Source organism: Helicobacter sp. (assembly GCF_022770205.1).
Taxonomy (GTDB): domain Bacteria; phylum Campylobacterota; class Campylobacteria; order Campylobacterales; family Helicobacteraceae; genus Helicobacter_D.
Genome location: NZ_JALEIK010000038.1, coordinates 1 through 57,671 on the forward strand (window position 1 = coordinate 1; position 57,671 = coordinate 57,671).

53 protein-coding genes (1 of these 53 running past the window's edge) are annotated in these 57,671 nt (G+C 36.8%); 29 read left to right on the top strand and 24 right to left on the bottom strand.

The window, feature by feature from the left end:
- Positions 1-498 precede the first annotated feature (498 nt).
- The 3 genes from MRZ19_RS06955 to tgt all read right to left on the bottom strand — a co-directional run bounded on the left by MRZ19_RS06955 (position 499) and on the right by tgt (position 4,442).
- Positions 499-1,428: a glycosyltransferase family 2 protein gene (locus tag MRZ19_RS06955; RefSeq protein ID WP_291031578.1), complete on the bottom strand. Its 930-nt coding sequence runs from the start codon at positions 1,426-1,428 to the stop codon at positions 499-501.
- Positions 1,429-1,625: 197 nt separating this feature from the next.
- A complete protein-coding gene (locus MRZ19_RS06960) occupies positions 1,626-3,143 on the bottom strand; it encodes a YifB family Mg chelatase-like AAA ATPase (RefSeq protein ID WP_291031579.1) in 1,518 nt (505 codons plus the stop codon).
- Positions 3,144-3,305: 162 nt separating this feature from the next.
- Complete coding sequence (gene tgt, locus MRZ19_RS06965) at positions 3,306-4,442, bottom strand: tRNA guanosine(34) transglycosylase Tgt (protein ID WP_291031580.1); 1,137 nt, start codon at positions 4,440-4,442, stop codon at positions 3,306-3,308.
- Positions 4,443-4,496: 54 nt separating this feature from the next.
- On the opposite strand from tgt, the gene MRZ19_RS06970 reads away from it, so the two are divergent.
- Complete coding sequence (locus tag MRZ19_RS06970) at positions 4,497-5,903, top strand: TrkA C-terminal domain-containing protein (protein WP_291031581.1); 1,407 nt, start codon at positions 4,497-4,499, stop codon at positions 5,901-5,903.
- Here the strand turns inward: MRZ19_RS06970 and MRZ19_RS06975 are convergent.
- Positions 5,900-6,268 (bottom strand): YraN family protein, encoded by a 369-nt coding sequence (locus MRZ19_RS06975; protein ID WP_291031582.1) that lies wholly within the window; start codon positions 6,266-6,268, stop codon positions 5,900-5,902. The two genes, MRZ19_RS06970 and MRZ19_RS06975, sit on opposite strands and share 4 nt — an antisense overlap.
- Positions 6,258-7,520 carry a homoserine dehydrogenase gene (locus MRZ19_RS06980; RefSeq protein WP_291031583.1) on the bottom strand — a complete coding sequence of 421 codons (1,263 nt, stop codon included), beginning with the start codon at positions 7,518-7,520 and terminating at the stop codon, positions 6,258-6,260. Before MRZ19_RS06980 ends, MRZ19_RS06975 begins: the two co-directional genes overlap by 11 nt.
- A 76-nt stretch (positions 7,521-7,596) precedes the next feature.
- On the opposite strand from MRZ19_RS06980, the gene MRZ19_RS06985 reads away from it, so the two are divergent.
- The 11 genes from MRZ19_RS06985 to MRZ19_RS07035 all read left to right on the top strand — a co-directional run bounded on the left by MRZ19_RS06985 (position 7,597) and on the right by MRZ19_RS07035 (position 18,731).
- A complete protein-coding gene (locus MRZ19_RS06985; RefSeq protein ID WP_291031584.1) occupies positions 7,597-7,908 on the top strand; it encodes a hypothetical protein in 312 nt (103 codons plus the stop codon).
- On the top strand, positions 7,883-8,716 hold the full coding sequence (lgt, locus tag MRZ19_RS06990) for a prolipoprotein diacylglyceryl transferase (RefSeq protein WP_291031585.1): 834 nt from the start codon (positions 7,883-7,885) through the stop codon (positions 8,714-8,716). Before MRZ19_RS06985 ends, lgt begins: the two co-directional genes overlap by 26 nt.
- Positions 8,709-10,664 carry a ribosomal protection-like ABC-F family protein gene (gene abc-f / locus MRZ19_RS06995; RefSeq protein ID WP_291031586.1) on the top strand — a complete coding sequence of 652 codons (1,956 nt, stop codon included), beginning with the start codon at positions 8,709-8,711 and terminating at the stop codon, positions 10,662-10,664. The genes lgt and abc-f overlap by 8 nt, the downstream gene beginning before the upstream one ends.
- A 138-nt stretch (positions 10,665-10,802) precedes the next feature.
- Entirely contained in the window at positions 10,803-11,777 is a 975-nt protein-coding gene (locus tag MRZ19_RS07000) for an AAA domain-containing protein (protein WP_291031587.1), read from the top strand.
- A 242-nt stretch (positions 11,778-12,019) separates the two neighbouring features.
- Entirely contained in the window at positions 12,020-12,766 is a 747-nt protein-coding gene (locus MRZ19_RS07005) for a DEAD/DEAH box helicase (RefSeq protein WP_366936155.1), read from the top strand.
- Positions 12,747-13,469, top strand: a complete 723-nt coding sequence (locus MRZ19_RS07010) for a DUF2726 domain-containing protein (RefSeq protein ID WP_366936156.1) — start codon at positions 12,747-12,749, stop codon at positions 13,467-13,469. The genes MRZ19_RS07005 and MRZ19_RS07010 overlap by 20 nt, the downstream gene beginning before the upstream one ends.
- A gap of 135 nt (positions 13,470-13,604) precedes the next feature.
- Entirely contained in the window at positions 13,605-14,147 is a 543-nt protein-coding gene (locus MRZ19_RS07015; protein WP_291031588.1) for a gamma carbonic anhydrase family protein, read from the top strand.
- 110 nt (positions 14,148-14,257) lie between these two features.
- The gene (locus tag MRZ19_RS07020; protein ID WP_291031589.1) at positions 14,258-15,901 is read left to right on the top strand and encodes a lactate permease LctP family transporter; all 1,644 of its coding nucleotides are present in this window, start codon (positions 14,258-14,260) and stop codon (positions 15,899-15,901) included.
- 10 nt (positions 15,902-15,911) lie between these two features.
- Positions 15,912-16,649 (top strand): (Fe-S)-binding protein, encoded by a 738-nt coding sequence (locus MRZ19_RS07025; protein ID WP_291031590.1) that lies wholly within the window; start codon positions 15,912-15,914, stop codon positions 16,647-16,649.
- Positions 16,646-18,082: a LutB/LldF family L-lactate oxidation iron-sulfur protein gene (locus tag MRZ19_RS07030; RefSeq protein ID WP_291031591.1), complete on the top strand. Its 1,437-nt coding sequence runs from the start codon at positions 16,646-16,648 to the stop codon at positions 18,080-18,082. Before MRZ19_RS07025 ends, MRZ19_RS07030 begins: the two co-directional genes overlap by 4 nt.
- A complete protein-coding gene (locus MRZ19_RS07035) occupies positions 18,075-18,731 on the top strand; it encodes a lactate utilization protein C (protein WP_291031592.1) in 657 nt (218 codons plus the stop codon). Before MRZ19_RS07030 ends, MRZ19_RS07035 begins: the two co-directional genes overlap by 8 nt.
- A 5-nt stretch (positions 18,732-18,736) precedes the next feature.
- Here MRZ19_RS07035 and MRZ19_RS07040 read toward each other — a convergent pair whose 3' ends face one another.
- From MRZ19_RS07040 to gpmI, 3 genes are all read right to left on the bottom strand, one after another.
- Complete coding sequence (locus tag MRZ19_RS07040; protein WP_291031593.1) at positions 18,737-20,053, bottom strand: peptidase U32 family protein; 1,317 nt, start codon at positions 20,051-20,053, stop codon at positions 18,737-18,739.
- A complete protein-coding gene (locus MRZ19_RS07045; protein ID WP_291031863.1) occupies positions 20,053-20,760 on the bottom strand; it encodes a chemotaxis protein in 708 nt (235 codons plus the stop codon). Before MRZ19_RS07045 ends, MRZ19_RS07040 begins: the two co-directional genes overlap by 1 nt.
- Positions 20,761-20,840: 80 nt before the next feature.
- Complete coding sequence (gene gpmI / locus MRZ19_RS07050) at positions 20,841-22,307, bottom strand: 2,3-bisphosphoglycerate-independent phosphoglycerate mutase (RefSeq protein WP_291031594.1); 1,467 nt, start codon at positions 22,305-22,307, stop codon at positions 20,841-20,843.
- 86 nt (positions 22,308-22,393) lie between these two features.
- Here gpmI and mraY point away from each other — a divergent pair, with 86 nt between their 5' ends.
- Complete coding sequence (mraY, locus tag MRZ19_RS07055) at positions 22,394-23,452, top strand: phospho-N-acetylmuramoyl-pentapeptide-transferase (RefSeq protein WP_291031595.1); 1,059 nt, start codon at positions 22,394-22,396, stop codon at positions 23,450-23,452.
- A 9-nt stretch (positions 23,453-23,461) separates the two neighbouring features.
- A complete protein-coding gene (gene murD, locus MRZ19_RS07060; RefSeq protein ID WP_291031596.1) occupies positions 23,462-24,742 on the top strand; it encodes a UDP-N-acetylmuramoyl-L-alanine--D-glutamate ligase in 1,281 nt (426 codons plus the stop codon).
- Here the strand turns inward: murD and MRZ19_RS07065 are convergent.
- The 4 genes from MRZ19_RS07065 to MRZ19_RS07080 form a co-directional block, all read right to left on the bottom strand.
- Positions 24,735-26,609, bottom strand: coding sequence for a primosomal protein N' (locus MRZ19_RS07065; RefSeq protein ID WP_291031597.1), 1,875 nt, complete (start codon positions 26,607-26,609; stop codon positions 24,735-24,737). The two genes, murD and MRZ19_RS07065, sit on opposite strands and share 8 nt — an antisense overlap.
- Positions 26,610-26,611: 2 nt before the next feature.
- Complete coding sequence (locus MRZ19_RS07070; protein WP_291031598.1) at positions 26,612-26,842, bottom strand: hypothetical protein; 231 nt, start codon at positions 26,840-26,842, stop codon at positions 26,612-26,614.
- 3 nt (positions 26,843-26,845) lie between these two features.
- On the bottom strand, positions 26,846-27,079 hold the full coding sequence (locus MRZ19_RS07075; RefSeq protein WP_291031599.1) for a hypothetical protein: 234 nt from the start codon (positions 27,077-27,079) through the stop codon (positions 26,846-26,848).
- 74 nt (positions 27,080-27,153) lie between these two features.
- On the bottom strand, positions 27,154-28,482 hold the full coding sequence (locus tag MRZ19_RS07080) for an aminotransferase class V-fold PLP-dependent enzyme (RefSeq protein WP_291031600.1): 1,329 nt from the start codon (positions 28,480-28,482) through the stop codon (positions 27,154-27,156).
- 93 nt (positions 28,483-28,575) lie between these two features.
- On the opposite strand from MRZ19_RS07080, the gene MRZ19_RS07085 reads away from it, so the two are divergent.
- The 4 genes from MRZ19_RS07085 to MRZ19_RS07100 all read left to right on the top strand — a co-directional run bounded on the left by MRZ19_RS07085 (position 28,576) and on the right by MRZ19_RS07100 (position 31,942).
- Positions 28,576-29,760, top strand: coding sequence for a cation:proton antiporter (locus MRZ19_RS07085; RefSeq protein ID WP_291031601.1), 1,185 nt, complete (start codon positions 28,576-28,578; stop codon positions 29,758-29,760).
- Positions 29,761-29,835: 75 nt separating this feature from the next.
- On the top strand, positions 29,836-30,612 hold the full coding sequence (locus MRZ19_RS07090; protein WP_291031602.1) for a hypothetical protein: 777 nt from the start codon (positions 29,836-29,838) through the stop codon (positions 30,610-30,612).
- A gap of 433 nt (positions 30,613-31,045) precedes the next feature.
- A complete protein-coding gene (locus MRZ19_RS07095) occupies positions 31,046-31,612 on the top strand; it encodes a hypothetical protein (protein WP_291031603.1) in 567 nt (188 codons plus the stop codon).
- A gap of 138 nt (positions 31,613-31,750) precedes the next feature.
- The gene (locus tag MRZ19_RS07100) at positions 31,751-31,942 is read left to right on the top strand and encodes a hypothetical protein (protein ID WP_291031604.1); all 192 of its coding nucleotides are present in this window, start codon (positions 31,751-31,753) and stop codon (positions 31,940-31,942) included.
- Positions 31,943-31,999: 57 nt separating this feature from the next.
- Here the strand turns inward: MRZ19_RS07100 and MRZ19_RS07105 are convergent, their stop codons facing one another.
- The 8 genes from MRZ19_RS07105 to bamD form a co-directional block, all read right to left on the bottom strand.
- Positions 32,000-32,818 (bottom strand): DNA-processing protein DprA, encoded by an 819-nt coding sequence (locus tag MRZ19_RS07105; protein WP_291031605.1) that lies wholly within the window; start codon positions 32,816-32,818, stop codon positions 32,000-32,002.
- Entirely contained in the window at positions 32,815-34,950 is a 2,136-nt protein-coding gene (locus MRZ19_RS07110; protein ID WP_291031606.1) for a hypothetical protein, read from the bottom strand. Before MRZ19_RS07110 ends, MRZ19_RS07105 begins: the two co-directional genes overlap by 4 nt.
- Positions 34,951-35,017: 67 nt before the next feature.
- Complete coding sequence (locus MRZ19_RS07115) at positions 35,018-36,004, bottom strand: divergent polysaccharide deacetylase family protein (protein WP_291031607.1); 987 nt, start codon at positions 36,002-36,004, stop codon at positions 35,018-35,020.
- A 5-nt stretch (positions 36,005-36,009) separates the two neighbouring features.
- Positions 36,010-36,240 carry a cell division topological specificity factor MinE gene (gene minE, locus MRZ19_RS07120; protein ID WP_291031608.1) on the bottom strand — a complete coding sequence of 77 codons (231 nt, stop codon included), beginning with the start codon at positions 36,238-36,240 and terminating at the stop codon, positions 36,010-36,012.
- The gene (gene minD / locus MRZ19_RS07125; protein WP_291031609.1) at positions 36,237-37,037 is read right to left on the bottom strand and encodes a septum site-determining protein MinD; all 801 of its coding nucleotides are present in this window, start codon (positions 37,035-37,037) and stop codon (positions 36,237-36,239) included. Before minD ends, minE begins: the two co-directional genes overlap by 4 nt.
- Positions 37,038-37,117: 80 nt before the next feature.
- Positions 37,118-37,723, bottom strand: a complete 606-nt coding sequence (locus MRZ19_RS07130) for a ribonuclease HII (protein ID WP_291031610.1) — start codon at positions 37,721-37,723, stop codon at positions 37,118-37,120.
- 12 nt (positions 37,724-37,735) lie between these two features.
- Positions 37,736-40,168, bottom strand: a complete 2,433-nt coding sequence (gene lon / locus MRZ19_RS07135) for an endopeptidase La (RefSeq protein WP_291031864.1) — start codon at positions 40,166-40,168, stop codon at positions 37,736-37,738.
- Between the two features lie 16 nt (positions 40,169-40,184).
- A complete protein-coding gene (bamD, locus tag MRZ19_RS07140) occupies positions 40,185-40,853 on the bottom strand; it encodes an outer membrane protein assembly factor BamD (protein ID WP_291031611.1) in 669 nt (222 codons plus the stop codon).
- A 207-nt stretch (positions 40,854-41,060) separates the two neighbouring features.
- On the opposite strand from bamD, the gene fliW reads away from it, so the two are divergent.
- The 5 genes from fliW to ruvX all read left to right on the top strand — a co-directional run bounded on the left by fliW (position 41,061) and on the right by ruvX (position 44,913).
- Positions 41,061-41,489, top strand: a complete 429-nt coding sequence (gene fliW / locus MRZ19_RS07145) for a flagellar assembly protein FliW (RefSeq protein ID WP_291031612.1) — start codon at positions 41,061-41,063, stop codon at positions 41,487-41,489.
- 6 nt (positions 41,490-41,495) lie between these two features.
- Positions 41,496-42,236 (top strand): pyrroline-5-carboxylate reductase, encoded by a 741-nt coding sequence (locus MRZ19_RS07150; protein WP_291031613.1) that lies wholly within the window; start codon positions 41,496-41,498, stop codon positions 42,234-42,236.
- Between the two features lie 10 nt (positions 42,237-42,246).
- Complete coding sequence (miaA, locus tag MRZ19_RS07155) at positions 42,247-43,167, top strand: tRNA (adenosine(37)-N6)-dimethylallyltransferase MiaA (protein ID WP_291031614.1); 921 nt, start codon at positions 42,247-42,249, stop codon at positions 43,165-43,167.
- Positions 43,168-43,230: 63 nt separating this feature from the next.
- Entirely contained in the window at positions 43,231-44,478 is a 1,248-nt protein-coding gene (locus tag MRZ19_RS07160) for a hypothetical protein (protein ID WP_291031615.1), read from the top strand.
- 3 nt (positions 44,479-44,481) lie between these two features.
- Entirely contained in the window at positions 44,482-44,913 is a 432-nt protein-coding gene (gene ruvX, locus MRZ19_RS07165; RefSeq protein ID WP_291031616.1) for a Holliday junction resolvase RuvX, read from the top strand.
- On the opposite strand, the gene MRZ19_RS07170 is transcribed toward ruvX, so the two are convergent.
- Complete coding sequence (locus MRZ19_RS07170; RefSeq protein ID WP_291031617.1) at positions 44,896-46,290, bottom strand: chemotaxis protein CheX; 1,395 nt, start codon at positions 46,288-46,290, stop codon at positions 44,896-44,898. The two genes, ruvX and MRZ19_RS07170, sit on opposite strands and share 18 nt — an antisense overlap.
- 9 nt (positions 46,291-46,299) lie before the next feature.
- The gene (locus MRZ19_RS07175; protein ID WP_291031618.1) at positions 46,300-47,256 is read right to left on the bottom strand and encodes an OmpA family protein; all 957 of its coding nucleotides are present in this window, start codon (positions 47,254-47,256) and stop codon (positions 46,300-46,302) included.
- A gap of 143 nt (positions 47,257-47,399) precedes the next feature.
- Between MRZ19_RS07175 and MRZ19_RS07180 the strand changes: the two genes are divergently transcribed.
- From MRZ19_RS07180 to MRZ19_RS07200, 5 genes are all read left to right on the top strand, one after another.
- A complete protein-coding gene (locus MRZ19_RS07180; RefSeq protein WP_291031619.1) occupies positions 47,400-48,158 on the top strand; it encodes an NAD+ synthase in 759 nt (252 codons plus the stop codon).
- Positions 48,159-48,168: 10 nt separating this feature from the next.
- Positions 48,169-49,299, top strand: a complete 1,131-nt coding sequence (locus tag MRZ19_RS07185) for an aminotransferase class I/II-fold pyridoxal phosphate-dependent enzyme (RefSeq protein WP_291031620.1) — start codon at positions 48,169-48,171, stop codon at positions 49,297-49,299.
- Between the two features lie 7 nt (positions 49,300-49,306).
- Positions 49,307-50,206 (top strand): tetraacyldisaccharide 4'-kinase, encoded by a 900-nt coding sequence (locus MRZ19_RS07190; RefSeq protein WP_291031621.1) that lies wholly within the window; start codon positions 49,307-49,309, stop codon positions 50,204-50,206.
- 92 nt (positions 50,207-50,298) lie between these two features.
- The gene (locus tag MRZ19_RS07195; protein ID WP_291031622.1) at positions 50,299-52,950 is read left to right on the top strand and encodes a phosphoenolpyruvate carboxylase; all 2,652 of its coding nucleotides are present in this window, start codon (positions 50,299-50,301) and stop codon (positions 52,948-52,950) included.
- 59 nt (positions 52,951-53,009) lie between these two features.
- Complete coding sequence (locus MRZ19_RS07200) at positions 53,010-54,395, top strand: cation:dicarboxylase symporter family transporter (protein WP_291031623.1); 1,386 nt, start codon at positions 53,010-53,012, stop codon at positions 54,393-54,395.
- 2 nt (positions 54,396-54,397) lie between these two features.
- Here the strand turns inward: MRZ19_RS07200 and MRZ19_RS07205 are convergent, their stop codons facing one another.
- Together MRZ19_RS07205 and MRZ19_RS07210 are read right to left on the bottom strand one after the other, a co-directional pair.
- Positions 54,398-55,450, bottom strand: coding sequence for a DNA adenine methylase (locus tag MRZ19_RS07205; protein ID WP_291031624.1), 1,053 nt, complete (start codon positions 55,448-55,450; stop codon positions 54,398-54,400).
- Complete coding sequence (locus tag MRZ19_RS07210; RefSeq protein ID WP_291031625.1) at positions 55,447-56,121, bottom strand: restriction endonuclease; 675 nt, start codon at positions 56,119-56,121, stop codon at positions 55,447-55,449. The genes MRZ19_RS07205 and MRZ19_RS07210 overlap by 4 nt, the downstream gene beginning before the upstream one ends.
- A 119-nt stretch (positions 56,122-56,240) precedes the next feature.
- On the opposite strand from MRZ19_RS07210, the gene MRZ19_RS07215 reads away from it, so the two are divergent.
- On the top strand, positions 56,241-57,671 hold the 5' portion of the coding sequence (locus MRZ19_RS07215; protein ID WP_291031626.1) for a Na+/H+ antiporter NhaC family protein. It continues 78 nt past the right edge of the window; the window shows 1,431 of its 1,509 coding nt (coding positions 1-1,431); it begins with the start codon at positions 56,241-56,243; its stop codon lies beyond the right edge, outside the window.

Consider the following 57,671-nt stretch of genomic DNA (forward strand, 5'->3'; position numbering starts at 1 on the left):
TGGTAAAGTAGGACGGTGCGGAGATGAGAGTGTAATAGAATGTGTTAAAAGAGATTCTTTCTTGTGTGCTACATTTACTAATCTTTGTTCTTACTTTATTCTTGTCTTTTAGAATTGTATTATTTTTATAGGGTTAAAAAAGAAATTAAAATCCAAAGTTAATCAAGGCAATTATTAATTGTTATGAGATTTAAGATTGCAGCAGTATTATCAAACCCCATTTAAAAACGAAGTTTCTGCAAATGAAAACCAAGTTTAGTAAAAACTTAGATTTCATTTGCAGATTTGTGCAATGCAATGCTTGCGCGTCTGTTAATTTTGCAAAATAATATTTTCTTTCGCTTGTGTGAGATTTGTAGTTAATGTTACCTTAAGCTTTTAGAAGAAGATTCAGCAAAGCTTCTAAAAAGAACTTCTCTAAAATTAGCAGATGGATTGATGCGGATATAAAAAATGGATTCCAACTTTTAATAATAATTGAGTTAGAAAAAGATTCTGCTATTTTTCAATGCGTTGGCGGATTTTTAGTTTTGGTAAGCAGGAAATGGGTAAGAATAAGCAAGCAAATACTTGGAGTGCAAGTAAATTTGGTCTAATTGCTAGGCTTTGGAGAATTTTTTTTAACGCCCTTTTGCGATCTCCGCCTTGGCGGTAAAGAAGTGCAGCAGTGGCACAAAGCTTGGCAAGGTGCATAGGACAGTATTTTAAACGCTCTCTGTAAAAAAGCAAAATGTCTTGTTCGTAGTTTTTTACCATTTCTAAAGGCTGGTATTTTAAGTTTTGTGTTAAAGATTCTGCGTGGATTCTGTAAAATTTAAGGGGCTTATGCAGATAATAGCAAGGGCGATATTTATGGAGTTTTAGCCATAAAAGCCCCATATTGCCACGCTGTAAATTTTCATTAAAACGCCTTTGTCCTAAAAGTTTGCGCTCAAAAAGCGTAATAAACTCTCCATCTAATTGTCCGCATAAAACTTCTTGGAAGCTAATTTCACGCGATTCATTTATTCCTTGCCCTGATAGAAACCCATCGTCACTTCTTGTGCAGTTTGCAATAATGATTCCATATTGGCGTTGAAAACTCAAATAAACATTAATCATCTGTGAAATTGCTTCTTTAAAAAGCAAATCATCATCATCTAAAAGCATAATAAGCTCTCCGCTTGCGTGGTCTAAGCCGTTGTTGCGATTGCCTGCGCTACCTTTAGTGTGAGCATTTTGCACAACTTTGATGTGGGGATTTTCTTGCGCGTATTCACAGGCGATATTAAAGGTATTATCGCTTGAACCATCATCGCTAACAATAATCTCTAGGTTTGGATAATCTTGTTCTAGCAAGCTTTCAATGGATTCCGTGAAAAAATATTCACGATTGTAAGTTGTTAGAATAATGCTAACCTTTGGAAAATTTAGATTTAGTGTTTGCATTAGAGAATATCCTTTTGAGATTCCAAGCGTTTTAGGGAAAGAGTAATTGGACTTGAGTGTTGTAGAATAAAATGTTTAAGAGAAAGGAATAATAATCCATACAGATAATAGGGATAGAGAATACATTTTAGCTTAGAAAACATAGAAACCTTAACATTTTTAAAGCGTATTATAGGATAAATTTAATATGAAATTTTTTAAATGCGACGAAAACTTAATGCTTCTAACAAATGCGATTTTTTAATGTGCTTACTCCCATCTAAGTCTGCAATACTGCGTGCAATGCGTAAGATTTTATCACTCCCGCGTTTTGAGATTCCAAATTTTTCAATGGCTTTTTCTAAAATTTCTTGTTCTTCTTGTAAGAGGGTGCAAAAGTGTGTTAATTCCACGCCTTGTAATCTTGCATTCAAGCAAGTCTGTTTGCGTTCTTGTTGGAATCTAAAAGCTTCTAATACTTGCTTTTGTAAGGTTTTAGAATCTATGCGCTGTGTAGTATTTTTAGATTCTAATTGCGTGTTTTCCTGCATTGTTACAAATAAATCTATGCGATCCCAAAGGGGTTCTGAAATTTTGGATTTGTAAGCATTGATTTCTTTTTGATTGCAACGGCATTCTTTAGTAGGGCTTAAGAGATTTCCACAAGGGCAAGGATTCATTGCTGCTACAAACATAAAATCCGTAGGATAAGTGATTTTTGTTTGCAGTCTTGAAATGGTGAAATGGTGGTTTTCTAAAGGCTCACGCAGGGATTCTAAAATGCTTTTTGGAAAATGTGGGAGTTCATCAAAAAATAACACTCCTAAATTTGCAAGTCCAATTTCACCGGGTTTTATACTCTGTCCCACAGCACTGCCAAGAATGGCAGCTTTTGTTGCGCTATTGTGAGGATTTCTAAAAGGGCGATTAGGGGAGATTACAAGTGTTGTAGAAGCAAGTTGGAGCATTGCATTGAGGCTTAAAGGAGGTAAGATATAAGGAATCCTAGAGGCAATCATACTCTTGCCACTGCCTGCACTGCCTTCAAAAAGAATATTATGGAATCCGCAAGCCGCAATGAGCGCAGCACGCTTTGCACGCTCTTGTCCAACAATGTCTTGGAAGTCTAAGGGAAAATCTTGCGTGAAATAATAACGAGTGTTTTGGATGGTAAGGTGGGCAAAAGGCAAGGTGGAAGCATACATTTGCAAGGGAGGGGGATTTTGAATAATTTCTAGCGCATCTTTTAGCGATTCTGCATAATAGGCTTTGAGATTTGGAATCTTAGAATAAAATTCTTGTGCGCTTTTTGGCAAAATAAAAATGGAATCAGAGTTTGCATCTCCAAGAAGGGAGAACAGCAGGGGATAGATTGCGGGCGTGTCTTTAATGCGCCCATCTAGCCCTAATTCCCCAAAGGCAAAGATTTTTTGCGTTTGTGCGGTGGAATCTAATGTGTTGTGCAGGGCAATTAAGAGCGCAATGGGTAAATCATAAAAGCTACCTTGTTTGGGTAAATCTGATGGAGAGAGATTAACGGTGATTTTAAGGGGCGGGAATTTAAAACCATTAGCCAAAAGTGAAGATTGCACTCTTTGGCGGGATTCTTGAATCGCATTGCCTGCAAGCCCTGTGATGGAGAAGGAAGGTAGAGCGCGTGTGAAACTAACTTCAACCTCAACCTCTCGTGCCTTAATGCCAACTTGTGCAGCGCAAAATAGTGTATTTATCCCCATAAAGATTCCTAAAATAAAAATATTCTTAAGTCTAACAGGTTTGTCACAAAAAATAAGAAAATTTTTAAAAATTAAAAACTTTTGTCCAATTTATGTAACCATTTGTAATATTTATACAAAAATCGTGTAGCACTCTTTTTTGCAGTATGAGCGTTTAAAATTTTATACATTCTCTAATCCCGTATAAAAATTTTTATAAAATTGTAAAAATTCTCCTTTTAAAATTGCCTCTCTAGTATTTCTTACAAGGCTTAGATAATAGGAAAGATTGTGGATGCTAGCAAGGCGGAAGTAGCTCATCTCTCCTGCGCGGAACAAATGGTGCAAATATGCACGCGTGTGGTTGGTACAAGTGTAGCAATTGCATTTGGAATCTAGTGGCTGTGTGTCAAACTTAAAGCGCGGGGATTTAATTGCAAGTTTCCCAAAATGCGTAAAAATCGTGCTATTTCTTGCATTGCGCGTTGGCATCACGCAATCAAACATATCTACGCCTCTAGCGATTGCTTCTACAATGTCTTGTGGCGTGCCAACGCCCATTAAATAGCGCGGTTTTTCCTTTGGCAAAAGGGGGGTTGTAAAATCAAGTGTGGCATACATTTGCGCATTTGGTTCACCTACGGATAATCCGCCAATTGCATAGCCATCAAAATCCCCAAGACTTGTTAAATCCCTAGCACTTGCTTCTCTAAACTCCCTATCTATTCCGCCTTGCACGATTGCAAAAATATTGTTGGTTAGGGGTTTGCCATAATCTTTAGCATTTTGTTTTTTAAGATTGTGGTAGGTGATTGCCTCTTTTGCCCATTTTGTTGTGCGGTTTATGGACTCTAAAATGCGCTCTTTGCTAGCGGACAAGCCCACTAAATCGTCTAAAATCATCATAATATCGCTATTTAAGTTGTATTGAATCTCTAGCACTTTTTTAGGAGAGAAAAAATGCCTTGAGCCATCAATGTGACTTTTAAAAAGGATTCCGTCTTCTTTGTGCTTGACATTAGAGTTTAGGCTAAAGGCTTGGAATCCTCCGCTATCTGTTAGGAAATTTCTAGGGAATTTTGTAAAGTTATGCAATCCTCCAAGTTTTGCTACAATCTCATCTCCTGGGCGTAGATACAAATGGTAGGTGTTTGCTAAAATAATGGGTGCATTAAGCGTTAAAAGATCGTTAAAATCTAGTGCTTTGACGCTTGCTTGTGTGCCAACAGGCATAAAAATAGGTGTTGGCACTTCTCCGTGGGATAGTTTTAGGATTCCAGCGCGTGCGTTATTGTTTGTTTTTATTAGATTAAATTCCATTTTGCAACCTTTTTTGCTAGAATTTCGCTAGTTTTCAATAGCGTAAGGGAATGTATGCGAAAAGTGCTTTTAGTTTTAAGTGGAATTGTAGCAAAAGAATTCCTAACAACTTTGATGTTAAAGCATTTGCATAAAAATGTGTATATTTTTGTTTCTTCAGATTCCAATCTTTTACCTAAAAATCTTCCCCAAGATAGCAAGGCGTATAACTTTGACCCTAGTTCTTCTAGCAAATTAAAAGAGATTCTAACTCCAGAAATTGCAGATTGCTATGTGGTTTTAGAAGATATTAAAGAACGCGAAGCAGTGTATCATACGCTGCGTAGATATAATAAGATGTTGCAAATTACGATGCTAGGAGAGATTCCATTAGCAAGGAGTGATAAACAGCTGATAATGTTGAATGAGGCGCATTTACTTAGTAGTCGTTTGTTTGAAAAATTTCCCAATGTTCCAAAAACGACTAAAAGTATTGGCTTAGGAGAGGGCGAGATTATGCAGGTGAGTGTGCCTTTTGGTAGCCCTTATGCTTATCGTAGTGTAGGTGTCATTAAGCAAAAGATGTGGAAAATTGTTGCAATTTACCGCAACAATGGACTTATTTTGCCAAAATACTCTACAACGATTCTCCCTAATGACGCACTTTTGCTTGTAGGTGAGCCTGATACGCTTCGGGATATTTATCGCCGCATTAAAGAGGAATCTGGGCAGTTTCCAACACCTTTTGGGCGTGATGTAGTGCTATATTTTGATTTGCTACATTCTAAGGATTTAGAGTATTATTTACACCAAACAATTTGGTTGTTTCAACTTTTTAAAAATAAACGCTTAGAAGTGTGTTTTCTAAACCCTACAAATATTGCAACAATAAGAAAAATTGAAAACCACCCCCTTTTAAACACGGGTGAGATTTCCTGGTCTATTGAATACCATAAGACTTCGTTGAAGGAGTTGGTGCAAAAGGATAGTGCAAGTAAAAATATTGGTTTAATTCTGCTAGAGGAGTATTGCTTTACGCGTTATCGTGGGTATTTACTAAACTTAGGGATTCCGCTTTTGAAGTTTGGCACACAGCCCTTAGATAGCTTAACACATAGTGTAGTGGTTTTACCAAAAGACACAGAAGAAGCGGAGAAAATTTCTTCTGTTGTCTTTGATTTTTCTACACAATTGGGTTTGAAAATTTTACTTTATGATTTTGATCCTAATGAAGAAAACCACGGGCAAGCATTAGATTATTACAAGCACATTGCAAAAGTGTTTAATAAAAAGTTAGAAATTAATAATACAAGTCTGCAAAATCCAATCCTTTGGTTAAATTCTCAAAAGAATATGCTACAAATTTTACCTTTGAGAAAAGAGGGAGTAAAACGCAATCCACTCTTTTCAATGCGTGATGTGGAAAATCTAAGCGCATATTTGATTAAGATTCCACAACTTTTTGTGCCGATTTCTGTTTAAAAAAGTGTTAAATTTTCTATCCATTCTACACAAAAGGAATCGTTAAATGCGTCTTTGCTTAAAAGAATCGCACTAAGACAATAGGGCAAGCGCAACGGATTATTGCTTAGGTAAATGTGGATTGTTTTTGTGAGCCTTTTTAGCTTTTTGGGGCTGATATTATAGATGGGTTCAAATCCGATTCCGCTTTTGACTTCTATGAAATGCAACACTCCGTTTTTTCTAGCAATAATGTCTATTTCTCCAAAGCGTGTGCTGAAGTTGCACTCTAAGATTGCATAGCCTTCACTCTCTAAAAATGCGCAAGCAAAACTTTCGGCTTCTTTGCCCTTTTGTGTGGTGTTTATGGTGTCTTTATTTTTCAATGCGAATCATTGTTGGTGTTGCTTGCACCACTTCAAGCGCACTAATGCGCTCTATTGCAAGTTTAATTTCTGCTTCCTTACAAGTGTGGGTTGAGAGTAAAAGTGTGGAATAATGCTTATCGTTGTGCTGTAAAAGTGTGGCAATAGAGATTCCAACTTCTCCTAAGATTTTTGCAATTTGCGCTAAAACACCGGGTTTGTCTAGCACTAAAATGCGTAAATAATAGGCACTAATGATTGCATCAAGGGGTTTGAGTTTTAAAGCATTGCTTGTGGTTTTAAAACCTAGCATAGGAGAACTTTTAGTGCGTGCGATTTCAATAATGTCTGAAATTACCGCACTTGCAGTTGCCATTCCTCCAGCTCCAGCACCATAATACAGCGTTTCGCCTACACAATCGCCAACCACGCTAATTGCATTCATCACGCCATCCACTTTGCCTAGCATTGCATCTTTGGGCAAAAAAGTAGGATGCACGCGTAATTCAATAGAGTCGCCATCTTTTTTAGCGATTCCAAGGAGTTTTAGATGGTAGCCAAATTCCTTAGCAAAAGCAATGTCTTCTTGTGTGATATTTGTGATGCCTTCAATTAAGATATCACTAGGGCGTGCGTCAATTCCATAAGCAATGCTTGCAAGGATTAAAAGTTTGTGTGCAGCATCAAATCCATCCACATCAAAGCTAGGATCTGCTTCAGCATAGCCTAAATCCTGTGCTTCTTTTAACACTTCTTGGAATCCTACACCTTCTTCTTGCATTTTTGTTAAAATAAAATTGCAAGTGCCATTAATGATTCCGCGAATGCTTAAGATATGGTTTGCCCCTAATCCATCGCGCAAGGCTTTGATGATGGGGATTCCACCTGCTACACTTGCTTCAAATCCTATGGGTAAATCCCCAGCAATTTGTTGTAAGGCATAGCGGTGGTAGGCTAGCATTGCTTTATTTGCTGTAATTAGGGCTTTGGAATTTCTTAGGGCTTTTTTGGCGATTTCAAAGGGGGCTTCCACACCTCCTGTAAGTTCTACTACAATATCAATCTCAGGGTCATCTAGGATTTCATCAACATTATCTGTAAGAGGAAAATCAAAAATTTCACGTTTTTTTGAGAAGTCTTTTACTGCACCTTTTTTGATACAAATCGCACAGCCAGCACGCGCCGCAATGATTGCTTGGTTGTCTTTTAAAATCTTTACAACACTGCTACCAACAACGCCTAAGCCGATGATTCCTAAAGTGAGTTCCTTCATACGCGCCCTTTTTGAAAACTAAAGAGCGATTATAGCGTTTTTTGGTAAAATGTGCTATTTGCTTTAAAGGTGAGTTTTGCGCATAGAACAGATTGAAGAGAATGCTTATATTTTACACGGAAAAATCAAAGAGCTTAGTGATTATCACGACTTAAAAACACTTTTGGAGAAACGCAAACAAGCCGGAGAGACGGAAGTGCTTTTTAAGATTCCACAGGCTAAAGAGATAAATTTTTTTATTCTTGGTTATTTGCTTAAGTTGGCGCGTAAAGATGGTTTTAGATTCCATCTTTTAGTGACTAGCCCTTATTTGTATGATCATTTGTATTGTCTAGGGTTGCACACATTTTTTGAGGTTCAAAATGACGGCGTGGAATTCTATTTATAGCTCTTTTAATCCTGTTGCCTTCAGTCTATTTGGAATCTCTGTGCGTTGGTATGGATTAATGTATGTGCTTGCGCTTTTAGTTGCACTTTTTTTGGCAAAATGGATTGCAAAAAAAGATAAATATCTCCTTTCAAATACGCTTTTAGAGAGCTATTTTATTTGGGTTGAAATCGGTGTGATTTTAGGAGCGCGTTTGGGTTATATTATTTTTTACGATCCTTATACGAGTTATTATTTAAGCAATCCGTGGCAGATTTTTAATCCCTTTGATAGAGATGGAAATTTTATTGGAATTAGTGGAATGAGTTTTCATGGTGCAGTGATTGGGTTTTTGATAGCAACAATAGTTTTTGTGCGCATTAAAGCGGTTAATTTTTGGCTTTTAGTGGATTTAGCAGGACTGAGTGTGCCGCTTGGTTATGTGTTTGGGCGCATTGGGAATTTTTTAAATCAAGAGCTTGTAGGCAGAGAGACAACAAGCAGTGTTGGAATCTTAGTTGATGGAGTGCTGCGCCATCCAAGTCAGCTTTATGAAGCATTTTTAGAGGGGATTGTAGTGTTTGTTCTCTTGTATGCTTATCGTAAAAAAGCACGCTTTATAGGGGAGATTGGAATCTTATATGGGATTTTATATTCTTTAATGCGCTTTATGGGGGAGTTTTTTAGAGAACCAGATTCCCAACTAGGGTTTATCGCATTTGGGTGGCTAACGCAAGGGCAGTTATTATCTTTGTGTATCGGAGGATTCTGTCTTGTGCTTTTAATGTTTAAGCTAGCACAAAATAAAGGAGCAAAAGTAAATGGCTAATCTCTCTTTGCAAAATGTTTCTAAGCAATACGATTATAAAGCAATTTTACAAGACATTTCTTTGCACATTGAAGAGAAGGAGCGTGTAGCAATTGTTGGGCGCAATGGAGCTGGTAAATCTACATTGCTTAAGATTTTAAGTGGGGAGTTAGAAAGTGATGATGGAGTTAGAATCTTAGAGGGGGATTTGGAGCTAAAGCATTTAATCCAAAAGCCAGATTTTAAAGCAGGACAAACTACAAAAGAGGCAATTGTTGAAGCTTTAAGTGAGCAAAATTACGCAAAGGAAAGGTATTTTGAAATTGCAAACTTATTACAAAATGCGCCTAATGATAAAGCACTTTTAGCGGAATATGCGAAGCTTACAAGTTTTCTTGAGCATCATAATGCTTGGGATATGGAATCTAAAATCAAGCAAATTTTAGAAACTTTTGCATTGGAATCTTTAGAGCATCAATGCGTGAATTTGTTAAGTGGAGGGGAGCAAAAGCGCGTAGCCTTAGCGTGTTTATTGCTCCATAAGCCAGACATTTTACTTTTAGATGAGCCAACAAACCATTTAGATGTTGAAATGGTAGAGTTTTTAGAAGAAATGCTATTATATGGGAATTTCACGCTAGTGTTTATTAGCCACGATAGATATTTTATTGACAGAGTTGCTACGCGTGTGGTGGAAGTAGAAGAAGGTAAGGTTAGAAGTTTTAAGGGGGGATATAGTGAGTATTTGCGCCAAAAGGAAGCTTTGCTTTTAAGCCTTGCTAAAAGCCACGAAACACTGCTAAAACACTTAAAAGCAGAAGAAGAGTGGCTAGCGCGTGGAGTGCGTGCAAGGGTTAAGCGCAATGAAGGACGCAAGGAGCGCATTATGGAAATGAAAAAAATAGCAAAAACAAATCCTTCAATCATCCGTAAAATGACTTTAGAGTTAGAGAGGGAGCGTAAAAACTTTAATCAAGAAGAGGGCGTTAATCGTAAGAAAATGCTTTTCACGCTTAAAAATTTGAGAATGGAGCTAGGAGAGAGAGTGTTAATCCATAGCTTTAATGCTAGAATCTTACAGCGTGATAAAATTGCAATTGTTGGGCGCAATGGGGCTGGTAAATCTACATTGCTGAAAATTTTATTAGGAAAAATGCGCCAAAGTGGTGGAAGTGTAGAATGTGGTGAGGTGAAAATTGGTTATTTTGATCAACACAGAGAAATGCTTGATGATAGCAAGGATTTGCTAGAGACTTTTTGTCCTTTTGGTGGCGATCATATTGAAGTGCGTGGCAAGAGTATGCACATTTTTGGCTACCTTAAAAACTTCCTGTTTCCTAAAGAATTTTTGGATAAGAAAATTGGTGCATTAAGCGGAGGAGAAAAGAATCGTGTTGCGCTAGCCTTGCTTTTTACCAAAGATTATGATTGCTTGATTTTAGATGAACCAACAAATGATTTAGACATTCCTACCATTAATATTTTAGAAGAGTATTTGCAGAGTTTTCAAGGGGCAATTCTTTTTGTAAGCCACGACCGCTATTTTGTGGATAAAATCGCAAAAAGTTTGTATGTGTTTAAGGGAAATGGTGAGATTATGGAATCGCATAGAAGCTTTAGTGAGTATTTAGAGATGCAAAAAGAGTTAAAGGAATATGCTTTAATAGAACAGGAGTGTAGGGAGCAAAGCAATAAAGCAGAGGAAAAACAGGATTCTGCTAAAGCATTCTTTAAAGAGGTAAAGAAAACAAAATTAAGCTACCACGAAAAACGCCTTTTAGAGATTCTACCCCAAGAGATTGAAGCTTTAGAAGCGGAGCTTAAAACCCTAGAAAGCTTGCTTTATAATGGAAGTTTAAGCACACAAGAATTACAAGAAAAATCAAAAGAATTTGAAGAAAAAAAGATGCTTTGTGAAACAAAGATTCTACAATATTTGGAGTTAGAAGAGAAGGAAGGTTTGTTGTAGAATTTTTACAAAATAAATAGCTAAGTTTATGTATTTAAGATTGTAAACTTGTAATTTTAAGGAAAAATCAAGGATGTGCAAGTTTATTATAGAATATAATATTGGTTTATAATCTTGTAAGTTTATTTTGGGGTGTCTGTGGATAGCACAAAGTTTTTAATTTTGCTCAATGGCAAAGATAAAACAGAATCTATTACAAGTATAGAAAAGCGAAATGCTCTATGGCTTATCACATTTGCCAACGCACCAAAAACCTACCCTTATGGACACGACAAAGTCATCTTTCTTGCAAATCCGCAAAAGCACGAAAAGCCCGAGGAGCTTGGTATTTATAATGCTGAATTTGCTCTTATTTTTGACAAATATTGCAAAATATTTTTTGACAATGGAAAAACAAAATTATTAGAAACAACAATGCTATTGCCAAATGTAAAAGGTAGCAATGCCAATGTATTTTTGTATTGCAAAGAGTTGGCTACTATCGTGGGGGTAAAAAATGAAGACAATGAGTCACTTCTATCAAAGGCATATAGCAAAATAGATATGCCAGTAAAAGAAAGTGTTTTGTGCAATTATTTATGCCCAAGCCAGCCACATAGGACTAATGAGATAAACTCTCCCATACTTTCACCATTTGGCTTGAATACCTCACAATTCCAAGCAATTTGCAATGCTTTAAAAGCTCAAGTAAGTATCATAGAAGGACCGCCCGGCACAGGCAAAACACAAAGCATATTAAACATCATTGCAAATAGTATTTTTCTTGGAAAAAATGTAGCTGTGGTTTCTAATAATAATGCCGCTACGGATAATGTCTTTATGAAGCTAGAAAAATATGGCTTATCACATCTGTGTGCAAAGCTTGGTAAAAAGGATAATATCAAGCAGTTTTTGCAAAACCAATCAAATGCCTACCCAGATTTTGCACAATCCATCACACAAGAGAGAAAAGACACGCTTTCTCAAGCCATAAAAAAGCTTAACACACAAGCACAAGAGATTTTTGTTTTACAAAATGCTATCGCAAAGCAAAAATCTCTACTTAGTGCATTAGAGCTAGAATTTCGCCATTTCACAACGCAAGAAAATTTACAGATAAATCCACATTTTTAACACTTTTGCAAAAGGATTCTGCTCTTTTATTAAAGGCAAAAATTGCTCTTAAAAACACTCCAAAAGGTTGGCGATATTTTTTGCTTATATGTAAGTTCTGTTTGATAGGGCGCATTGGAAATTTTGCTTTTTATAAGCTTCCTTTGCAAGAGATTATCCAGCATTTTGAATATGCTTATTATATGTAAAGCATCGCTGCTACTAGAGAAACACTCGCACACGATATAAAACGCCTAGAAACATTGCGCAATGCACAAACGCTAGAACGCTTACAAGAGTATTCTTTAATCCTTTTGCGTGAATCTCTGCGGATTCGATATAGTAATCGCACACAAAGACCTATTTTTAGCGAAAAAGATCTTTTAGCTAATGCAGAGCAGTTTTGCGATGAATATCCCATAATTTTTAGCACCACACACGCTATTAAAAATTGTTTTAGGAGAGACTTTCTCTTTGATTATTTGATTATCGATGAAGCCTCGCAGGTAGATTTAGTAACAGGTGTTTTAGCTCTAAGTGTGGCTAGAAATATTGTGATTGTAGGGGATGCAAAGCAGCTGCCAAATGTGATAGATTCTACAATCTCTAAACAAATCCAAGAGATTACTAAACGCCATACAATACCGCCACACTATGATTACTCCAAGCATTCTTTTTTAAGCTCTATGTGCAATGTTTTGCCAAATGCTCCTAGAGTTTTGCTCAAAGAGCATTATCGCTGCCACCCTAAAATCATCAATTTTTGCAATCAAAAGTTTTATGACAATGCACTTGTCGTTTTAAGTGAAGATAATGGAGAAGCAAATGTGCTAGAAGTGTATGTTAGTCCTGCTGGAAATCACGCAAGAGGGCATTATAATCAAAGAGAAATTGATATTATCGCCAATGAAATCCTGCCAAGCACCACCATAGAGCCACAAGAGATAGGTATTATCACTCCCTATAATAAGCAAAAAGCACATTTGCAAAATGCAGTGGGTAAAGATTGAAGCAGACACTGTGCATAAATATCAAGGCAGGGAAAAAGACCTTATCATCATCGCCACTACCGATAATCAAAGCAATGATTTTATCGATGATAGTAAAATGCTAAATGTCGCCATTACACGAGCTAAAAAGCAGCTAAAGCTCATCGTATCCTATGAGGTGTGCCATAAGCAAAACACAAATATCAATGACTTTATCCGTTATATCACCTATCAAAGTGCCAAGCCCATAGAGAGCAAAGTTTATTCAATCTTTGATTTGCTCTATAAAGCAAATGCGCAAGCAAGGGCATTATATCTTAAGGGTAAAAAGCGCATATCACAATTTGATTCAGAAAATATTGCCTTTGCTTTTATCAAAGATATACTCCAGCAGGATTCTTATCGCAGCCTTGATGTTTTGCCGCATATACCCCTTGCTAAAGTTATTAAAATAGATGAAACTCTAACGCAAGAAGAAAGGTTCTATGCGCAAAATCCACTTACACATTTTGACTTCATTATTTATCATATTATGGATAAAGCACCTTTGCTTGCCATTGAGATTGATGGCTATGCGTTTCATCATACGTGCAAACAGCTAAATCGCGATAAGCTTAAAGATAGCATTTGCAAAAAGCATAATTTCCCACTTTTGCGTCTTAGTACAACACAAAGCGGAGAAGATAAACGCGTAACTGATATGCTTCAAGCATTATTTTATTGAGTTGATAAAACCTAAAATGTATTTAATCATTGCGCAAATTATCTAAAATTTATGCTAGACAAGGCAATTATTATTTTAAAACTTTTTAAGCAATTCTTTGATTTATTTTAGAAATTTTAAATAAAAGGATTTGTTGTGCTAATAAAATTTAAAGACAAAGTACCAAAAGTGGCAAGCAATGTTTTTATTGCAGAGGGTGCTAAGGTGATTGGAGAAGTGGAGATTGGGGAGGATTCTAGTGTGTGGTTTAATTGTGTGCTTAGAGGTGATGTGAATGCGATAAAAATTGGCAAGCACACAAATATTCAAGATTTAACAACGCTGCATGTGTGGCATAAAACTTATGATGCACAAGGCAATGCACTAGATAATGGCTATGCTGTGGAGATTGGTGATGATGTAACGATTGGGCATAATTGTGTAATCCACGCCTGTGTTTTAAAGCATCGTATTTTGGTGGGTATGAATGCTGTAATAATGGACGGAGCAGTGATTGAAGAGGATAGCATTGTAGGGGCTGGAAGCGTGGTAACAAAGGGTAAAAAATTCCCTCCACGCTCTTTAATTCTAGGCAATCCTGCAAAATTTGTAAGGGAGCTTAAAGATGAGGAAGTGGCACTCATTAAAGAGTCTGCGCAAAATTATGTGCGTTTTAAGAATGATTTTCTATGCTTTTAGCTGTAACGATTCTATACATAGTTTTTCAAACAATTTATTTTTTCTTAACGCTCAATAATTTTTAATTTTTCCTACATTACACTATAAATATATCTAAAATAGGAGTGATTATGTGGCAACAAATTGTTGATCCTTTAAATAATATTTGGTTAAGTGCAGTTGTGGCGTTTTTGCCAATTTTAACATTTTTGCTAGGCTTATTAGTTTTTAAGCTAAAGGGCTATCAAGCAGGGTTTTTGACCGTGATTGTTGCAAGTGTAATTGCGCTGTTTGTTTATGGAATGCCTTTTTCATTGGTTGGAGCGAGTTTTGTGCAAGGGTTCGCACAAGGAATGTGGCCAATTGCGTGGATTATCATCGCAGCGATATTCCTTTATAAGCTTTCTGTAAAATCTGGCTCTTTTGAAGTGATTAAGCAAAGTGTGATGTCTATCACGCCTGACCATAGGATTCAGGTGATTTTGATTGGATTTTGTTTTGGTTCATTTTTAGAAGGGGCGATTGGCTTTGGGGGACCTGTGGCAATCACTGCTGCATTGCTTGTAGGACTTGGATTAAAGCCTCTTTATGCAGCAGGGCTTTGTTTGATTGCAAATACTGCCCCTGTTGCTTTTGGTGCAGTTGGGATTCCAATTATTGCTATGTCAAATCTTGTTGGTGTAGAACAATACGCTGTTTCTGCAATGGTTGGTAGAATGTTAGTTCCGCTTAGTTTGATTGTGCCATTTTTTATTGTGTTTTTAATGGATGGATTTAAGGGTGTTAAGGAAACATTTCTCGCAATTTTAGTTGCAGCTGTGAGTTTTACAGCGACACAATTTTTAAGCTCTAACTTTTTAGGTGCAGAGTTGCCTGATATTGTTTCTGCGATTGTTTCTATTGTTTGTACCACTTTGTTTTTGAAGTTTTGGAAGCCTAGTAATATTTTTAGATTAGACGATGAAAAAGATTTCTCAAATCAACAAAAACTAGAATTTGGAAAGATTGTTAAGGCGTGGATGCCTTTTATTTTGTTGATTGTTTGTATTATTATTTGGACGCAGCCTTGGTTTAAAGCATTTTTTGCTAAAGGGGCGATTTTTGATTATACGCAAATTACGATTGCTTTTAACAATATTCAAGGCGGTATTGTAGATATGAATGGTAAGCCTGTCAGCTTGAGTTTGCCGATTAATTTTGTAGCATTGCAAGCAGGAACAGCAATTTTAGTGGCGGCTTTTTTAACCATTTGGGTGTTAAAAATCAAAGCAAGTGATGCTGCAGAATGTTTTTGGGATACGCTAAAGGAAATGGCGATTCCTTGCATTACCATTGGTTTAGTTGTTGCCTTTGCTTTCATTGCAAAAAATTCTGCGATGAGTGCGACTTTAGGATTTGCCTTTGCGCAAACTGGCAATGCTTTTGCATTCTTTAGTCCTGTAATTGGCTGGATTGGTGTTTTCTTAACAGGAAGTGATACGAGTTCAAATTTATTATTTGGTCCGTTGCAACAAGTAACTGCTAGAGAATTAGGAATTGGGGAAGCATTATTCTTAGCGGCAAATTCAGTAGGTGGTGTTGTTGGTAAGATGATTTCCCCACAATCCATTGCTATTGCGTGTGCAGCTGTTGGATTAGTGGGCAGGGAGTCAGATTTATTTAAATTCACTTTAAAATATTCTGTGGGCTTTATTATTTTAATTGGGATTTGGACATTTATCATTGCGACAATGCTTGGAAATATCATTCCTGAGATTGTCCTTTTAGCAAAATAAGGAATCGTAAATGAAAAAAGTGTATTTTTATGCCACCTGCTTAGGCAGTGCAGCAATGCAAGAGATGGTGGTTAATGCCATTAAGCTTTTGCGCAAAGAAGGCGTGGAAGTGATTTTTAAAAAAAATCAAACCTGTTGCGGACAGCCTGCGTTTAATTCTGGGTATTTTAAGGAAAGCAAGGAGGTTGCGCTTTATAATATCCAGCAATTTAAAGAGGGTTATCCCATTGTTGTGCCAAGTGGTTCTTGTGCAGGAATGATGAGCCACGATTATTTAGAGCTTTTTAAAGAAGATAAGGAATTTGATAAGGTGCGCTCTTTTAGCTCTCAAGTGATAGAGCTTAGTCAATATTTAGATGAGGTGTTAAAAGTGGATTATGAGGATAGGGGGGAGAGTGTTAAGGTAACTTGGCATTCTAATTGCCACGCATTAAGGGTGCAAAAAAGCATTGAAGCTAGTAAGAATCTCATTAAAAGACTAAAAAATGTTGAGCTTGTGCCATTAGAGTTTGAAGAGGAATGTTGCGGGTTTGGTGGGACATTTTCTATTAAAGAGCCTGAGATTTCAAATGCTATGGCAATGCAAAAAATAAAAGATATTCAAAATAGCGGTGCGCAATATGTGATTAGTGGCGATGGAGGCTGTCTTTTAAACATTAAAGGCACAATGGAACGCATAGGCTCGGAGGTTAAAGGAGTGCATTTGTATGACTTTTTATTAAAAAGGATAGAAGGGGTGCGTTTATGAGTGAAAAGATTCCACACGAACAAATTGTAAATACCAAGCTTAATGATAGACAAATGCGTGAGAATCTAAATATTGCAATGCACACTTTGCAGAAAAATCGTTTAAAAGTCATTGAAGATAAATTTCAAGATTGGCAGGGCTTACGCTCAAAGGCAGAACAGGCTAAAAACAATGCGTTAATGCGTTTAGAAGAACGCCTTTTAGAATTTGAAGCAAATGCTACAAAAAATGGAATCCAAGTGCATTGGGCGTCTAGCAGTAATGATGCTTGTGAGATTATTTATACCCTTATGCAGGAAAAAAACATTACAAAAATCCTTAAGGGCAAGTCTATGGCAAGTGAGGAGATTGGGTTAAACCATTACCTTGAAGCTAAAGGGATTAGTGCGATTGAAACGGATTTGGGTGAGTTAATTTTACAGCTTAATGGAGAGACACCTGTGCATATTGTTGTGCCTGCAATCCATCGCAATCGTTATGAGATTGGAAAAATTTTTGAAGACAAGCTTAATGCTCCTTTGGAAACTGAGCCAGAACAGCTAAATGCCATTGCAAGAAAACACTTAAGGAGTGAGTTTGAAGGTTTGCAAATGGGATTAAGCGGAGTGAATTTTGCAATGTCTAAGGAAGGGGCGTTTTGGTTAATTGAAAATGAAGGCAATGGTAGAATGTGTACCACTGCGCCTGATATTCACATTGCGCTATGTGGAATTGAAAAAGTGATGGAAAGCTTTGAGGATGCAGCAACAATGGTGCATTTGCTCACACCATCAGCGACAGGGCAATTTATCCCAACTTATAATAACATCATCACAGGACCGCGTAAAAATGGCGATTTAGACGGACCAAAAGAAGTGCATATTGTGCTATTTGATCATCACAGAAGTGATATGTTAGCGCATCAAGATTATTATGAAGCATTGCGCTGTATTCGCTGTGGGGCTTGTATGAACTTTTGCCCGGTGTATGATAAGATTGGTGGACACACTTACCAGACAATTTACCCCGGACCCATTGGAGAAGTGATTAGCCCTAATCTCTTTGGCATTGATGCAACGGGGGATATTTTAAGTTTTTGTTCGCTTTGTGGGCGATGCTCTGAAGTGTGTCCTGTTAAGATTCCTTTAGCAGATTTGATTAGAAAGTTGCGTTCTAATAAGGTTGGACAAGGGGAGAATCCTCCACTTGGCGCAAGTGCATTAGAATATGACAAAGCAGAATCTAGTGCAATGCGGAATTTTGTAAGGCTTGCCACAAATGGCGCAATTTGGCGTTTTTCGCTTTCAAAAGCGCATTATTTTAATGGAATCTTACATAAATTTAAAGATTCTTTGCCAGTGGTTAAAAAATGGAGTGCATTTAAGGAGCTTCCACAAATTAAACTTGATTTATACCAAGAGATTCAAAAAATGGATGGGGTGATTTATGAGTAGAATCCAAGAAATTTCACAGCGCAGCAAAGGGCAGATTTTAGAACGCTTAAAAAGGGCACATAAAGATTCTAGCTTTATTGATAAACCAAGCGTTGATCCAGTAGAACACATCCAAAGAAGTGAGGATAGGCTAGAGGAGCTTAAGCGCAAAATGACAGATAATAAATACATTGTAGAAGAATGCGCTAAAGAAGAGTTAGAGGATAAAATCAACTCCATTGTCGCAAACTACGGCTATACAAAAATGATTTACGGAGAGAGCTTAGGGCTTGATATTGATAAAATTAAGGCGCAAGAAAAAGTATGCTTTAATAAAGAAATTGAGGAATTGCGCAAAGAAGTATTCCATAGTGAATTTTCTATTGTGCGTGCAAGGGTTGGGGTTAGCTCACACGGAGTTGCATTAGTGCATTCTAGTAGCACACAGCCTAGAATGCTCTCTCTTGCACCAACGCTCTGCATTATGCTTTTAGAAAAAAAGAATATTGTAGGAAGTTTAGCGCAAGCATTAAATCTTATTAAAAGTGAAAATCCTGTGCTGCCAAGTAATCTTTTGTTTATCGCTGGACCTTCACGCACGGCAGATATTGAACTCATAGCGGTTTTTGGCGTGCACGGATCACAAAAGGTGCATATTGTTTTGTATTAAAGCAATTAAATTTTTTGGCGCAAAAAACTAAAAGGAGGGAGTGAAAAGGGAAGCAAAAAAGGATTTTCATTACCACTATGGATAGATTCTAATTCTTTTCCATTTTCTAAAAGAATTTTAAAAAATTGTAGATATTTTTTGCCCTCTTTACTAAAAATTTCTCCGATTGCATTTTTGCCTTCTTTAATGTTTTCTAGCTTTGCGCTAACAATCTCTTTTGGCTCATTAAGGCGGATTGTATGACGGCAGAGTGCGCTTTTACCATCTTCGCTAACCTCAGCATTGACTTGATAGCTACCCTCACTAATAGCAGTAAAGTGATTTTGTGTGTTTAATTTTTCATAAGGGCGGTGGATGATATAGCCATCGCTAAAACCACGATTTTTTAGTGTGTCTAGCTCTTTTGTGTATTTTTGCTCCACAAATGCGCCTTTTGCATAATCGTCTAATGCCATTTTGTAAGCAAGGGCGGTGATTCCTGCATAATATGCGGATTTGGTGCGCCCTTCAATCTTTAAAGAATCAATTGCTCCGCTTTCTAAAAGAGTTGGAATATGGGTAGCTAGATTTAAATCTTTAGAGTTAAAAATATGCGTTCCTATACCCTCTTCCTCTCTTAAGCGCATCATTACGCCATTATCGGGATTTCTTGCATAGATTTCTTTGCCGCTAAAGCGCACAAGCTCATCATTTGCAACATTGCGCACATAATATTCATAATCAAAGCGACAATCATTAGCGCAACTGCCACGATTTGGCACTCTCCCGCTTTGTAAAGCAGAGATTAAACAACGCCCTGAGAACGCAAAGCACATTGAGCCGTGAATAAAAATTTCTAACTCTAAGTCTGGAATCGCTTTTTTAATCTCTATGGCATCTTTTAAGCTAAGCTCTCTTGCGGCAACAATGCGTTTCACGCCCAACTCGTAAAACACTTGCGCATCTAAGACATTGAGAACATTTGCTTGCGTGGAAAGATGGATTGGAATCTTTGGGGCAATTTGGCGCGCTAGCCTTACAACACCCGGTGTTGCAACGATAAAAGCATCGGGCTTTAAAGCAGCCATTTTTTCAATGTGGTTTTCTAATAATTTTAGTTGAGAGTTAAAAGGGAATCCGTTAATGGTTACATAGATTTTTTTACCCCTAGCGTGTGTGTAATCCACAGCTTCCTTAAAACTATCAAAGTCAAATTCTTTGCCTGAACGATTCCGCAAAGAAAAGTGGCTAACGCCACCATACACAGCGTCTGCTCCGTATTCTAAGGCGATTTTTAGTTTCTTGAGATTCCCCGCAGGAGAGAGAAGTTCTGGAAGTTGCATTAATTTGCGCCAAATTTTTCAATTAAGGCTTCAATGTCATCTGTTGCCATTACATTGTCTGAAGAATCCCCTTGGATATACATAGCAGAGCTTACACGCTTGCTGTCTTCAATTCTTCCTTCAAATAAAGAACTCATATAGCGTGAGAGTGCGCGCATTACATTAATCACGCGCTCAATCTTTTGACGATGAATGTCTTGGTATTGCATACTTTCCATTGCTTCTAAGGATGTCATAGAAATGTCTTGTAAGGAATCAGAAATTTTTTGCGCACTTTCCTTTGCACTAGCAACTTCCTCTAGTTTCTCGCTAAATGTGTGAAAATCTGGGAATTTTGTGTGCAGTTTTTGAAGCAGTTCTTCTTGTGAGTTAATAAAGGCTTGGATTTTTCCAAAAGCGTCTTCAATGTCTGCTCCTAGATTACTAATGCTCTCTAACTTATCAAACATTTCTGTTGCTTTGATTTCAGAATCGCGTGTTACATCATCAAGTTGATGCACAACTTTATGTTCTTTAGTTGGCGGTGGCGGGGGCCAACTTACATCTTGATTGATTTTAAAATCATCCGCAGTAATTGCACCATTCTCAATGGCAGGTTCTGAAAGATTGCTCTGCTCTTCATCACTTTGCGTTTTAGTTGTTTCTGTATCATCAGTAACAGCATCAATATCACTATTTAATAGCGCATCTAATTCTTCTTGTGTCATCATAACCCTCTAAATCATTGAACTTAAAATTACATTATACATAATGCTTTGTATATTTTTGTTTAAATCTTGGTGAAAAACTAAAAAAGTGGTGCGTCCATCTCGCTTGGAATTTCTAACTCCATTAGTTTTAAAATGCTTGGTGCAATATTATTTAGCCCACCATTTCTAACTTCTTTTACACCATTAGCAGCTACAAAGCACCACACACTTCCTATGGTGTGATTAGTTAGTGGCTCGCCTTTATCATTTTGCATAGCTTCACAATTTCCGTGGTCGCTTGTTAGCACAAATGCGTAATTTAACTCCTTTGCCTTTGCGTAGATTCTGCCTAGCTCAAAATCCACTGCTTCCACCGCTTGAATTGCTGCTTTAAAATTTCCTGTGTGTCCTACCATATCGCCATTTGCAAAATTTACAACAATGAAATCATAAGCACTATCCATTGCATTTAAGACTGCATTGCCCACTTCTTTTGCGCTCATTTGGGGTTGTAAATCATAAGTTTTTACCTTAGGAGATGGCACTAAAAGGCGTGTTTCATTGAGAAATGGTTCTTCTACCCCACCATTGAAAAAGAAAGTAATATGGGCGTATTTTTCTGTTTCTGCGGTGTGGAATTGGCGTAAATTATGCTTAGAAATGACTTCAGCAAGGGTGTTTTTAATATTCTCTTTTGGAAAAAGAATAGGAAAATCAAAGGTTTTATCATAAGGCGTCATCGTAATAAGTGGAATCTTAGTAAAATGCTTGCGCATAAATCCGCTAAATTCTACATTTCCTAATGCGCTTACAATCTCTCTTGCTCTATCGCTTCTAAAATTTGCAAAAACGATTCCATCTTTTTTTTGGATTCCTTCATAATTAAAGCTTGCAGGCTTAAGAAATTCATCAAAGATTTCTTTTGCAAATTGTGCTTGCAAATACTCTTGTGGGCTTATGCTTTGTGGATTTTCACCAAGTGCGATTGTGTTGTATGCAAGTTCTATTCTCTCCCACCGACTATCCCTATCCATTGCAAAATAACGCCCACTAAGGCTTGCAATGCGGATATTTTTGCCTTGTATCGCATTTTCCACTATGCTTAAAAAGTGTGCAGCAGTTTTTGGTAGCACATCGCGCCCATCTGTGATTAAATGCAATAGCACTTCACTTTGTGATTCTAACCCTTTAGCAAGGGCTAAAATATGGTCTAAGTGGCTATGCACTCCACCATCACTCATTAATCCAATTAAATGCACTCTTTTACAGGTTTTAACGGAATCTAAGGCTTGATTTTGCATTAGACTTCCATTTTCTATTGCCTTGTTAATTTTGACTAAATCTTGGTAAAGGACTCTACCGCTTCCTAAGCTCATATGCCCCACTTCAGAGTTCCCCATTTGCCCTTCTGGTAAACCCACAGATAAACCAAAGGTTTCAATCATACCATAAGGCACTTCTTTAAAAAGTTTGTCATAGGTTGGTTTTTTAGCGTGAAAAAAAGCATTGAAATTTTCATTGGCGTTAAATCCGATTCCATCTGTGATGATTAAAACACTTTTCATTGAGAATTTTCCTATGTTTTAAAGTTATTTTTGGGTAGAATGCTACCTAAATTTTTCCTAAAATCTCATTTATAAGTGCTAGATTTATGCTGTATTATCTTTATGCGTTTTTTGATATTAATGTGTTGCAATACATTACTGTGCGTTCTGGCGTTGCATTTTTTACTGCTTTATTGCTGACAATTTTTATAATGCCTTATTACATTTTATGGGCACAAAAAAAGCAGGCAAATCAGCCTATTTCAAAGTTTGCTCCCAAAAATCATCAACAAAAGGCAAACACGCCTACAATGGGTGGAATCGTTTTTGTAGGCACAACATTGCTAGCAACTTTATTGTGCACAAAACTTACACATCTTTATGTTTTGCTAGGGATTGCCACTTTGCTTTTCTTTGCTCTACTTGGAATGCGTGATGATTACGCTAAAATCTCACAAAATAAAAATGCTGGAATGCGTGCAAGAAACAAGTTTGCTATACAGATTCTAATAAGTCTTTTGCTCTCTTTTGCCCTTTATTTCACGCCGCTAAATTCAGAATTCTATCTGCCCTTTTTTAAAAATGCGATTTTTGATTGGGGAATATTAAGCATTGCATTTTGGACGCTTGTGTTGGTAGCAACAAGCAATGCAGTTAATCTTACTGATGGCTTAGATGGATTAGTTGCGATTCCATCCATTTACGCACTAACTTCTTTAAGTGTATTTGTTTATGTGGCTGGACATAGCGGACTTAGTGCGTATTTACTCTATCCAAAGGTGCTAGATAGCGGGGAGCTTGTGATTTTATCAGCAGCGTTAATTGGAGCTTTGATTGGCTTTTTATGGTATAACTGCCATCCTGCGCAAGTCTTTATGGGGGATAGTGGAAGCCTTAGTATGGGGGGTTTTATCGCATATATGGCGATTGTTTCTAAAAATGAGATTCTTTTATTTTTGATTGGATTTATTTTTGTGGTGGAAGCTTTGTCTGTGATTTTACAAATTGGTAGCTATAAAACGCTAGGCAAAAAAATCTTTTTAATGGCGCCTTTGCACCATCACTTTGAAGAAAAGGGTTTAAGTGAGAGCAAGATTATTGTGCGTTTTTGGATTGTGGCGTTAATGAGTAATCTTATTGCGCTATTAAGCTTAAAGTTTCGTTAAAGGGTTAGTGTGCTGATACTTTTAGGGTTTGGCAAAACAAATCAAGCCATTGCAGAATCGCACGCACCTGTTTTAGTGTTTGATGATGGTTTTAGGACGCTAAGTTACGATAGCTTTGGGAATGCACTATATCCTAGTGCAGATTTATCAGACATTTTAACTCTACAACGCGATGCAACTATTATCACAAGCCCCGGAATCCCCCCAAGCAATGCAATGGTTAGGATGGCTTTAGAGTTTGTTAAGCAGAATCCTAAGGCATATTTTTTTAGTGAGTATGATTTTTTTGTGCCCACAATGCCCCCTTCTGTGTGGATTAGTGGCACAAATGGCAAAACAACAACCACACAAATGCTAACACATTTATTGCAGCACATTGATGCAAAAAGCGGCGGAAATATCGGCACACCTTTGGCAAAATTGGATTCCAACTCTCCGCTTTGGGTGCTAGAAACAAGCTCTTTTGCTTTGCATTATACAAGACTTGCAAAGCCTAGTTTGTATCTTTTATTGCCACTCTCACAAGATCACATTAGTTGGCACGGAAGCTATGAAGCTTACATTAAAGATAAATTAAAGCCTATTTTATCGCTGAAAGAAAAAGAGATTGCGATTTTACCAAAGAGTTTAGAGGGGCATTCTTATTGTAAAAAATCTTTAGGAAAGCTTGTGTTTTATGAAAATTCTAAGCATTTAGCGCAAGCTTTTGAGATAGATTTAGAAAAAATTTCTTTTAAAGAGCCTTTTTTGCTAGATGCAACTTTAGCATTGTGTGGGGCAAAGATTTTAACGCTACAAACAGATTATGCGCTTTTGAATGCTTTTGAAATTGGCGCACATAAAATGGAGGAATTTTACGATGAGTTTGGGAATCTTTGGGTAGATGATAGCAAGGGGACAAATCTTGATGCAACAATGGCAGCATTGCAATGCTATCAAGATAAAAGGATTCTGCTTGTGTTAGGTGGTGATGATAAGGGGGCGGATTTAAATCCATTGTTTGCTTTGATGAAGGTTTTGCAAAAAGGTAATGGGATAGAGATTTTTGCCATTGGAAGCAACACAGATAGGCTTTGTGAATTAGCACTTGGTATTGTGGAATCTAAAGCGTGTTATACGCTTGAAGTGGCGGTAGAGAGTATAAAGGAGAGATTATTGGAATCCAAAAACGATTCCATAAACGCTTCTATAAAATGTGTAGCAATGCTATCCCCTGCTGCTGCAAGTTTGGATCAATTTAGCTCCTATAAAGAAAGGGGGGAGAAGTTTAAGCTTTATGCGCTTAGTTAAACTCAACAGGATCCATATCAATGTCGCAGGTAAAATTTCTTAGCGGTAAAAGCGCAGTGTGCAAGTCTTTTGCACTTTTTGAGCGCAACATTATCAAATAACGCCATTTATCTAAAATGCGTTCAATCGGAGCTTCTCCACTACCTACAATCTCTACATCAAGCCTATTTTCTTGGATTTTTTGCTTTAAGGCTTCTAAAGCTTCTTGCATAAGTGATTGTGCTTTTGCTTGATTTTTATGATTAAAATGAATGAGTGCTAAACGCACAAAAGGGGGATATAAATTCTGGCGCATCACAAGTTCATCTTCTAAAAAGGTTTGGTAATCTTTTAAATAATGTCTAAAAAAGTCTTCATATTGTGTTTGGATTAGCACTTCGCCATTTTCTTTTCTACCGCTTCTCCCTGAAATTTGAAACATTAACGCTAAGGCTCTCTCTCTTGCTCTATAATCGCTTCCTTTTAAAAGATAATCAAGTCCTAAAATTACACTTAGTGCGACATTGTGATAATCGTGTCCTTTGGAGAGCATTTGCGTGCCAATTAAAATATCAATGGTGCGGTGATTAAATGCGCTAAGGGTTTGGGAGAGTTTTTTTTGCGTGGTGATAGAATCACGATCAAAGCAAGCAATGCGACTTTGTGGCAGCGACTCTTGCAAGGTTTTAGCAAATTCTTGTGTGCCTATGCGTAAAGATTGTAGCATTCCTTTACACTTGGGGCAATTTTGTGGAATAGGGCTTGTGTAGTGGCAGTAGTGGCACTTTAGACTAGCATTTTTTGCGTGCAAGCTTAAAGACACGCTGCAATTTGGGCATTCAATTGTTTCTTGGCATTGCACGCATAGCAAATGCTTGAAATTTGCGCGTGTTGGTAAAAACACAATGGCTTGCTTGCCATTTTTTAAGGTTTTTTGCAAGGCTGTTTCTATTTGTGTGGATTCTGTGTTTTTAGATTCCATATCTTTGCAAAAATGGTAGCATTTTTGTGTGTTAAAATGCGTGCCTTTTAAGCGAAAGAGATTATTGTTTTGTTTAGCGCGCTGATAGCTTGTAGCAAGCGGCGTTGCAGAACCTAGAATAATTTTGATATTTTGTGTTTTTGCAAGATAGAGTGCCACATCGCGTGCGTGGTAGCGTGGAGTGGAGCTTGATTTATACGCATCATCGTGTTCTTCATCAATAATAATGGTGTCTAAATTTGATAGAGGTAAAAACAAAGCGGAGCGCGCACCTGCTAGGATTCTAACTTTGCCTTCTTTTAAGTTTTGTAAGATTTGACTTTTCTTTGTTTTTGTAACTTTAGAATGCCAAAATGCAAGACAATCTCCAAAAACAGCCTTTAAGCGTTTTTCTATTTGTGGAGTTAGGGAAATTTCAGGCATAAGAAAAAGTGCGTTTTTGCCCTTGTTTAGACTTTGGTTAAAAAGATGTATATAAATTTCTGTTTTCCCGCTACCTGTGTCGCCAAAGAGTAGAGATTCTTGTTGCTTTGTGATGTAATTAAAGGCTTCAAGTTGCTTAGGATTTAAAGGATTAGGAGAAAAATTGAGAGATTCTAATTTTAATGCGCAAGCGTTATCAAAAGGAGTGAAAAGGCTATAAGCAAGGGAGCGTGAGGTGCAATAATAGCTTGCAATAAATTCTGCAAGGGTGCATTGGGCTTGTGAGAAGTGAAAGTCTAAAGGCGTGGCTTCTTTACATTCAAATTTTGGCTTTTGGCATTGTTGAAGCACTATTCCTTGAAGGGTTTTAGAGAGCAGGGGAATGCGAACAAGTGCGCCTTTTTCAAGCGGAGTTTTGCTAAAGTAAGTTAATAGCGGGGAGGCTTGCTTTAAGATTATAATGTGATAGAAAAATTCTTGCAAGCTTAATAAGAGTTTTTTGCGTTTTGGAGTTTTTGTGTAGCAGAAGAGATGCTAGCTTCTAATGTGGTTTTGATTTCATAGGATTCCAAAAATGCGCGTAAAAGCTCGCGCGGATTTATTGTGTTTGAAGAATCCGCAAGGGATTTTAGTGCTTCAAATGTGGCAGGAGAGATTTCTTGTGTGGGAATATCAAAGAAACGCCCTGCAATGCAGACACGAAACACATTCTCCATAAACTAGCGTCCTAGTGCGTTTTGGATTTTATTGAGCACATATTCTAATTCGCGTTCTTTTGCGCTAATTTCATCATAAAGAGAGCTAATTTCAGAATTTTTGGCTTCATTTTCTGCTTTTAAAAGCACAATTTGCTGGCGTAAAGATTGGTTTTCATCGCGTTGTTTTTGAAACTCACAAACAAGAGTTTCAACGCTTTCTAGGAGCTTATTTGAAATATTTTTAGCCTCTTCCATTACGATTCCTTGATTGAAATGAGTGCTATATTTTAGCATTATTTCTTTAAGTTTTTAGGAATTTGCTAAAAAATTTAAGGGAGCAAGGTTTTAAGTGTGGTGATTAAATGCGTAATTTCTTTTTGTGTGTGCGTGTAATGCACATTTAGCCTAATCCAGCCGGGCTTTTGGGTGAAAGTTGTGTCATCCTCTAATCCTAACAAATCGTGTCCATAAGGTCCAGCACAAGAGCAACCTGCGCGCACTAGGATTCCGTATTCTTTGGATAATTTTTCTGCTAATGCAAAGGGTTCAATCCCTTTAATGTTAAAGGCAAAAATCCCTAATGTATTGTGCGCTAAGTTCCCATAATGCGTAATGCGTGGCTCATTTTCTAAAAATTCTCTAAATTGCTTAATGTAGGGAAGTTTGGCTTCTTTTATCCATTCTAGTCCGATTTCTTCGCGTAAGGCAAAACCTAAATATGCGCGTAAAAATGCTAAAATTCCGGGAGTCCCTGCTTCTTCTCTGATTTCATCAATTCCAAAATATTTTGCGCTTGTGCGTGAAACATAGCCCACAACCCCCCCACCACAAAAAGTAGGTGGAAGTGTTTTATCAATTAAGGCGCGGTTGATAATAAGGATTCCACTACTTCCGATGCCACCAAAGAGTTTGTGTGGGGAGAGAAAAATTGCATCATAAAATTGCGGAGAAATGTGCAAATAAGAAGCACTGCTAGCGCAATCAAAGCAAACAATTCCATTATGCTTGCGTATAAGATGAGAGATTTCTTGGTAGGGAATTATAATTCCGCTTACATTTGAGCCTAGAGCAAAAGAGCCAATGATTTTACGCCCTTGATTGGAATCTAAAATGTGCTTTAAGGCTTCAGTATCAAAAAGTCCTTGTGCATTTAGTGGCACTCGCACGACTTCACACAAGCCTTCTCTAAAGCTTAGTTCATTGCTGTGGTGTTCATAAGGACCTATGATAACTAAGGGGAATTTGGATTTATCAAGCTTTGATAGGTTTAAAATCGCGCGTGTTTTAGGGGGGATATAAATACCTAGAAGTTCTTGAAATTTTTTAATTGCCGCTGTTGAACCAAAACCACAAGAAATGAGTGCGAAATTGGAATTTAAAGAGTTGGAATCTAATTTGAAAAAGCCTTTTAAACGCTCTCTTGCTCCTTCATAAAGTGCGCTCATAAACTCAGCATTTGCATTGCTTTGGGAATGTGTGTTAGCATAAAAGGGTAAAATGGAGTTGATGCGTGATTCTACGCATTTTGCGCCAAGCCCGCTAGCAGTCCAGTCAAAATAATAGAATCCTTTTTGCAAAATGCAAGCCTCTTTTAAAAGATTGCGTTTGGATTCCATAGCATTGGGCAATGCGTTTAAAAGGGGAGCAAAGAAGTCCATAATTCTCCTAAAATCTTGCAAAAAGTAAAAGGCAGTGCATTTTACCAAAGTAATGTTATACTTTTACTTTATTTTGGAGTTTTTAGATCTTTAATGGAAAATATTATTACCTTTGGAATTGTTGCAGTTTTAATTGTTGTTGCGCCTTTTTTAAGTTCTTTTACGCGCTTGCCTTTGGTGGCTGTGGAAATTGTGTTAGGTGCTCTAGCGTTTCATTTTGGGCTTTTTTCGCATTTAGCATCTTTAGAGTTTGTTGCACACATTGGGTTTTTATTTTTGATGTTTCTATGCGGTTTAGAAGTGGATTTAAAGGCTTTTACAAAGCTTGGCAGTGGGTTTTTAAAATCTGCGTTTTTGTATTTTTTGATTCTTTATGGTGTGGCGTTTTTGTATGTGTTAAACACAAATTTATCAGAGTTTTACATTGCGGCACTTCCTGTTATGAGCCTTGGAATGATTATGGCAATGCTAAAGGAATATCCTAAAAACACTCCTTGGTTAAAGCTTGCATTAAATGTTGGAATCCTAGGGGAGCTCATTAGCATCATAGCTCTTGTAGTGCTAAATGGTGCATATTCACACGGGCTAACTTGGGAGTTGTATAAGACACTGCTTGTGCTGTTTTTATTTTTAAGTGTGATTGTTGGATTTTTTAAGATAGCAGATGTGTTATTTTGGTGGTTTCCCTCTTTAAAATTCTTTTTCATTCCAAAGGATTCTAGCAAAAATCAAGACATTCGCTTTAGTGCAATGCTGTTTTTTATCTTAATTGGAATCACACAGATTTTAGGTTTAGAAAGCGTGCTTGGAGCATTTTTAGCTGGAATGATTTTAGCCACATATTTCCATCATCAAAAAGGCTTGGCAGAAAAGTTAAATGAGTTTGGTTTTGGATTTTTTATCCCGCTATTTTTTATTTATGTTGGCTCTACGCTGGATTTAAATTTAATGTTAAAAAATTTGCATTTATTGTCTTTGACGCTAAGTATTATTGCGATTATGGTGTCCTTGCGTTTAATTGCAGCATTTGTTGCGTATTACAGATATTTTAAAAGTTATGTCAAAACGACACTCTTTGCTTTTAGCCACGCAATGCCTTTAACCTTTTTAGTCGCCACTGCACAGCTTGGAATGCAATTTGGCGCAATTAGCACAGAGGAGTATTATGCGCTGATTTTAGCTGCATTAATGGAGGGAATTTTATTAACCATTGCAATTAAAATGCTTTATAGTTATTGGATACAAACAGATAAGACTAACATTAAATATTTTAGATAACAAGTGAGGGCTTAATGGAATACCTTTTGCTTGCTTTTTCTTAAATTTTTTATAATTTTTAGAAAAGGTAGGCAAATGACTAGCGTATCTAATTCTCTTTATAGCAATCCAAACTCCACTAATTCTACAAATTATAAAGAGAGACAAGAATCAAACACACAATCTACAAGCCAAAATAATGGGGCAATCCAACAAAAAATAAAAGAAGCTATCTTTTATGATATGGTAGCAATTTATGGGGATAGCCTTACAAAATCTAAAAATTCTATGCTGTTAAAACAATATTTGCTAGATAATGTCTCTCTCCCAACAGAGCAAACATTTAAAGATTCTAAAAATATTTTATCCCAAGAAATTAATGATATTTTAAATAATGCCCAAAGCAAGGGGCAAGATAGCAAAGAATTCCATGCATTACTATCATTTGCAAAAACTTTTTTTGAAATGGACAAATCAAGGGAGGATAGCAAACAACAATTATTAACCCTCTTAAAACAAGGGCAAAGCCGAGAATATGCCACAAGCGATGCGTTTTATCACAAGCTTTTTACAAAAACTAAAGCACCTAGCACGATGACTTTAGGAGAAATGGATGCAGTGATTGCAAGGAATGAAAAGCAAGGTTTTTTAAGGGATTATAGCTCTAATAATGAACAAGTGGCAAGTTTGCTTGAGGATTTTTTTGCATTTGCGGATTTTTATAACCTGATTCCACAAGAGAGTAAAGATAAAATTTCAAAACATCTGCAAATATCCCAAAGATACCTTTATAATCAAGCAGGAGAGCTAGAAAACCGCTTGCAATTAGAGAATTTTACCATTTCTTGGGGAGGGCAATGGCACTCTCTTTGATGCTTACCTAAGCGGCTCTAAAATCTCTATTACCTCACAAGTTCTATCCAATAATTTGCTCATCTCCCTTACCTCTAATTTTGATACTTCCCAAAGCATTTTTGATATACTCAATCAAAAAGAAAAACTAGAAAAGGAAAATCAAGATTTAAAAAGCAAACAAGCCATAAAAGCATATAACTATAACAATGGATATTCTAGCACTTTAACTTCTAAAATCTCTAAAGAAATAGATAGCTTCCTTAATCAAATGATTAAGGAAGCAAAAGCATAATGCAAAAAATGCTTTTATTGTGCATTTTTTTGCTTAGTATGACAAGCTTTGCTTTTAATCCCTAAAAGAACTCCATAATCAATATACTACTAAAGCATTCAATATCAATTAAGGAATAAAAATTGCTTAAGGATTTAGAAATATCATTTAAAGGAAAATATGATGTTGGCAAATGTAGCAAATTACAAGCCTTTAGAGATACAAAGTGATTATTCTAGAGAGAGCAGAAAAGACAATCAAGAATTAGCGGAACAAACAGGCTTTCATCAGACATTAAATCCTGATTCCTACAACAATTCTTCTTGGTATTTAGGAGCATATATTACAAGCCCAGAATTTACTTATCCAAGCAATCCTCTTAGTTTTAAAAATACACTAGAACAATCCCTAACTTCAAAAGCAGCAAGTCAAATGCAAGACTTCCTAACCTCTCCACATTTAGCAAACTTAAAAGAAGCAACGGATTTCTCTAGGACAGATTCTAAAAATACCTTTGGTGGATATAGCATAGACAAATATGGATTTGTGGGAGAAGATTTTAACAAGGCAGCAAATTTGCCAAGTGATTACAAAATCCATAAAAATGCCTTACAGGCTTTGAATGATTATTTTACAACTCCTATTGCAAGAGAAAAAGACAATTATTTGCCAGAATTTGAATCCATTGACTTAATCGCAGGGGCAAGAAATTATGCAAATGACAAAAGGCAGCCAACACTCCATTAATGCAGGATTACAGCAATAAAAAGGGGGGAATTTAGAAAAGAGGGAGTGCTATTAATGTATGCGTTTAATAGTGATTCCTTTGCTAAAGCGCAATCGCCACATACGCAACTTAGTGAATATGGAAAATTCTAAAGAGGAATGCCAAACAACTATACTCCTGATGGTCTTGTGGAATCCACTAAAGAAAAAACTCCTGAAGAAAAGACCAAAGAAGCAAAAGACGCTTTAATGGCATATTATATGAAAGCCCTTGAAGAATCAAAAGAGAAAGAGGATTCTGTATCTAGCAACGCTGTCAAAGAAATCAATAAAAAAGAATCAATGAGCTAGAAGGAAGTTTAATGGATAAAGTAGCCAAAAAAGTGTAACCTTGCGATAAATTAGAGTTTAATGACACACTTCTATGCGTCCATTGTTGCGGCGGATTTTACCTTCCAATTCATATTCAAATAACACTTCGCCAAAGCGCAAAAAGGCTTCTTCAAAAAAGGGATTGCTTTGACAAAAATCTAAAATTTCATCGCTTAAATTCCTTGAACTAGGCGTAATATTGGAATCCAAAATGCTAGCACAAATCTCACTTACAAATTCATCTATATCCCAAATCACTTTTGCTTGATTGTTTTTAGCCAAGCTCTGCGTGCCAAGACTCTGCCCTAAATGGTGGGGTGGCACAAAGATGTTTTTTCTAAGGCTTAAAGCATATATTGCGCTCTGCATTGAGCCGCTGTATAAATCTGCCTGTGGAATCACAACGCATTCTCCTAGGCTTATTACAATTTTATTGCGTTCTAAAAAAGAATAGCGATGTGGCGTGTAAGTGGGGGCAAATTGGCTAAGAATCAAGCCTTGCTTATAGATTTTAGAAATCATTGGCGCATTGCTTCTAGGGTAAATATAATCTAGGGAGCTAGGGGAAATCATAATCGTGTTTGGCAGGGAATTTGCGTGGGCTATGATGTCAATGCCTAAGGCACCGCCGCTTACAATTACGATTCCATTTTTGCTGAGTTTTTGTGCGATTGTTTGGGTAAAATTTTGCGCATAAGGGTTTGGATTGCGTGTACCAATAATAGTAACTTTTGGTGCTTTTAAAAGTTCTAAATTGCCACAATAATAAAGAGTTTTTAGCTCTTTTATGTGTGCTAGTGTTTGGGGGATTTTTGCAAGTTTTTTAGGTTTGGTGTTGGAATCTTCTAAAATCATTTTTCTTGTCTAACAATGTAGATGACTACGGAATCTACAAAGCCGCAACGGCGATAACCATCACTTTCTCCCTCGCCTTCAAATTGATCTAAAATGGCTTTTGCTTCGTGATTTTGGAGAAGTTTTACAAGCTCAAAGCTTTTGCCATAGCGTTCAAAATAGCGTTTTAATGTAATAGACCAATTGATTTCAATATTATGTAAAGCTTTCTCAATTTGTTTTAAATAGGCAATCTTTAAAAGTGAGCCGATTTTATCTATCCAATAATCAATCTCTAAATATTCGCCAAATAGCACCATTGCGTGCTTTGCATTGCCATTATACGCATAAGGCTTTGCTTCCTCATAATGGTGTAAAAAATCTTTAGTAAATTCTTTAAATTGTTCCATTGTGCGCAAGCTTTCAATCTCATCAATTAAAGCATACACCTTTTTAATATCCTTTGCCTCAATGGCATTTAGCAGCTTTTCTTTTTGTTGCATTAAAACAATGCGCTCATTTGCAGTGCGTTTTAGGGTTGGGAAAACAAGCAGTGTTTGGGCGATTTTCTTTGCTTCTTCATAGTGGAAGTTTTTTTCTAATTCAATTAAGTTTGCTAGCATCCGTTCACCTACAAGTAAGACTTTTTTGTATAAATCTGTTTCGCGTAAAAAAGAGAATTGAAAAGTTAAGCTAAAATATTCTTTGAAATTTTGCTTTTTTATCAATGCTTCTGCCTTTTCAAACACATCACAATTCCGCAATAGTTGGACAATAAGCTCTTTTTTTGGCGTTTTATTAAAGGGGGCTAGAGTTTGTTCAGCTAGGCGTTTGTTAGCATCTGCATTTTCAATCAAAAGTTTTTTAGCGTCAAAAAATGCCTTATTCCAAATATTTTCTAGCTTCTCATATGCTTGAGTCTTGACAAGGAATTTCGTTGTTTTAAGCATTTCGTAGGCTTTTGTGTAGTCTTTTTTAGCGATGAATTCTAAGAATGTTTTGACACCATCTTTTTGCGCAAGATAAAAGCTAAATTCATTTTTCTTAGAAGGGCTAACCACAAAGGGTTCAGTCAGCTCTATGGCTTCTTCAATAGAATCTTGGTTGAGTAAATCAATGGCTTGGCGGAGAATTTGTGGCCAGACTTCGTCAAAGATTTTGGTTAAGGGATGAATGCTTAAAAAGACATTGTTATTGATTGCTTCTCTTGCGCTTTTATAATCCTTTCTATCAAGGCTTGCTTGTAAATCGTCTTTGCCCTCATTATAGTTAATAATTAGCAGTGAGCCATCAACAGAGCCAATATATAAATAATCGTGCGAAAAAGTTAGGGATGCAGTTCCTGCGTGATCGTTTTTAATCTCCATAGCTTTTGTATTGTCTTTTAATGCAATAACATAGAGCGTATTAGAGCGCGTTCCAACGAGAGCGTAATTTTCTTCAGAATCTATTGCAATGCTTGTGGGCCAAAAAGCAAAAGGGTATTCTTGGGAAATGATTTTACCATCTTTTAGGCTAAAAATAATGGAGGCATTGTTGCGGCAGACAAGAAGAATCTTCTCGTCATTGTCAAAAAATGCACAATCTTCTACAACATCATTTGTTGCAAAGTTAAATGCGATGTTATGCCGGAGCATATCAAAAATGAGTGTAAATTTATCAAATCCGCTAATGGCGACAAACTCACCGCTTTTAGAAAAGCGGATTGTGGAGATATAATCAGAGCGTGCAAGTAGTGAAGTGATAGGCAAAAAACTCTGCCCATCGTAGAAAAACACACGCCCATCTTGCCCGCCTGTTGCAAAAAATCGCCCATCATTTGAAAAAGCAGAAGATTCTACATCGCCATCGTGGTCCTCTAAAGTCGCAATAGGCTGCGGCTTTGCATTATCAAGTTTTATGATAAATGCCTTTTTTTCTCCAAAAATGGGAATACAAAAGTATGCTAGTGGAGAGACTCCAAAGGCGTGGGAGTAGCGGTGTGGGGATTCTACATTTTTAGTTACTTGAATGTTTTTGGAAATCTTTAGGGAGGAGTCAATTTCTACAATATGAAAAGTATTATCCACGCATAATGTGGAATCTTTAGATTGCATAATGTTTAAAATGCTACCTTGTAATTGTTGCATAGATTCTGGAGTTGTCATGCGCATTTTCCTTGCCACAATTTTTAAAAAGCTTAAGGGGGCTATTTTAGCATATTTTCTTTAAATAAGGCATTTATGGTGTGATGATTTCGTTAATATAAACAAGCTCTACGCCACTATTTTCCAAGTAATTTGTTGCATTTTTAAGTGCTAGAAGTGTTGCTTTATGGGGATGCCCAATAGCAATTGCATAGCCTTTTTGTTTAGCAATTTGCACTGCTTGAATGAGTTGCTCAGTAATTGTTGGAATCTCTAGAATGTTATCTAAGAAAACATCACGCTTTAAGGGAGTTTGTTGGCAGGGGTTAAATGCGACATAAGGGGATTTTGCATACACAGCGTTGGTTTTTGTAGTGCCGATGGTTTTGGAATCTACGAAGTTAATGCGGTGGGTTTTTAATGTTTCTAAAAGTAGCGACATTGATTCTAAATCTTGAGTGAATTTACTGCCTGTGTGGTTGTTGATGTAGCTTAAGTTTGGAAAATCTTGCTTGATTGTTTGAATATGGGATTCTATTTTTTCTTTAGAATCGCCCACAAATAGCCATTGATGTTCTTTTTGATAGAAGTTTAGTGCTTCAAGGGGTAAGTGAATCATATAAAAAGGAGCGATTTTAGCAATTTTTGGTGTATCTGGGTTTGCTTTACTTTTGGGAAATAAAGAGGGGGTGAATTTGAAGGGAATCTGTGTGATGGCTTGGTATTGCGCAAAAGTGCCTATATCATCAATGATGATTGCAAGTTGGGGTTTGTTACGCATACAAAAGTTGGAATCTAATTTTGGATTCTGTGTTTGGGAAGCTTGTATTTGGGGTGGTTGTGCTAGTGTTTTGCTTTGTGCTTCAACTTTAATTTGCTCTAAATGTTGTTGTAAAAAATCAATGTTTTTTTGGAGAAGTTCTGTGTTGTTTGTTGCAAGCGTTGTATGGTGTTTAGGAGTTTGTTGCTGGGAATAGTCTGTGGTTTCTTGCGGTTTTGGTTTTTTAAGGGTAAAGCTAAAGGCTAAAAGAATTAGTAATAAGGCGATGATTCCTATTGTAACGGGTTTAATTCTCTCCATTAATTCTATTTTTCTAAAAAAATCTCAACTTCAAGGGTGTTGAAATTTTGGTTAGAATCGGTTTTAATATCAATCTTTTGGGCATTTGTGTATTTTTTAATCACTGCTAAGATTTCTTGTTTCATAGCGTCTATATAAGGCACATTGATTGCACGCTCGTGTGCTAAAATCAGTGTTAAGCGATCTTTTGCTGCTTGTGCAGAGCTTTTTTTACCTTTGAAAAGATTGAAATTCATTGGAATAACCTTCCAAAAAAGCCTTTTTTTGCTTTTAATTCCAAAAAAGGCACATCTTCGCCTAAAATGCGTTTTGCAATGTTTTGGTATGCTTTAGCGGCAAGGGAGTCGGCATAAATTACAGGTTCTCCCGTGTTTGTAGAGGAGATGATTTTTTCATCTTCTGGCACAATCCCAATTAAGGGCAATGCTAAGATATTAAGCACATCTTCTATACTTAGCATTTCACCCTTTTCTACCATTTCAGGCTTTAGGCGGTTAATGATAATGTGTTTTTGCACTTCTTGCCCATTTTTTGCCTTTTGACTTTTTGCGTCAATGATTCCAATGACTCTATCTGCATCGCGCACGCTTGAAACTTCAGGAGTAGAAATGATAAGCGCCCTATCGGCTAAGAAAATAGAATGTTCAAATCCGCCTTCAATCCCTGCTGGAGAGTCTAAAAGCACGATGTCAAATTCTTCTTTGAGTTTATGAATGAATGTTCCAACTTTATCTTTATCTAGGATATTTTTATCCTTGCTTTGACTTGCGGGCAAGAAGTAGAGATTTTTTGCTTTTTTATCGTTAATGAGAGCTTGGGAGAGATTGCATTCTCCTTCCATAACATTGACAATATCATACACAATGCGATTTTCTAAACCTAAAATCATATCTAAATTGCGCAATCCAATATCAAAATCTACTGCCACAACTTTTTTGCCAAGCTGTGCTAAACCCACTGCTAAATTTGCGGTAGTCGTTGATTTTCCAACGCCACCTTTGCCTGAAGTAATTGTTATCACACATCCGCTCAAAATACATACCTTATTGCAAAATAGAGTTGGAATTATAGCGTCTGCTTCGTTAAAAAAGCGATAAAATTTATAAATTTTATCTAAAAAAGTGTCTTAAAATTTAGGGACTTTATCTGAAAGCTTTTGCGATGAATTGGCGATAAGCCGTATGCTATGATTGCTTGTATGTGTGCCTTTGTGCCATAGCCCTTATTGTGCGCAAAATCATAATGGGGATAGAGAGCGTGGAGTTTTAGCATTTCTGCATCTTTTGCGTTTTTTGCTAGAATGCTTGCTGCACTGATTGTGTAGAGTTTAGAATCACCTTTAATGAGTGTTTTTAAATGCGGAATCTTAAAAGCACAATTTCCATCAAAAATATAAAAGGGTGCATAAAGTGTGTTTAAAATCTCTTCTAAGGCTTCTTTAATGCAAGAGCTTAAACCTTTTGTGTCAATAGCATTTGCTTCTTTTTTGATGATTTTAAACTTTGCATACTCTTTTAGCGCATTTGCTAGAGCATCGCGCTTTTTTTGGCTTAAGGCTTTGGAATCTTTTAAGGAGTTTTTCAAGGACTCTGGGAGTTTGTCTAAAATTGCACCACACACAAAAAGTGAGCCTGCTACACAGCCCCTGCCCGCTTCATCAATGCCACAAATTTGCGTATTTTGTGGGATATTCAAAGACTTTAAAATTTCAGATTCCATTTATTCTTTCTTTTATTTCAAAATCACTGCTAACACTTCTTTAAAATCACTCACAGGGTGGATTTTTAGCCCCTCTTTGACTTCTTGTGGAATTTCATTTAAATCCCTTTCAAAATTTTTCTTAGGGATTAGCACTTCTTGCATTCCAGATTTATAAGCAGCGATAAGTTTTTCTTGCAAGCCACCAATGGGTAAAACTTTTCCACGCAAGGTAAGCTCCCCTGTCATTGCAACATCACCACGCGCTTTTTTGTTTGTAAGTAGTGAGGAAAGTGCGCTAGCAATGGCGATTCCAGCACTAGGACCATCTTTTGGCGTAGCACCTTCTGGGACATGCAAGTGAATGTCAAAGCGATTATAAATTTCACTTGCGCTTGGCTTTAGCTTAGAATCAACCTTAAGCGTGCCATTATCAATTAGGGATTTCACATAAGAATAGGCAATTTTGGCACTCTCTTTCATTACATCGCCTAAATTTCCAGTGATTTGCAAGCCCCCCTTGCCCTTAATTTTTAAGGCTTCAATCTTTAGCACATCACCGCCCACACTTGTCCAAGCAAGCCCATTAACAAGCCCAACCTCTGCATTTTTGCTTGCGTTTTCAAATTCGAACACAATCTTATCTAGGTAGTTTGGAAGTGTTTTTTGGGTGATGAGAATCTTTTTTTGCGTTTTGGATTCTGCATTTTTTTCTATGTCTTGCAAAATTTGCTTGCTCACTTTACGCAAAATTTCTGCAATCTTGCGCCTTAGGTTTCTAACTCCTGCTTCCCTTGTGTATTTTTCAATTAGCATTTTAATCCCAGCTGTGCTAAAGCTTACTTCAGAGTTCAGTAAGCCGTGTTTTTTCAGTTCTTGGGGAATGAGATATTTTTTTGCAATCTGCTCTTTTTGGTCAGGCGTGTAGCTATTAATGTTGATAAACTCCATTCTATCGCGCAAAGGTGTAGGAATTGCGCTAATATCATTAGCGGTGGCAACAAAAATCACTTGGCTTAAATCCAAATTAAAATTTGTATAATAATCTCTAAATTCTTTATTTTGCTCAGGATCTAAAATTTCTAACAAAACAGAAGAGGGATCGCCACGGAAAGAATTGCGGATTTTGTCAATTTCATCTAGCACAACCACAGGATTCATTTCCTTTGCATCAATTAATCCTTGCACAATTCTGCCCGGCATTGCTCCGATGTATGTGCGACGATGCCCGCGCAACTCACTTACATCTTCTAGCCCCCCTAATGCAATCCTTACTAATTTACGCTTTAATGCTAGGGCAATGGAGTTTGCAAGGCTTGTTTTGCCCACGCCCGGAGGTCCATAAAAACAAAGGATTGTGCCTTTGGCTTCCATTAGGCTTTTAGAATCTTTGGAATCTAAATTGGATTCTGTTTTTTCTTGGCGCACTTCTATTAATTTACGCACTGCAAAATATTCTAAAATGCGTTCTTTTGGCTTTTCTAGTGCGTAATGGTCTTTGCTAAGTTGCTTTTGCACGGCGTGAATTTCTAAATCTTTTTTTGCATAAGTTCCAAAGGGTATGTCAAGCACCACTTCTAAATAATTTTGTAATAAATTTGCATCGGCACTATCTTGGTGTATTCTTGAGAGTTTATTGATTTGCTTTTGGATTTCTTTGTAGGTTTCTTTTGGGGTAAAGGGCTTTATGGATTCTAGCTTCTGGCGGTATTCTTCAATCTCAGAATCCCTATTAAAATCTCCCCCAAGTTCTCTTTGGATTTGCTTTAATTGTTCTTTTAAAAAATATTCTTTATTGACTTTTTCCATTTGAGAATTGACTTTGTTTTTAATCTCTTTTTGGATTTGCTGGGCGCGGATTTCTTCCATTGTGATTTCAATTAAGCTTAATAGGCGCTCTTCTGGGTTGTTTTCTTTAAAAATTTTATACGCTTGGTCTTTTTTTAAGCGGATGGCACTTGAGATTAAATCCGCTGCGCGATTAGGTTCGTTTGTGTCGTTAATGCTTTTTAGTAAATCTTGGGGGAAGTGCTGGGAGATATTATAAAGTGTGCGTAATTTTTCTTTTAAAACTGCCAAGATTGCTTCAATGCGCACAGCATCATAAGGCAATGAGACAATAGGTGCAACCCTAGCAATGCGTGGAGTTTTAGATTCCATTTGTAAAATGCTACCACGGCTTAAGCCTTGAAATAAAATTTTAATGCGTCCCTCAGGCAAGGCAACACGGCGCATAATTGTGCCAATGACACCTGCATCATAAAAATCTAGTGTGTCGTTATCACTAGGCTTAGAAGGCGCAATAAAGATAAGCTTGTCTTGACTCTCCATTGCTACATCAATAGCTTTTAGGTTTTCCTCATCGCTAATAAATAAAGGAGCAATCATAAAAGGATAAAGAAGCATATCCTCATCCACAATAAGCGGTAAATCTTTTGGAAATTCTCCATAACGCGTTAATTGCATATTCATTCCTACATTCCTACCATTCAAAAAGTTTTTGATACCAAGGCGATTTTACATCATCGCGTAAGACATCTTTTAGCCACTGCACTTCTTGCGTTTTCTCTTTGTAATACTCTGCTCCACTCCCTTTTTTTCTGCGCTCATAAAGGCGTGCGATTTCTTCATTGAGTGTAAGATTGGATAGCTCTAGGCGCAAAAGCATTGAATCTACCATTGGGCGGTAGCGGGAATAGGGATATTGTTGTGTAAATTCTTTGGCATCTCTAATGGAATCTAAAAGCAACTGCTGGTCACGGAATTGTTTTGAAAACGCAAAATAATTAGCTTGGAGTTTTAAAAACTTAATAAAGTCAATGTTCTCTGCGCTACCAAAGCGTTTTGTAAATTCATCAAAATAAAATCCTGCAAGCATATATTCTTCATTTTGCATATGTGCGCGCCCTAAAATTAGCATTGCTTCACGAAGCAAAGGAGAATTTAAATGTTCACTTTGCAGGGACACAAAATAACTATCCGCCTTTTCTAAATCCCCATTGCGGATTTCTTTTAGCATATTTTGATACCAATAATCGGCTGGTTTATTGACTTCATCAAGGGCTAAACCGCTGTTTGTTTTAGAAGAACAGGCACTAAAAATCAGAGCAATACAAAGATTGAAAATAGAAATTTTAATCACTTGATACACTAAGCTTCCTTAATTATTGTAGTTTTATTGGGATAAGAATTTCAAATTAATGGGCGTAATTATAGCGGATTTGTCAATAATTTTTCTAAAATTTAGATAAATAAAATTGATTTTTTGCTGGAATTGCGATAGAATCACACATAAGACTTTGGCACAAAACGCTGTCTGTCAAAAATCAATACAAAAAGGCGCAGTGAGGAACGCGGTATGGAATTTGAAGTGAAATCACCAATTTTGGGTTTTGAGCAGATTAAAAAAATGACATTAGAGAAAATTGTAAAAGATGATGAGACTTTTATGCAACTTAAGAGTTTGCACGATGATGGAATTTCTTTTACTTTAATCAATCCTTATAGCGTGCGTTCTGATTATGAATTTGAAATTCCAGCACCCATTAGAGAAGCTTTAGAGTTGAAGGATTCCACAAATATTGCTGCCCAAAACAATCAAGTTGTAACGCTAAATATCGTCTGTATCCAAGAGCCTATCCAACATTCCACAATTAACTTCTTAGCTCCTGTGTTATTTAATTTTGAAAATAAAACGCTTGCACAAGTTGTCTTAGAAAACCAAAAATATGAAAACTTTGGGTTAGCAGAGCCAATTTCTAAATTCTTTGATTTCACACAGCAATAATTTTCAATGAAAACCTTAATCCTTTTAGGTTACGGCAAGATGGCAAGGTCCTTAGCGCAGGGCTTAAAAGATACCTACAAAATCTTAGTAACAGGGAGAGATTCTGCTAAAATCCAAAATTTTTGCAATACTCTTAATGTAACTCCGCTTTATTTAAACGATTTTACTTTGGACATTACAGGTGCTGAGGTTTTGCTTTGTGTGAAGCCTTATGCGCTCACTTCTTTTATGTTTCAAGGTAGGGCAAAATGCGTGTATTCTATCTTAAATGCTGTAAGCTTAGAGCAGTTAAAAGCAACAATGGAATCGGAATTTTATATCCGCGCAATGCCTAATGTGTGTGCGAGTGTCAAGCAGTCCCTTACTAGTCTTTGTGGTGATGCGCAATGCAAAGAGGAAGCCTTTAGAGTTTTTAATTCCATTGGCAAAAGCATTTGGTTAGAAGAGAAGCATTTTCCGCTAGCTACGGCACTTGGGGGTTGCGCTCCTGCGTTTTTAGCCTTTGTTGCAGAATCGCTTATTGATAGCGGGGTAACTTATGGGCTAAGTAGGGAGGATTCCACACAGATTGTGCAAACGCTTTTTAGTGGATTTGCTAGTCTTTTGGAGCAGAGTCATCCTGTGCTCTTAAAAGAAAGTGTAATGAGTCCGGGAGGTTCTACTGCTCAAGGTGTTGCTATGCTAGAAAAGCACGCCCTTAAAAATGCCTTTTTAGAAGCAGTTTTGGCTTCTAAAAACTCTGCTTAAAATTGTTCATTTGATTGATATTTTACAAACACAGCGCAATTGTAAAACTTTTGCCATTCTTGGTGGAAGTGGTTCGGGTAAAACGGCACTTTCTTTAGAGATTGCAAGGGAGTTTCCTTGCTCCATTCTCTCTTTAGATTCTTTAAGTATTTATAAAGAAATTAATATCGCAAGTGCAAAACCTAGTAAAAAAGAGCGTGGAGAAATTGCACATTTTGGGATTGATGTGTTGTTTCCAAACCAAATACAAAATGTGCAAAACTTTATTAAGGAATTTAAAAAAGCACAAGCGTTTTGCACACAGCAGAATCAATTTTTATTAATTGTTGGTGGAAGTAGTTTTTATCTAAAAGCACTATTAAGTGGAATCTCTGTTTTGCCAAAGCATCAATCTGCCACAAAAGATAGAATCCAAAATTTAGGGGATTTGAACGCGCAATATGCGTTTTTACAAAAAATAGATTCCAACTTTGCAAGCTCTCTTAAGCCCCAAGATTCCTATCGCATTATGCGCGCATTAGAGATTTATTTTGACGCAGATTGTATTCCTAGTTTGTATTTTAAGGAGAATCCACCAAAGCCAATTTTAAGGGAGTGTGCAATTTTTGAGATTGTGCTAGATAGGGGGATTTTAAGAGAGAGAATTGCTTATCGCACAAAGGCTATGTTAGAGCAAGGATTAATTGATGAAGTAGAAAGTTTAATAGAGAGTTATGGAGAGGCGCATCAATGGGCAAAAAGCATAGGCATTAAGGAGGTTTTAGCCTATAAAAAAGGGGAGTTTAGCTTGCAAGAGTTAGAAGCGCAAATCACAACACATACTGCACAACTTGCAAAACGCCAAAGGACTTTTAATAAAACGCAATTTGCGCCGCATTTTTGTGATGCGTTTTTAGGCGTTAAAGAGGCGATAAAGCGTGCTTTTGGTTAAAGGTAGTTTTGGTAAAAATTTGTTAAAATCACGGAAATTTTTGCAGAGGAAATAAGGAGACTTATGGCAAGAAAGTTATTATGGGTAAGCCCTTTTAGTTTGCACGATACAAGTTCTGGAGCAGCAGTGCAGTGTAAGGCTATGTTGGAAGAACTTGCTAAAAAAGGGATAGAAGTTAAGGTGCTTGGAAGTTTCATTTTTGATTCGCCAAGGGGCACAACTTATTTTCCAAAGTTAGAAGAGGAGCTAAAAAGTCGTGGCACAGAGCCTGTGGTGCTTGATGATGAGGGAATCCAATACCACTATACCATTTGCCAAAGTCGCTTTATGGAGGATTTTACTTATACAGAATCTTGGAGTTTTTTTCAGTATTTTAGTTTGCTTTGCAATAGCTTTCGTCCGGATGTCGCAATGGGATATGGCACAGGGACAAGTGGAATTGCCATCCACGCAGAAGCTAAAAGGCGTGGGATTCCTTTTGTTTATCCCTTATGCAATGGGAATCATCCCTATTATACCTTTGAAGATTGCGATTTATTAATCACAGAATCCCAAGCAACTGCAAATTTATACGCAGCACGCGATAGAATTAATGTGCAAGCTAGTGGAATCTTTATTAACAAAGAGAAATTCGTCAGTAAAGACAGAGAGCCTAAATATGTAACAATGGTGAATCCTTGCGCACCAAAGGGGTTAAGTATTTTTGCAAAGCTTGCACACATTGCACAAAAAGAATTGCCAGATGTCAAGTTTCTAGCAGTAGATGGGCGTGGAAGTTTTGCAGAAGCTTTAAGCACTTTGCATTTGCCAAATAGCGAAAAAACTCCCTATGTTCCAAAAATGTTTAATAATGTAGATATTGCTTCACATACGGGAAATATGAAAGAAATCTATAAACTTACAAAAGTTTTAATTGCACCATCTCTAGCCTATGAGTCTTGGGGGAGGGTAGTAAGCGAAGCTGTGCTTAATAAGATTCCAACTCTTGTAAGTGCTAATAATGGAGGAGGATTGCAAGAAGCTATGGCGGGAATGGGGTTTGCGGTGAATGTGCCTGAAGAATGCTTAAAGGATTATTTAAGAATCCCTAGCGATAAAGAGATTAAAGAATGGTTAGATGCGCTTAAAAAAGCCTTGAAAAAAGATTTCTCTAAAGAGTTCAAAAAGGCACAACAGGAGCTTGATATTGCAACAAGCACGCAAAGATTATTAGAGATTTTAGAACCATTATTTGCTAAAAAAGCAAGTCAGAATCCACACATTATCCATAATGGAATTTTGCGAATGGAGCATAATGGGGGTTTCCGTTAAAAATTGGAATCTAAAATTATTTTAGCACTTGATGTTGGATTAAAACGCATTGGAGTTGCAAAATGCATTAATGGGATTCCACTTTGCCTAGAGCCGATTTTACGCAAAAATCGCAATCAAGCAGCAAATGCCGTGCGAGCTTTGGTTTTAGAATCGCAAGCTAGTGTGTTGGTAGTTGGAATTCCTTTTTTAGATCATGCAAAGGCAAAGGATTCCGTTGCAACAATGCAACGGCGCATTAAGCACTTTGTGGGGCTCTTAGAGTTGGAATCCCAAATGGAAATTGTTTTTTTAGATGAGTCTTTTAGTTCAAAAGAAGCATTAGATAGGCTGAGCGATAAAAAAATGCGCAAAAAAGCACACAGCAAAGGTGGAATCTTAGATTCTCTCGCTGCACTTGTGATTTTAGAGCGGTATTTAATGCGCCAAAAATAGCACTAAAGGTTTATCATTGAATAATAAATTTATTTGCACGCCCTGCTTGCCACTTAGTGTTGTGGCAATCTCATTTTCACTTTTATAAGCCTCTGGCAAAGAGATTCCAATTGATAAATTGTGTTCTGATAGCACAGCCTTAGAGCGTCCAGCAATGATGTTTGTAAATTCACAAATGACATCTAGTAACTCTTCATCGCTTTGGGATTCTTCACCTAAAAGCATTGTTGAAGCTTCTTTAACAATGCTTTTGCTAAAGCAAAGTGCTACCAAGCCATTCATATCGCCTTCAAATCTAATCATTGCTCCCATAATATCCGCTTGGGAAGTTTTGTTGTATTGGGTAACTTTATAATCTGTGCGTTTGGCACTCCCACCTGTGAGTGAAGAAAGCGTTTCAATGGCAGCATTGATAAATACAGGAAGTTGTGCTACAAGTTGTTTGGTTAAACCCTTGCGCTTTTGGTCTGTTATTTGATGGCTTTTAGCTAATTCTTGTATTTTTGGATTCTTTTTGCATTCTTCAATGCTATTAAAAAATAAAATATGGCTACGCGCACAGAGATTTTGTTTGTCATTATCTAAGTGGATTTTCAAACCGCAAATGGCGATACAGGATTCAAATCGCGTATTATTTAATGCTAAGGACATTATAAAATCAAGCACAGCTGGATTAAATTCTTTTGTTTCGCTTGCATCAAAAATAAACACTTTATAGCCTTCTCTGAGCCTAGAATTATGTGCTTGGATATTAAAAAATAAAGCAATGTTTTTATCCACTTTTTTATAAAGCGTGTAAGTTACGATTCCGTTTGCAATAGTAATAGGAATAAAATTATTTGTAATATCAAAGTAAATGTCATAAAGATAAATTGCTTTATCTAAGAGTTGGCGACGCTTAGCGATAAATTCGTTGCTAGTGCTAATGCAAACAACTTCATAGCCCTTAGCACTGAGTTCTTGAGAGATTAGTGTTTGCACCATATTGTCTTTGTCATAATATACAATGGTTTGATTAAGCGGTGGTGCTTTTAACCCTAGCAATAAGTTTGCCATACTCTCTGTGCGGAATAGCGGTAAGCTTTTGTTGGGAAATAGAGCCTTTAACTTAGGAAATTGTTCATCATTGTAATCCACAAAAGCCACCGCAACACTGACTTTATTTTGCATTGCAAGCAGGGCTTTTGCAATTAAGATTGTCGCACCTTCATCAAATTCTTTCACATTTTCAAAGGAAAAATACACTGCTTTTAGTGAAAGGGAACGGATTGTTGCGCTATTTGAAATGAGAACTTGGCAAATTTCTTTAGCTGCTTTCGTATCTAAACGCACATCAGGAGCATAAATGGCAATGTCGTGTTTGATAATTGGTCGCATAGTAAAAACTTAGTGATTTGGTGTTGTATAGATTTCTGCTTCTACTCTTCTATTCTCTTGCCTGCCTTCTTTTGTTGCGTTATTAGCAATAGGCTTTGATTCCCCATAGCCCTTAGCTTCTAGGCGTTCTGCGTGCACACCTTCATTAATAATTGCATCTTTAACAGCATTGGCGCGGCGAATGGAGAGTTTTTGGTTGTAGCCATCATCTCCTATGGAATCTGTGTGTCCGCTAATGGTGGCTGTTTGGTTTGGATTTTCTTTCATTGATTGTGCAAAATCTTTAATCTCTGCATTGTATTGTGGAGCAATCACAGAGGAATCAAAAGGGAATTGCACAGAGAAAGTGTGGATGTGTGAAAGTGTTGGTTTCTCTTCTGCTACCTCTATAATTTCCACTTCTTCTAGGATTTCTTCTGTCACTTTTACAACTTCTACTGCTTCCACTTCTTTGGCGTAAGTGCCAAAAGGAATACTAAAACCAACCATACCAACAATATCACTGCGCCCATCAAGACTAATCATATGTTTAAGTTCAGTTTTAAGGTGCAGAAAGTCTGCTAAAGCATAGCGCACACCTACACCATATTGTCCAAAAAAGTCGCTATCTACACTATGCAATTCATTGGAAATATGCTCATAACCAAACCCGCCTAAAATATAAGGAGAAACCTCGCTATGAATGTTGAATTCTTTGATTAAATCTACAGAGTAACGCTCCGCATTTGTTGATTCCTTTGAGAAATGATATTCTGTATTATTAATGTGTGCATAGCCTATTTCTAAAAGCACACTTGGCATAACACGCGTGGCAAATTTCAAGCCATAGCTTAAATCAATGTTGTCTGCATATTTATCATTGCTAATATGCCAACTTCCACCAATTTGTGGAGTGATTTCATACAGATTATCCGCTGCAAATACAGAAACCCCAAGTGCTAAAGAAAGCGCAAATATTTTTTTCATAGGATGCAATCCTTTTTTGTTTAAGTGGTGCATATTTTATCTAATAAATAATTTAGATAAAATTAGACTTTATAAAATTCTTTGAGATTTTTTTAAAAATTACATTGAGTAGAGATTTTGCGTGATTTTATAGGGAGGCTTTTGTGAGAGATTTTGAAACAATTGTGCAAAAACTTATTGCATTTATCCAAAATGAAGTTACAAAGCGTGGATTTAATGCGGTTGTTTTTGGATTAAGTGGTGGGATTGATTCTGCGGTGGTAGCTAGGCTTTGTCAGCTTGCTTTTAAGGAATCGCATAAAGCTTTAATTCTTCCTGCAAAACAATCTAGCAAAGAAAGCTTAGAACACGCCTTGGAGCTTTGTGGAAAATTTGGAATCCAAAATGAAATTCTTAGCATTGCAGGTCTCCAAAACGCATTTTTAGAGACTTTGCCAAATCTTGCACAATCTCAAATGCGCTTAGGCAATCTTAGTGCTAGGCTAAGAATGATTTGTTTATACGATTATGCCTTTGGAAATGATGCTCTTGTTGTTGGCACAAGCAATAAATCTGAGATTTTACTGGGTTATGGCACGATTTATGGAGATTTAGCTTGTGCAATTAATCCTATTGGAAATCTTTATAAAACGGAAATTTATGGGCTAGCAAAGGTGTTAGATATTCCACAAAATATTTTACAAAAGCCGCCAAGTGCAGATTTGTATGCAGGGCAGAGCGATGAAGCAGAGCTAGGATTTTCCTATGCAATCTTAGATAGAATTATGTTACTATTGCACGAAGGAAAGGATGATGTAGCGATTTTGCAAGAAGGTTTGCCAAAGGAAGCATTGCAATTAGTTAAAGTGAGAATGCAACGCTTTTTATTTAAGCAAAAAATGCCAACGATTGCGCAAGTTTAAAGGAAATAATATGCGAAAAATTCCCTATTTTATTCCAGATATTACTAAAGCAGAAAAAGATGCAATCCATCGCGTGCTAGAAAATCCTAGTTATGATATTGTCAGTGAGTTTGAAGAGGAATTTAGGAATTTTATTGGAATTGAATATGCCATAGCTACACTTAGTGGGACAACAGCATTTCATTTGTGTCTATTTGCTATGGACATTAAACGGGGCGATAAGATTATTTGTTCTGTAAATTGCCATCCTATGTTTCCAGAAATTATTCGTCATTTTGATGCTGAACCAATTTTTGTGGATATTGAAGAGGATACTTTTTTTATGTCCTTTGAAAAATGTAAAGAAACAATTGAAAAAATGGGTGTCAAAAAACTGCGCGCCATCATTGTTAGCCATACAGCAGGACAAGCTATGGATACAGAACCTTTCTTTGATCTTGCACAAGCGCATAATATTAAAATTATTGAAGATGCAACAATGGCATTAGGGCTTACCCATAATGGTGTGAAAATTGGTGCGAAAAAGAGTTTTGCAAGCATTTTTAGCATCGTGCTTGATGCCTTTAATCCTGTTGCGCAAACTGGAGTTTTAGCTACGCAAGATAAAGAGCTTGCTGAAGTGGCAGTATTGTTGCGCTATCACGGCATTATAAGTGAAAAAACAACCTCCACACGCCCGCAATATTTGTATGATGTTGTGGGAATTGGGAATAAATACAATGTAAGCTATCTTGATGTTGCCCTTTGTTTAAGTCAGCTTAGACGCATTGATTATATTATTAGCCGCCGCCAAGAGATTGCAAGATATTATCGTAAGAATTTAGAGAGTGTGCCGCACATTTCACTTCCTGTGGTTAAAAGCGAGCATACCTTTTTGCATTTTATTATTAAAGTGGATAAGAATCGCGACCATTTTGCAAAGGAGCTTAAAGAATGTGGAATCGAAACTGCATTGCATTTTGTGCCAAACCATTTATTAACTTATTATAAGACAAAATACAAATATAAGATTAGCGATTTTCCTGTTGCGCTTAAGAATTATCAGCAGATTTTAAGTTTGCCAATTTACAGCGCAATGCAACAAGCAGATACGGATTATGTGTGTAAGCAAGTCTTAAACCTTGCTAGTGTGCGTGTGTAAGGGATAAATGCGTAAAAGGGAGCGGTATTTTTATGCCCCAAGTGGAATCCAAAAACTTCTAGCCTTTGTGTTGCTGCCCTTTAGTTTTATCTATTGTGCCATTGCGACATTAAAGCGCAAGTTTGGGTGTTTTAGGGATTTTGGGATTCCAATTATTAGTGTGGGGAATTTAGTGCTTGGAGGCAGTGGAAAATCGCCCTTTATTATAGAAATTGCAAAGGATTATGCAGATGCGTGTGTGATTTTGCGTGGATACGGACGCAGGAGTAAGGGGTTAAGGATTGTGAGCCTAAAAGGTGCGGTGCAAGAGAGTGTAGAAAATGCAGGGGATGAAGCAATAATGCTAGCAAAAGCCTTGCCAAATGCAAGCGTGATTGTGAGTGAAAAGCGTGCAGTTGGAATCCAAAAAGCCAAAGAATTAGGGGCTAAAGTTGTATTTTTAGACGATGGATTCCGCTTTAAGTTTAAAAAGCTAAACATCCTTTTGCAACCTCAATTAGAGCCTTATTTTAGTTTTTGTATCCCAAGCGGTGGATATAGGGAATCTAAGCGTGCATATAAGGAAGCAGATATTGTGGCTAAAGAAGGAGTGGATTATCAACGGCAAGTAGAGTTAGTGCAGGCTACTCCTAAAATGCTACTTGTAACAGCAATTGCAAATCCGATGCGTTTAGATGAGTATTTGCCAGATGTGGTAGGAAAGATGGTGTTTAAAGACCATTCCTTTTTTAAGAAAGAAAAGATTTTAAAGGAATATGAACGCTTAGGTGCAACTTCTTTGCTTGTTACGCAAAAAGACGCCCCAAAGCTAGAAGGCTTTGGTGTGCCTCTATCGCTTTTACAATTGCAATTAAAGATTAATCCGACAATTATAGAGCGCATTAAAGATTATGTTGCAAAGGTTTAGAGGGATTTAAAACGATTAATTTTACATAGATTTTTCAAGCCTTTTACTAAAAAGCGTTATAATGTTAAAACTCTCTCTAAAAGGAATCGCAAATGTATAAATCTAAAGAAATAAAATTTATTTTTACTTTAATGCGGGAACAATTAAATGCTGTTGCTCCAAAGATAGAGCCATTATTTGTGGCTTTTAAAGAAGGATTTAGCAAAGATTCCAACTCTTTAAATGCACTAAGCGCAGAAGACATTTCTAATCTTATTAAGGCATTCACACTTTATCAAATGCTATTAAACATCATTGATGAGAAATACCATTTAAGCACAATGCGAGAAGATAGAATCCAAACTACACTTACAGAGCTAAAAGCACAAAATTATGATGCAAGTGATCTTCAAGAAGTGCTAAAGAAAATGCGATTTTATCCTGTTTTTACAGCACATCCTACGGAATCTTTACGGAGAACATTTTTAGAGAGTTATCACGAGATGAGTGATGACTTAGAAGCTTTGTTTAAATTTGGAGATTTAAAAGCAAAAGAGCATTTAAAATATCGCTTAAATTTGCTTTGGCATAGCCACATCGTAAGGAGCGAGAAAATAGGGGTTTTATTTGAGCTTGATAATTTGCTTTACTTTATGGAAAGTTCTATTTTACAAAGTGCTATAAATACTCTTAGAGAAATTCAAAATGCCCTAGAGATTTTAGGAGATAAAAAGATATTAAAGAAGTCTCCTATTAGACTTGGAAGTTGGATTGGTGGGGATAGAGATGGGAATCCTTATGTAACAAATGCTGTTATGCTTGAAGTGATGAAGCGCCAGCATGAAACAATTATCCATCAATACTTAAAGAGAATTGATAAGTTGGGGCGTGAATTATCCATAGCACAGGATTGCATTGCTCCTAGCGAAGCTTTAAGGGATAGTTTAGAAGCAGAAAAAGAGCATTTAAATGCTTTGACAAAAAAAGCTTTTTTGCAAGAACCATTCCGTGCAAAATTGAGTTGTATGCGCCAAAAACTACAAAATAGAATCTTAGCTTTAAATTTGCCCCAAAGTGCATTGAGTGAAAATAAACCTTATATGTATGTCAATTCTAAGGAATTTATTAAGGATATTGATATGCTAATAGACTCTTTAGATGCGCGCAGTAGCTTGTATTTAAAAGAGCTAAAAAACCTTGCATTGCTTGCGGGATTCCACTTAATGCAGCTTGATTTTCGTCAGCATAGAGATGTGTTTTGGAATGCCTTAGCAGAGATTTTTTCCCATTTAGGCTATGTGCAGGGTGATTTACTGCTTTTGCCAGAGAGTGAGAGAACAAAGATTTTAAATGCTGCATTAGATGCACCATTGTTGGATTTAAATCTGCTCTATGGCAAGTTAAGCGCGCAAACACAAGAAACCTTGCTAGCTTTTGTGCATTTTAAATGGGCAAAAGATAGGATTAGTGATGATATTATTGATTCTTGCATTATTTCAATGTGTCAGAGTGCAAATGATTTGTTATGCGTGCTATGGTTTGCAAAGCAAAGTGGATTATGGCGCAAGGGTAAGAGAACGCGCATCTCTATTTCGCCGCTTTTTGAAACCATTGGAGATTTGGAATTTGCACCAAAAATTTTGCGCGAGCTATGTGCAAATCCGCATTATAGTGAGTATTTGCAATCGCGTAAAAATTATCAAGAAATTATGATTGGTTATTCAGATTCTAGTAAAGATGGTGGAATCTTTACTAGCAATTATGCGTTGCGTAAAGCCATTGAAAATCTAATGGTGTTAGAGGATGAATTAGGGATTAAATTTAGATTATTTCACGGAAGGGGAGGAAGTGTAAGCCGTGGTGGGGGTGCATTAGAAGATGCGCTTTTAAGCTCTCCTATTAAAAGTGTAGCAGGGTTTTTAAAAACCACAGAGCAAGGGGAGGTGATTAGTGCGAAGTATTTAAGCCCCAAAAAGGCGGAATCTAGTTTTAATAGTGCGCTTGCAACTTTGCTAAAGAAGTCTGTTTATGATAGATATGGCAAACAATGCGATAAAGAGAGTTTTGATTTTGATAAGATTTTGCAAAGCGTGAGTGCGGAATCGTATAAGGCTTATCGTAAGCTTGTGTATGAGAGTGAGGGTTTTATAGAGTATTTTAAGCAGGCAACACCCATTTATTTTATCCAGCAATTAAACATAGGCTCGCGCCCAAGTAAGCGTAAGGATACGCAAAATGTAGAGGACTTGCGCGCGATTCCTTGGGTGTTTGCTTGGACACAGAATCGCTCTATTATTCCTGCTTGGTATGGGCTTGGAAGTGGCTTAGAGGAAGCATTCAAAGCAAGTGGAGATAGAGAGCTTTTTAGACGATGTTATAAGGAGGATTTGTTTTTTAAAACCACGATTGATAACATCTCGCAAGCTTTTTTGAAGGTGGATTTAGACATTGCAAGGCGTTATAATGCTTTTGTAGAGAATGGGGAATTGCGTGAAAGAATTTGGAGTTTGATTGAAGCAGAATACCATCGCACGCTAGAGTGGCTATTGTATGTGCGCAATGAGGAGCATTTGCTAGCAAGCGAGAAGTTGGTGCAAGAATCTATTTTTCTTAGAAAACCCTTTTTAACTAGTCTTAGCTTTTTTCAGCTTTATTTAATGCGTGCTTATAAAGAAGCGCAATACAAAGAACAAAAAGAGCGCATTGCAAAGCAGATTGTTACAACTATTGTTGGAATCGCACAAGGAATTAGAAATACAGGGTGATTTTGCTTGTTTTAATATTATAATTGCGTTTTTAAATGTCTTTTGTAAAGGAAGTCTTTATGGATTATGCGTTTTTTAGCCACTTTTTGCAACTCTCTAGTCCGCAAACTTTGATAATTTTGAGCGTTCTTGTTGGAATCTTTTTTGTGATTAAAAAGATGTATGATAGGCAGATTAGCTTTTCTTTGAGAATGCTTTTCGCGCTTTTTGTTGGGCTTTTATTTGGCTTTATCTTGCAACACTTAGCGGATTATCCTAATGCAAATGCTGCAAAAGAAATTATTTGGTATGCAGAGGCAAAGCATTGGTTTGCGTTTTTTAGCGCAGTGTTTGTAGCTTTCATTAAAATGTTAGTGATTCCACTCATTTTTGCTTGCATTGTGAAGGTAATTATAGAAATTGATAAAGATATTAAAATCTCTTCCTTGCTTGGAGTGAGTCTTTTTTGGATACTTTTTAGCACGGCTTTAGCAGCAATTGTTGGGTTAAGCTTGGCAGTTGTGTTTGATTTAGGAGAAAATATCGCTTTAAGTGAAGGTGCAAGGCAGATTAGAGAAATCACAACACTAACAAGCATTTTGCAAAATCTAATCCCTAGTAATATTATTAATGTGATGAGCAAAGAGAATATTATTGCTATAGTGATTTTTGCTTTTTTAATTGGAATCTGTGCAAAAAGTGTTAGCAAAAATGCAAAATATGAGAAGTCGTTTAAAAGCTTTAGAAATCTTGTTAAAACTTTCTATGCGATTATGATGCAAATGACAGGGGCGGTGATTCACTTTATGCCTTATGCTGTGGTGTGTATGATGGCAAATGTGCTTTTAAGCAATGGTTTTGAAGCCATTAAAATTGTGGGGATTTTTATTGTTTTAACTTATGTAGCGATGTTTGTGATGTTTGGCGTGCATTTTGTGTTATTGCTCTTACAAGGGCTAAATCCCTTTATTTATTTCAAAAAAGCCTTTCCTGTGTTGCTTTTTGCCTTTAGTTCGCGCTCAAGCGTGGCAACCTTACCTCTTAGCATTTCTACTTTGCAAGATAGATTTGGAGTCTCTTCAGCCGTGGCAAATTTTGTCGCAAGCATTGGGACAACAACAGGGTTAAATGGCTGTGCGGGGTATTTTCCTGCAATGGCAGCAGTGCTTGTTGCAAATTTACTAGGCGTGCAGATTGATTTTAGCTTTGCACTGATGATTGTTTTAGTGGCAGTGCTTGGCTCACTTGGGATTGCTGGAGTTCCCGGAAGTGCAACAATGGCAGCTTCAATTATGCTAGCTGGAATTGGTTTTGGAGAGAATTTTATGCTGCTTAGCCTTGTCTTAGCCGTTGATCCCATCGTAGATATGGCACGCACAGCAAGCAATGTTTCAGGCGCGATGACTTCTGCACTTTGCACAGCAAAAAACCTAAAAGCCTTAGACAAAACGCTTTATAATCAGTAGAATTATTCCTTACGCAAAATATGCAGATATTCTAGTGTGGAATCTTGTTTGTGGGTTCTGCTAGAATCTGCTTTAAACCTTTGGTGTTTTTGCACGACATTGCTGTATTCGCCATATTTTGATAAGATTTCTCGCAAAGATTCCAAACTTAAAAGCCCTTCATTATTGTAGCTTAAAAATATCCATTCAAATTTTGCGTTTTTAATAAGAGATTCTAACGCACTTGCAACTTCTCTTTTTTTACAATACGCACTTTTTTCATATTCTCTTAAACCTGTTTTTCCACGCGGAATGAAGTTATCATAAAGGGCAATAGTATTTAGCAAGTGATAGTTTGCTCCATATTCTCTAGCATTATATGGGGGGTCAAGATAGAGAATATCGCCTTTTATTTTTTGAATAAGAGTGTTAGAATCTGTATTAAAAACACAATTATTTTGATTAGAAATTAAAAAATCAATAGGCTTTAGTATTAGTGGAATTAAAGCAGATTTTTTAAGGGATTTTAAAAATGCTCCATACACAGAAGCGGTGTTTGCCACTCTATCTGCGGATTCTAAAAGGGAGGCAAGCAAATGAAAGTAAGTGTTTTGTGTAATTGCTCCACTTTTGCGCCAATGCTCTATTTTTGTGCGGATTGCATCAATTTTTGCACCATTATAATCGCTAAAATATTGTCTTTGAAATTCTTTGTTTTTAAAGTCAATTTTATTGTTTTCAAAGCGCGTATGCCCTAGACAATAATGCTTGTAAATTTTCCCTTCAATAGGTGGTGTTAAAGCATTAGAATTAAGTTCATCAAATAGCTTTTCTTTATCCTTAATTTCTGTATTATTAGCAATGTAATTTTGATTTAAGACAAAACTATAATATTCCTTATCATTTGAAATCATTTGCTTAACTTTGGGCTTAAATAATCTTCCAACCGCTCCAGTGCCTGCAAATATATCACAAAATACGCAATCAACAAGGGGCTTGCTATGTTTTTGCAAAATGGATTCCATATTTGCTTGTAAAAAGGGCAGTAACTTTATTTTTGAGCCAATGTAATTCAAAAGTCCTCTCCATAAAGCTTTTGGAGAATATTTGTAGAAACTTCTTGTGTAATTTTGACAACACAGGCTTTGCGATACGCTACAGGGTCGTATTGATAACAGCCCACACAGCCTAACTCTTCTGTGTAATTTTCATCTCCTTCATAAAAATCATAAGGATTGCCTTTAATGTTTTTGGCACTCCAACGCTTATTGGTTTCTTTGCAGGTTTTGCAAATTTGTCGCTTTATGTCATTTGCTGCCTTAGATAATGGTTGAAAATCCTCTAAGCGTTGGTCTTGCAAAGATGCAACGCGCATATCATTTTTGCGTCCATCTTTATGGTCTATCTCTATGGTTGTATTTTCAGATTTGCCACATACACCTAGCATCACGCATTTTTGATTTTTGTAAAAATTTTTAATATCTTGCCTTATTGCTTGATTAAAAGTTTCTTGTATATTAAATCCATTAAGTCTAATTCTATCAATCGCATTACCTTTTGTTTGACTCTTATCAAATTCTACATTGTATTTTTTGGCTAGAGTTGAGCTTTTTCTACACCAACTTCCACCATTTCCAAGTGCTAAATTTTTATAATTTCCGATAAATTCATTCACGCTTACCCAGCGAGATACCCCATTTTTGTTAGGTTTTGCAAGTTCTAAAAATAATTCTATTTTGCTTGACATTTTTGGATTCCTTATTACATTTTTAATCTTTACAAATTTAAAAAATGCTAATTTTACATAAATTTAACCATACTTGAAAAAAGCGTTTGTTAGAATTGTGCCTTTACAAAGGAGAAAAAATGTATGCAGATTCAGCCTTAAGTCTTGTTGTGCCCATTATAGTGATTGTTTTGGTGTTTATTACAAAGCGGGTGGTTTTATCGCTTTTTATTGGAATTGTGGTTGCTGGAGTGATGCTAAAAGATTCCTTATTTGAGATTATAAACTATGTGTTTTCTACGATTTCATCGGTGTTTTATAGCGATGGAGAAGTGGAAGTTTCAGCGATTTATGTCTTTGGATTTTTAATTCTGCTTGGTGTTTTAACAGAGTTGTTGAAATGTTCTGGTGGAATTGCGGCATTTGTAGCGTGGGCTAGACAAAAGGTTAATAACCCTAGAAGCTCGGAGTTTTTGGCGTTTATTGCTGGGATTGTGATTTTTATTGATGATTATTTTAATGCTTTGAGTGTTGGGCAAATCGCCCGCCCGCTTAATGATGCAAATCATTCTAGTAGAGAGCGTTTGGCGTATATCATTGATTCCACTTCTGCACCGATTTGTATTTTGATGCCAATTTCAAGCTGGGGGGCGTATATTTTAGGGATTATGGGTGGTGTGTTTGGTGCGGATAAAAGCTTTAGCATTCTAGCAAATAGCATTGTTGGGAATTTTTATGCGTGGTTTGCCTTGCTTGGGGTATTTTTGACGATTCTTTGGCGGATTAATTTGCCCCAAATGGTGCAATATCAAAATGTTGGCGTGCAAGAGTTTGAGGAGATAAAGGAGCATAGTGGAGGGAGTGTGTGGCTTTTGCTTCTGCCGCTTGGGGCATTGTTTGTGTTTGTGGGATTTTTTATTTTTTATAGCGGATATAGAGTTGTAGGAACTTTTGATTTAATCGCAATGCTTTCAGAAGCGCAAACAGGATTTGCACTCTTTTGGGGAGGGGCTTGTGCGCTTTTTGTAGCGGTGGTTTTGGCGTTTAATAGAATCTTAGCAAATGAGTATTGGTTGATTCTTAAAGATGGCTTTTTGCTAATGTTGCCTGCAAATTTGATTTTGATTTTTGCTTGGGCGATTGGTCCTGTGATTAAAGGGGATTTGCAAACAGGAGTGTATCTAGCAAATTTAAGTAAGGAATTATTAAGCGATGGAGCACTCTCTGCACATATTGTGATTCCAATTATTTTATTTGTTGCTTCTAGTTTTATTGCTTTTTGTACAGGCACTAGTTGGGGGACATTTGCGATTATGCTTCCCATTGGGGCTGGGATTGCGCTAAGTAATGATGTGAGTTTAAATCTTGCTGTGTGTGCTGTGCTATCTGGTGCTGTGTATGGGGATCACGCATCGCCGATTTCTGATACAACGATTTTATCAGCCACAGGGGCGGGTTGCTCTGTGCATAGCCATTTTGTTACGCAATTTCCTTATGTTACAAGTGTTGCTTTCATTGCCTTGTTGTCTTTTGGGATTGCAGGGTATTTTGATAATTTGCTAGCGGGCTAT

Bases quoted from the DNA above. Each gene is read 5' to 3' on its own strand.
- MRZ19_RS06955 (WP_291031578.1), bottom strand. From the start codon at position 1,428: ATGCAAACACTAAATCTAAATTTTCCAAAGGTTAGCATTATTCTAACA.
- MRZ19_RS06960 (WP_291031579.1), bottom strand. From the start codon at position 3,143: ATGGGGATAAATACACTATTTTGCGCTGCACAAGTTGGCATTAAGGCA.
- tgt (WP_291031580.1), bottom strand. From the start codon at position 4,442: ATGGAATTTAATCTAATAAAAACAAACAATAACGCACGCGCTGGAATC.
- MRZ19_RS06970 (WP_291031581.1), top strand. From the start codon at position 4,497: ATGCGAAAAGTGCTTTTAGTTTTAAGTGGAATTGTAGCAAAAGAATTC.
- MRZ19_RS06980 (WP_291031583.1), bottom strand. From the start codon at position 7,520: ATGAAGGAACTCACTTTAGGAATCATCGGCTTAGGCGTTGTTGGTAGC.
- lgt (WP_291031585.1), top strand. From the start codon at position 7,883: ATGACGGCGTGGAATTCTATTTATAGCTCTTTTAATCCTGTTGCCTTC.
- abc-f (WP_291031586.1), top strand. From the start codon at position 8,709: ATGGCTAATCTCTCTTTGCAAAATGTTTCTAAGCAATACGATTATAAA.
- MRZ19_RS07010 (WP_366936156.1), top strand. From the start codon at position 12,747: ATGCAGTGGGTAAAGATTGAAGCAGACACTGTGCATAAATATCAAGGC.
- MRZ19_RS07020 (WP_291031589.1), top strand. From the start codon at position 14,258: ATGTGGCAACAAATTGTTGATCCTTTAAATAATATTTGGTTAAGTGCA.
- MRZ19_RS07025 (WP_291031590.1), top strand. From the start codon at position 15,912: ATGAAAAAAGTGTATTTTTATGCCACCTGCTTAGGCAGTGCAGCAATG.
- MRZ19_RS07030 (WP_291031591.1), top strand. From the start codon at position 16,646: ATGAGTGAAAAGATTCCACACGAACAAATTGTAAATACCAAGCTTAAT.
- MRZ19_RS07035 (WP_291031592.1), top strand. From the start codon at position 18,075: ATGAGTAGAATCCAAGAAATTTCACAGCGCAGCAAAGGGCAGATTTTA.
- MRZ19_RS07040 (WP_291031593.1), bottom strand. From the start codon at position 20,053: ATGCAACTTCCAGAACTTCTCTCTCCTGCGGGGAATCTCAAGAAACTA.
- MRZ19_RS07045 (WP_291031863.1), bottom strand. From the start codon at position 20,760: ATGACACAAGAAGAATTAGATGCGCTATTAAATAGTGATATTGATGCT.
- gpmI (WP_291031594.1), bottom strand. From the start codon at position 22,307: ATGAAAAGTGTTTTAATCATCACAGATGGAATCGGATTTAACGCCAAT.
- mraY (WP_291031595.1), top strand. From the start codon at position 22,394: ATGCTGTATTATCTTTATGCGTTTTTTGATATTAATGTGTTGCAATAC.
- MRZ19_RS07070 (WP_291031598.1), bottom strand. From the start codon at position 26,842: ATGGAGAATGTGTTTCGTGTCTGCATTGCAGGGCGTTTCTTTGATATT.
- MRZ19_RS07075 (WP_291031599.1), bottom strand. From the start codon at position 27,079: ATGGAAGAGGCTAAAAATATTTCAAATAAGCTCCTAGAAAGCGTTGAA.
- MRZ19_RS07080 (WP_291031600.1), bottom strand. From the start codon at position 28,482: ATGGACTTCTTTGCTCCCCTTTTAAACGCATTGCCCAATGCTATGGAA.
- MRZ19_RS07085 (WP_291031601.1), top strand. From the start codon at position 28,576: ATGGAAAATATTATTACCTTTGGAATTGTTGCAGTTTTAATTGTTGTT.
- MRZ19_RS07090 (WP_291031602.1), top strand. From the start codon at position 29,836: ATGACTAGCGTATCTAATTCTCTTTATAGCAATCCAAACTCCACTAAT.
- MRZ19_RS07095 (WP_291031603.1), top strand. From the start codon at position 31,046: ATGATGTTGGCAAATGTAGCAAATTACAAGCCTTTAGAGATACAAAGT.
- MRZ19_RS07100 (WP_291031604.1), top strand. From the start codon at position 31,751: ATGCCAAACAACTATACTCCTGATGGTCTTGTGGAATCCACTAAAGAA.
- MRZ19_RS07105 (WP_291031605.1), bottom strand. From the start codon at position 32,818: ATGATTTTAGAAGATTCCAACACCAAACCTAAAAAACTTGCAAAAATC.
- MRZ19_RS07110 (WP_291031606.1), bottom strand. From the start codon at position 34,950: ATGCGCATGACAACTCCAGAATCTATGCAACAATTACAAGGTAGCATT.
- MRZ19_RS07115 (WP_291031607.1), bottom strand. From the start codon at position 36,004: ATGGAGAGAATTAAACCCGTTACAATAGGAATCATCGCCTTATTACTA.
- minE (WP_291031608.1), bottom strand. From the start codon at position 36,240: ATGAATTTCAATCTTTTCAAAGGTAAAAAAAGCTCTGCACAAGCAGCA.
- MRZ19_RS07130 (WP_291031610.1), bottom strand. From the start codon at position 37,723: ATGGAATCTGAAATTTTAAAGTCTTTGAATATCCCACAAAATACGCAA.
- lon (WP_291031864.1), bottom strand. From the start codon at position 40,168: ATGCAATTAACGCGTTATGGAGAATTTCCAAAAGATTTACCGCTTATT.
- fliW (WP_291031612.1), top strand. From the start codon at position 41,061: ATGGAATTTGAAGTGAAATCACCAATTTTGGGTTTTGAGCAGATTAAA.
- MRZ19_RS07150 (WP_291031613.1), top strand. From the start codon at position 41,496: ATGAAAACCTTAATCCTTTTAGGTTACGGCAAGATGGCAAGGTCCTTA.
- MRZ19_RS07160 (WP_291031615.1), top strand. From the start codon at position 43,231: ATGGCAAGAAAGTTATTATGGGTAAGCCCTTTTAGTTTGCACGATACA.
- MRZ19_RS07170 (WP_291031617.1), bottom strand. From the start codon at position 46,290: ATGCGACCAATTATCAAACACGACATTGCCATTTATGCTCCTGATGTG.
- MRZ19_RS07175 (WP_291031618.1), bottom strand. From the start codon at position 47,256: ATGAAAAAAATATTTGCGCTTTCTTTAGCACTTGGGGTTTCTGTATTT.
- MRZ19_RS07185 (WP_291031620.1), top strand. From the start codon at position 48,169: ATGCGAAAAATTCCCTATTTTATTCCAGATATTACTAAAGCAGAAAAA.
- MRZ19_RS07190 (WP_291031621.1), top strand. From the start codon at position 49,307: ATGCGTAAAAGGGAGCGGTATTTTTATGCCCCAAGTGGAATCCAAAAA.
- MRZ19_RS07195 (WP_291031622.1), top strand. From the start codon at position 50,299: ATGTATAAATCTAAAGAAATAAAATTTATTTTTACTTTAATGCGGGAA.
- MRZ19_RS07200 (WP_291031623.1), top strand. From the start codon at position 53,010: ATGGATTATGCGTTTTTTAGCCACTTTTTGCAACTCTCTAGTCCGCAA.
- MRZ19_RS07210 (WP_291031625.1), bottom strand. From the start codon at position 56,121: ATGTCAAGCAAAATAGAATTATTTTTAGAACTTGCAAAACCTAACAAA.